Source organism: Lentimicrobium saccharophilum (genome assembly GCF_001192835.1).
GTDB classification, from domain to species: domain Bacteria; phylum Bacteroidota; class Bacteroidia; order Bacteroidales; family Lentimicrobiaceae; genus Lentimicrobium; species Lentimicrobium saccharophilum.
Window position 1 is genome coordinate 2,841,825 of the sequence record NZ_DF968182.1, and the last position, 57,671, is coordinate 2,899,495.

The 57,671-nt window shown below is 46.9% G+C and carries 41 protein-coding genes (1 of these 41 only partly in view); 18 read left to right on the top strand and 23 right to left on the bottom strand.

Annotated elements, in window-relative coordinates; translation table 11 throughout:
• Positions 1-64: 64 nt before the first annotated feature.
• The 4 genes from TBC1_RS10975 to TBC1_RS10990 all read right to left on the bottom strand — a co-directional run bounded on the left by TBC1_RS10975 (position 65) and on the right by TBC1_RS10990 (position 5,128).
• Positions 65-514, bottom strand: a complete 450-nt coding sequence (locus TBC1_RS10975; RefSeq protein WP_137305599.1) for a hypothetical protein — start codon at positions 512-514, stop codon at positions 65-67.
• Between the two features lie 52 nt (positions 515-566).
• On the bottom strand, positions 567-1,220 hold the full coding sequence (locus TBC1_RS10980) for a hypothetical protein (protein ID WP_062042142.1): 654 nt from the start codon (positions 1,218-1,220) through the stop codon (positions 567-569).
• A 98-nt stretch (positions 1,221-1,318) separates the two neighbouring features.
• Complete coding sequence (locus TBC1_RS10985; protein ID WP_062042145.1) at positions 1,319-4,918, bottom strand: zinc-ribbon domain-containing protein; 3,600 nt, start codon at positions 4,916-4,918, stop codon at positions 1,319-1,321.
• Positions 4,919-4,921: 3 nt separating this feature from the next.
• Complete coding sequence (locus TBC1_RS10990) at positions 4,922-5,128, bottom strand: hypothetical protein (protein WP_062042147.1); 207 nt, start codon at positions 5,126-5,128, stop codon at positions 4,922-4,924.
• Between the two features lie 422 nt (positions 5,129-5,550).
• On the opposite strand from TBC1_RS10990, the gene TBC1_RS10995 reads away from it, so the two are divergent.
• Genes TBC1_RS10995 through rnc form a run of 3 tightly spaced genes read left to right on the top strand, consistent with a single transcriptional unit; the run spans position 5,551 to position 7,800 of the window.
• Positions 5,551-5,787: an acyl carrier protein gene (locus TBC1_RS10995; protein WP_062043017.1), complete on the top strand. Its 237-nt coding sequence runs from the start codon at positions 5,551-5,553 to the stop codon at positions 5,785-5,787.
• Between the two features lie 12 nt (positions 5,788-5,799).
• Positions 5,800-7,053 carry a beta-ketoacyl-ACP synthase II gene (fabF, locus tag TBC1_RS11000; RefSeq protein WP_062042150.1) on the top strand — a complete coding sequence of 418 codons (1,254 nt, stop codon included), beginning with the start codon at positions 5,800-5,802 and terminating at the stop codon, positions 7,051-7,053.
• Positions 7,054-7,056: 3 nt separating this feature from the next.
• On the top strand, positions 7,057-7,800 hold the full coding sequence (rnc, locus tag TBC1_RS11005; protein ID WP_201781656.1) for a ribonuclease III: 744 nt from the start codon (positions 7,057-7,059) through the stop codon (positions 7,798-7,800).
• A gap of 659 nt (positions 7,801-8,459) precedes the next feature.
• Here the strand turns inward: rnc and TBC1_RS11010 are convergent.
• From TBC1_RS11010 to TBC1_RS11025, 4 genes are read right to left on the bottom strand one after another with little or no spacing between them, the layout of a single operon-like run.
• The gene (locus TBC1_RS11010) at positions 8,460-9,500 is read right to left on the bottom strand and encodes an adenylate/guanylate cyclase domain-containing protein (RefSeq protein WP_172668878.1); all 1,041 of its coding nucleotides are present in this window, start codon (positions 9,498-9,500) and stop codon (positions 8,460-8,462) included.
• The gene (locus tag TBC1_RS11015) at positions 9,493-9,876 is read right to left on the bottom strand and encodes a response regulator (RefSeq protein WP_201781657.1); all 384 of its coding nucleotides are present in this window, start codon (positions 9,874-9,876) and stop codon (positions 9,493-9,495) included. Before TBC1_RS11015 ends, TBC1_RS11010 begins: the two co-directional genes overlap by 8 nt.
• A gap of 5 nt (positions 9,877-9,881) precedes the next feature.
• Complete coding sequence (locus TBC1_RS11020) at positions 9,882-13,502, bottom strand: sensor histidine kinase (RefSeq protein ID WP_062042156.1); 3,621 nt, start codon at positions 13,500-13,502, stop codon at positions 9,882-9,884.
• A gap of 11 nt (positions 13,503-13,513) precedes the next feature.
• Positions 13,514-15,766 (bottom strand): tetratricopeptide repeat protein, encoded by a 2,253-nt coding sequence (locus TBC1_RS11025; protein ID WP_062042159.1) that lies wholly within the window; start codon positions 15,764-15,766, stop codon positions 13,514-13,516.
• A 375-nt stretch (positions 15,767-16,141) separates the two neighbouring features.
• Here TBC1_RS11025 and TBC1_RS11030 point away from each other — a divergent pair, with 375 nt between their 5' ends.
• The 4 genes from TBC1_RS11030 (at position 16,142) to TBC1_RS11050 (ending at position 18,813) form a co-directional block, all read left to right on the top strand.
• Entirely contained in the window at positions 16,142-16,600 is a 459-nt protein-coding gene (locus TBC1_RS11030; protein WP_062042162.1) for an IPExxxVDY family protein, read from the top strand.
• 334 nt (positions 16,601-16,934) lie between these two features.
• A complete protein-coding gene (locus tag TBC1_RS11035; RefSeq protein ID WP_062042165.1) occupies positions 16,935-17,333 on the top strand; it encodes a hypothetical protein in 399 nt (132 codons plus the stop codon).
• Positions 17,326-17,532 carry a helix-turn-helix transcriptional regulator gene (locus TBC1_RS11040; protein WP_062042168.1) on the top strand — a complete coding sequence of 69 codons (207 nt, stop codon included), beginning with the start codon at positions 17,326-17,328 and terminating at the stop codon, positions 17,530-17,532. The genes TBC1_RS11035 and TBC1_RS11040 overlap by 8 nt, the downstream gene beginning before the upstream one ends.
• Positions 17,533-17,952: 420 nt before the next feature.
• Positions 17,953-18,813: a hypothetical protein gene (locus TBC1_RS11050; protein ID WP_062042174.1), complete on the top strand. Its 861-nt coding sequence runs from the start codon at positions 17,953-17,955 to the stop codon at positions 18,811-18,813.
• A gap of 507 nt (positions 18,814-19,320) precedes the next feature.
• On the opposite strand, the gene TBC1_RS11055 is transcribed toward TBC1_RS11050, so the two are convergent.
• Entirely contained in the window at positions 19,321-22,689 is a 3,369-nt protein-coding gene (locus TBC1_RS11055; RefSeq protein ID WP_062042177.1) for a methylmalonyl-CoA mutase family protein, read from the bottom strand.
• Positions 22,690-23,000: 311 nt separating this feature from the next.
• Between TBC1_RS11055 and TBC1_RS11060 the strand changes: the two genes are divergently transcribed.
• A complete protein-coding gene (locus tag TBC1_RS11060; RefSeq protein ID WP_062042180.1) occupies positions 23,001-25,370 on the top strand; it encodes a M14 family zinc carboxypeptidase in 2,370 nt (789 codons plus the stop codon).
• A 22-nt stretch (positions 25,371-25,392) separates the two neighbouring features.
• Here TBC1_RS11060 and TBC1_RS11065 read toward each other — a convergent pair whose 3' ends face one another.
• Positions 25,393-26,109: a DNA alkylation repair protein gene (locus TBC1_RS11065; RefSeq protein ID WP_062042183.1), complete on the bottom strand. Its 717-nt coding sequence runs from the start codon at positions 26,107-26,109 to the stop codon at positions 25,393-25,395.
• A gap of 385 nt (positions 26,110-26,494) precedes the next feature.
• Here TBC1_RS11065 and TBC1_RS11070 point away from each other — a divergent pair, with 385 nt between their 5' ends.
• The 5 genes from TBC1_RS11070 to TBC1_RS11090 all read left to right on the top strand — a co-directional run bounded on the left by TBC1_RS11070 (position 26,495) and on the right by TBC1_RS11090 (position 35,982).
• Positions 26,495-28,237 carry a tetratricopeptide repeat protein gene (locus TBC1_RS11070; RefSeq protein WP_137305601.1) on the top strand — a complete coding sequence of 581 codons (1,743 nt, stop codon included), beginning with the start codon at positions 26,495-26,497 and terminating at the stop codon, positions 28,235-28,237.
• Positions 28,238-28,500: 263 nt separating this feature from the next.
• Complete coding sequence (locus TBC1_RS11075) at positions 28,501-28,704, top strand: hypothetical protein (RefSeq protein WP_062042189.1); 204 nt, start codon at positions 28,501-28,503, stop codon at positions 28,702-28,704.
• Positions 28,705-28,733: 29 nt separating this feature from the next.
• On the top strand, positions 28,734-33,278 hold the full coding sequence (locus TBC1_RS11080; RefSeq protein ID WP_082189573.1) for a carboxypeptidase regulatory-like domain-containing protein: 4,545 nt from the start codon (positions 28,734-28,736) through the stop codon (positions 33,276-33,278).
• A gap of 372 nt (positions 33,279-33,650) precedes the next feature.
• Positions 33,651-34,382: a head GIN domain-containing protein gene (locus tag TBC1_RS11085; protein ID WP_062042195.1), complete on the top strand. Its 732-nt coding sequence runs from the start codon at positions 33,651-33,653 to the stop codon at positions 34,380-34,382.
• A gap of 310 nt (positions 34,383-34,692) precedes the next feature.
• Positions 34,693-35,982 (top strand): hemolysin family protein, encoded by a 1,290-nt coding sequence (locus TBC1_RS11090; RefSeq protein WP_062042199.1) that lies wholly within the window; start codon positions 34,693-34,695, stop codon positions 35,980-35,982.
• Between the two features lie 67 nt (positions 35,983-36,049).
• Here the strand turns inward: TBC1_RS11090 and TBC1_RS11095 are convergent, their stop codons facing one another.
• Positions 36,050-36,682: a DedA family protein gene (locus tag TBC1_RS11095; protein ID WP_062042202.1), complete on the bottom strand. Its 633-nt coding sequence runs from the start codon at positions 36,680-36,682 to the stop codon at positions 36,050-36,052.
• Positions 36,683-36,721: 39 nt separating this feature from the next.
• Positions 36,722-38,953 carry an inorganic phosphate transporter gene (locus TBC1_RS11100; protein WP_062042206.1) on the bottom strand — a complete coding sequence of 744 codons (2,232 nt, stop codon included), beginning with the start codon at positions 38,951-38,953 and terminating at the stop codon, positions 36,722-36,724.
• Between the two features lie 206 nt (positions 38,954-39,159).
• On the opposite strand from TBC1_RS11100, the gene TBC1_RS11105 reads away from it, so the two are divergent.
• Positions 39,160-40,116 carry a calcium/sodium antiporter gene (locus TBC1_RS11105; RefSeq protein WP_062042208.1) on the top strand — a complete coding sequence of 319 codons (957 nt, stop codon included), beginning with the start codon at positions 39,160-39,162 and terminating at the stop codon, positions 40,114-40,116.
• A 73-nt stretch (positions 40,117-40,189) separates the two neighbouring features.
• Here TBC1_RS11105 and TBC1_RS11110 read toward each other — a convergent pair whose 3' ends face one another.
• The 9 genes from TBC1_RS11110 to mce all read right to left on the bottom strand — a co-directional run bounded on the left by TBC1_RS11110 (position 40,190) and on the right by mce (position 49,062).
• The gene (locus TBC1_RS11110; protein ID WP_062042211.1) at positions 40,190-41,605 is read right to left on the bottom strand and encodes a DUF4403 family protein; all 1,416 of its coding nucleotides are present in this window, start codon (positions 41,603-41,605) and stop codon (positions 40,190-40,192) included.
• 8 nt (positions 41,606-41,613) lie between these two features.
• Complete coding sequence (locus TBC1_RS11115) at positions 41,614-42,957, bottom strand: exonuclease domain-containing protein (protein WP_062042214.1); 1,344 nt, start codon at positions 42,955-42,957, stop codon at positions 41,614-41,616.
• 189 nt (positions 42,958-43,146) lie between these two features.
• Positions 43,147-43,578, bottom strand: a complete 432-nt coding sequence (locus tag TBC1_RS11125) for an Hsp20/alpha crystallin family protein (RefSeq protein WP_062043024.1) — start codon at positions 43,576-43,578, stop codon at positions 43,147-43,149.
• A 156-nt stretch (positions 43,579-43,734) separates the two neighbouring features.
• Positions 43,735-44,352, bottom strand: a complete 618-nt coding sequence (gene udk, locus TBC1_RS11130) for a uridine kinase (protein ID WP_062042220.1) — start codon at positions 44,350-44,352, stop codon at positions 43,735-43,737.
• Between the two features lie 96 nt (positions 44,353-44,448).
• Positions 44,449-45,612, bottom strand: coding sequence for a sodium ion-translocating decarboxylase subunit beta (locus TBC1_RS11135; RefSeq protein ID WP_062042222.1), 1,164 nt, complete (start codon positions 45,610-45,612; stop codon positions 44,449-44,451).
• A 3-nt stretch (positions 45,613-45,615) separates the two neighbouring features.
• Complete coding sequence (locus TBC1_RS11140; RefSeq protein WP_062042225.1) at positions 45,616-46,059, bottom strand: biotin/lipoyl-containing protein; 444 nt, start codon at positions 46,057-46,059, stop codon at positions 45,616-45,618.
• 47 nt (positions 46,060-46,106) lie between these two features.
• Positions 46,107-46,994, bottom strand: a complete 888-nt coding sequence (locus TBC1_RS11145; protein ID WP_062043027.1) for an OadG family transporter subunit — start codon at positions 46,992-46,994, stop codon at positions 46,107-46,109.
• 15 nt (positions 46,995-47,009) lie between these two features.
• Positions 47,010-48,569 (bottom strand): acyl-CoA carboxylase subunit beta, encoded by a 1,560-nt coding sequence (locus tag TBC1_RS11150; RefSeq protein WP_062042228.1) that lies wholly within the window; start codon positions 48,567-48,569, stop codon positions 47,010-47,012.
• Between the two features lie 82 nt (positions 48,570-48,651).
• Entirely contained in the window at positions 48,652-49,062 is a 411-nt protein-coding gene (gene mce, locus TBC1_RS11155; RefSeq protein WP_062042231.1) for a methylmalonyl-CoA epimerase, read from the bottom strand.
• Between the two features lie 436 nt (positions 49,063-49,498).
• Here mce and TBC1_RS11160 point away from each other — a divergent pair, with 436 nt between their 5' ends.
• The gene (locus TBC1_RS11160; protein ID WP_394330757.1) at positions 49,499-50,485 is read left to right on the top strand and encodes an alpha/beta hydrolase family protein; all 987 of its coding nucleotides are present in this window, start codon (positions 49,499-49,501) and stop codon (positions 50,483-50,485) included.
• Positions 50,486-50,581: 96 nt separating this feature from the next.
• Here the strand turns inward: TBC1_RS11160 and TBC1_RS11165 are convergent, their stop codons facing one another.
• On the bottom strand, positions 50,582-52,915 hold the full coding sequence (locus TBC1_RS11165; RefSeq protein ID WP_062042237.1) for a TonB family protein: 2,334 nt from the start codon (positions 52,913-52,915) through the stop codon (positions 50,582-50,584).
• Between the two features lie 166 nt (positions 52,916-53,081).
• Positions 53,082-53,759, bottom strand: coding sequence for an energy transducer TonB (locus tag TBC1_RS11170; RefSeq protein ID WP_172668879.1), 678 nt, complete (start codon positions 53,757-53,759; stop codon positions 53,082-53,084).
• 158 nt (positions 53,760-53,917) lie between these two features.
• Here TBC1_RS11170 and TBC1_RS11175 point away from each other — a divergent pair, with 158 nt between their 5' ends.
• The 3 genes from TBC1_RS11175 to TBC1_RS11185 all read left to right on the top strand — a co-directional run.
• Positions 53,918-54,511, top strand: a complete 594-nt coding sequence (locus tag TBC1_RS11175; RefSeq protein ID WP_062042243.1) for an RNA polymerase sigma factor — start codon at positions 53,918-53,920, stop codon at positions 54,509-54,511.
• A gap of 7 nt (positions 54,512-54,518) precedes the next feature.
• Positions 54,519-55,811, top strand: a complete 1,293-nt coding sequence (locus TBC1_RS11180) for an energy transducer TonB (RefSeq protein WP_172668880.1) — start codon at positions 54,519-54,521, stop codon at positions 55,809-55,811.
• A gap of 199 nt (positions 55,812-56,010) precedes the next feature.
• A protein-coding gene (locus tag TBC1_RS11185) for a LysM peptidoglycan-binding domain-containing protein (protein WP_172668881.1) crosses the window boundary here: on the top strand, positions 56,011-57,671 show its 5' portion. The gene runs 172 nt beyond the window's last position; 1,661 of the gene's 1,833 nt are visible here — the first part of the coding sequence; its start codon is at positions 56,011-56,013; its stop codon lies beyond the right edge, outside the window.

Consider the following 57,671-nt stretch of genomic DNA (forward strand, 5'->3'; position numbering starts at 1 on the left):
CGGGAGAGCTCACCGAAGGTAATCTCATAACTCATTCTAAAAATTTACCGGACAAAAATGATATTTAATGATCAGCATGATTTGCCCTAAGTTTTCCGGAATAGAAAAAAAGCAGATAGAGCACAAAAAAAGTGAACAGATTCGCGACCAGCACTGCCATAAACCCGCTTCCGTAAATAAACAGTACAGACAGGATAAGAAATGCAGTATTTACCAGCACAGCCCTGAACATAGCCTTCAAACGGATCAGATCAAAGCCTTGCTGTTCATTTTTTTCCTTAGAGAATGCAACCAGGGCCAGGCCGGTCAATAAAGTCAGCAGGGTCAGCTCATCGGAGAAATTTGTCCGGAAAGTCACGAACATTTTAGTTTCCAGGAAGGCCGAGTAAACGGCAAAAACCGGGATTTTCAACCTGAAATCAAACCAGGTGAACAGCACCGCCAGCAATACGCCGGCGGAAGACAGTATCATACCGGGCAACTTCCACCGGTAAGGCAATAAAAGCTTGTTCATTGACAATGAATCAAATACAAATGTGAAAATATTATACCATCCCGCGCTGAAATCAGTTTTCAGCACTGGAATAAACCGGAAAAGTCACGCTGGTTTCATCGTCAAAGTCGACCCTGACTCCAACCATCCCAAACTTATGGTTAGCAATGTAGGTGATTTTCTGAATCCCGCCGCTCTTAATGTCAATCGGGGTGGTTTCAACCTGAATGGTTTTGATCAGGAAAAATCCGTACGGATAGTCATCAACCCCGGTTTTACTGACTACCTTCCTTTCTTTACCGGTATTGCCAACCGGGTAGGTGTCGCCAACCTTCGAATCGTACTTCACCAGTACACCGGCACCCGGGCCCGTAAGGCATTTAATGCCTTCGGTGGTCTGCTGCATCTTCAGGTTGGTGATGGTGACATCATCGCCGTTGATGGTAACGCCGGGGAAACCCGAAACCATGTTTTTGATAAAAGTGTTGGTAACTTTGGCCGAGGCGGTATAGGTCGAAACACCATCCTTCAGCTCGGTAACTACCGCTGAAAAGTCGCTTACTCCCGCTATTTCAGCAGAACTGGATGAAACGATAACACCAACCTCGCCCATGGGTGACTGGTCGCCCTTGAGTTCATTCGCATCTTCCTTGTCAAGGATTTTCTCGCAGGATAAGCAGAAAACGCTGACTGAGATGCCAAGCAGAATTACAAACAGCTTTTTCATGTGAGGATAATTGATTAAATGTGAAGTAAATTAAGAGGTCTCATATTATTGATATTAAAAGCATTACGCTTTCAAAATCAACCGATCGTCCATAAAGATTAATAAAACCGATTCCCGCACTTTCCGCAGAATTTTACGCCCGGTTTCAGTGGATTTCCGCACTTAGGACAGAATTTGGGCGTAGAAGCAGGTTTCATAACCGTACCACCCGCCTGCATTGGAGTAGCGGGTGGAGTTGCTGCCGGCATGACCGGGGCAGCAGGGATAGTTACATTCACCGGACCGGAAGCCGGCTGTCTCTTTCTCCGGCGCCTGCGGATCAACAGCAGCAACAGTAACAACAGCAATAAAAATCCTGCTGCAATCAAAACATAAACCATCCTTTTGTCGGTTCCGGTCTTCAGGATAATAGCTGAAGACTTTTCCTCAAAAGTGTTGACCCTGGGATTCGCCTCCATCGATTTCAGCGCAGCAACAGCCTCTCCGGAGGAAGCAATCATTTCGGCCGATGTCGCCACCACCTTTCCTGAAACCTCATCCCAGCGGCTTTTCAGGAGCGGATCCTCCGGAGTTTGAAGAACACCCGGTGCAAGGATGATAAGTGACTCCATTCCCGACCGGTATGCACCGGCTGAACTGAATAAGCGTGCTGCCTTTTCGGGAGACTCCACCGTAAGCCAGTGAATCTTCAGTTCATGCTGCTCAAACCAGCGGTTGAATTCAGGATAACCTTGTAACATCTGGTTCAACGCCTGAACGGGCAAGGAGCCATTGCTGAGCTTGAGTTGTTTGTCATTTAATGCCGGAACGCCTTTCATTAGCAGGGCCTCCTGCCCGTTACCGGCCATCGCGGCGGGAAACAGCGACCAGTGAGCACCGGTGTTTTGGGTCACCGGATTTATCAAACCCTGTTCAATGCATTTATTGGCATAGATCAGCACGGCGTCACTTTCAGCCCACAAATTGCGGAAGCTGCAGAATTCAAGGGCAACGCTTGAAGCATGATAGGCGGCATTGAGGGCATTTTTGGTTTTGTCAATGTACTCCAGATGCTTCTGGATTTTCGCAAAATTGAGTGTTTTTACATCCCAGATAATTACAGCCCCTTTGACTATAAGATCTGCAAAAAGATCCGTATAAGCCTTAAAATCATCCAGATTAAGCCTCCAGGCAGCCACATCCGTGTATTGCTGCCGGATATCGGTGGAACGGTCGCGCAAGGCCGGTTGTAACTGTCCGTATACCGCGTGTACTTTCGCCGGATCCTGGTTTAAAAGCTTCAGTACTTCCGATGTCTGTCCGGCGTAAAACTTTGCCACCAGCTTATCGGCAATCATGTCGGGGAACGGAAGGTAATAAACAACAGCATCCACCACAGCATCCATCATCTGCTTCTGCTTTTCGGTGAGCGCATAATTGGCAGCATGGCCCAGCAACCGGTAATATTCATCCGTCGGCAGTTTCTTTACCTGTGCAATAACCTCCAATAAAAAATTCTGGGCAATATTGCGTTTGGCAGCATCCTCACTTATACCAAGCAGATGCTGGTTAACATAGCCTGTGGCCTGCACGCCCGCATCCGACAACTGTTTGCCGGTTTCGGTATTGCCCAGCCAGTTCCCGACCTTCTCATTGAATTTAAACTTTTCGGCGGCGTAAAACATCAGGAACTTCAGCGCTTCATAACTTTGCTGACCGAACACCTTGGCGCAGTCACGCACATACCTCGCGGATCCTTTGATATTGGTCATCAGCATACCGATCACATGCAGTTTTTCCTCAATGTACATGGCATCCTGGTGACCTCCGGAACAGAGGCTGTTTTCCATTTCAAGCAACTTCGTCAGGACATTTGCTTTAAAATCCATCGCCTTGAGGGTGGTTACCACCGGGGGCTCCCCCGCATTCTGCGCATCAACAACAGCGGCATCCCCGCCGGCCAGCAGGTCCAGGGCTTCGGTAAGCGCGCCCTTCCTGCGGCCGGTAAGGTCAGCGATTTTCGCTTCCAATGGTTCAATCTGCATTGTCCGGTCATAATCTCCTGAAAACAGCCTTCTTTTCCCTTCAAAATCCCTGACCACCAGTTTAAACTTTCCCGATGGCTCCGTAATGGCCGAAAATCCTCCCTTTTCATTTTCGAGCATCTGAATAAACATTGCCCGGTCTTCTTTAAAATAAAGGTTATAGACCTTCTGAAATTCTGCTTTGTCAAACTTCCGGCTGGCAAGAAATACCACCGCATCGTTGACCGGTGTCTTTTTGTTCGGGACAGTCATGTAGCTTTCAGGAAGCAATGCATAAATACTGCTCTCCAGGTTGTAATACTCAAGCTGTGGCAACAGCACTTTATAGGGCAGAATTTCCATCCCGGGTTTGAGGATATAAATATCCTGCTCAAGGGTTTTATAAACCGAGAGATAGGCCTGGGTGGTCTCGGTTTTTTCGCTCAGCGAAGGATAGCTGGCCTTCAGCAGAAACAGATCGTAATTATCAATCAGTCCTCCGGTGTTTTCGCCCCTTTTTTCATCAGTCGCTTTTATGATGGGCGCTTCAAGCACAAGCACTGCATTCCCCTGGGCGTTTGTTACCGTTTCCTTCGAGATAACCTTCAATCCAGCAGGAACCGACCAGGAGATGGTTTTCCCCTCAACAGGCCTTCCGTTTTCATCTTCGAAATGAAATACGGCCTTTGTCCTGCTGCGCCCGTCGCCGACAATTTTATTCTGGCTGAATACAATGCCTGTCTTTTCTGTTTTTACTTCTTCTTCTTTGGTTCCGGCGGCCTCGCTGCTTTTTTTCTGACCGGCATATTCAAATAAAATGGGGGGTATGTAAACAAAAACACCATGGTTGGGCATAGGCATATATGCCGAAGGCATGCCCATATCGCGAATGCTGTAGTTCTCCACATACTTTTGCTCCGAAGCGGGCAGGCCGATGAAGGCTTTTTTGAAGCCGGTCATCCCGGCCATCTTACCCATAGCATCATTGAATTCGGTAAACTCTTCATTGCTGAACAATATCCCGTTAGCTTCTCCCGGTGCAGATGCCTCCCCGAATGTACCCTCTCCGCCGCGGGTTATATCCAGATACCAGCTGGATTGCCCCGTAATATCCTTCCCATAATATACCCCGGGAATTATGTTCCCGTTCCGGCCGTCGGTGGCTTTTGTAATTTCAATTTTTGCTTTGCCCTTAACACCGTTCAGTTCACACACAATATATACAAAATTGTCGCCCTCTTTTTTAGGGATCAGGGTGATAGGGTTCAGTCCTTCGCGGAAAGTTTCAAGGGCAATATTTGTGGCCAGCTTCTGATTGGCAGCATAATCCGTTGAACCGGTGGCCCTGGCCATAAATTTCTGCATGAAACGGAACATAAAATACACCATGCGCTGCGATGATTTCACCGGCGTCCCGAACATGGGGCTGGTAAATTTGACCAATGCCACGCCCGATTGCATGTTAACCTCGGTTTCATCGGGAAAACCGGAACTGACACCTATTTTTACCTTGCCGCTCATAGTGGTAATTACTTCCCCTTCGCCGTTCCGGGCCGAAATCACCAGGGTGGTAAAATCCTCCCCGTCGCCGGCAAGTTGCGGTTTCCCGGGCTCCACCAGCAACCTGAACGATTCCTGCGGAAATCCTGTAAGGGCCATCAGTAATATTAATCCTGCGATTATTGTCCGTTTCATAGTTTATTCATTTTCAAAATAACCGGGGATGGAATTGTACTCTTTTTCAACCGGAGATTTCTTCGGAATACTCTTGTACCAGTAATATCCGAACAAGCCGGCAATGGCAACGACAATAACAAGTATTACAATCAGGCAACCGGAACAACATCCCCTTTTTTTCTTTTTTTGCTGCTGCGGATAAGTTGAATCATCAGGAGTTTCAGTCATAAAAATACGTTTAGAGTCCGGTACTATATATTATAATCGGTGTAATTATCAGATATTAAAGGTTTTCTGGTCAAAACAGAACAGGTAGCTTCAAACCATCGGTAAGTCAGGTGAAAGGTAACGCAAAAACCCTTTCTTGTCAATATATTTTAGCCTTCTGCAAGAGAAATTATGTATAAACGGGCTGGCCAAACCGGTAAAATTTAAGCCAATTTTAATGCTATCCGGGGCCGCAATGCTATAACGCTGATTATCTGTTCATTATCTTATTTATAATGCATTTAACGCTCATACATACATACATCTATATTGCTATTTTTCTGCTATTTACGGAATTCTGACTGCCTGCTGATAAACAAAACTTTTGTTTGGTATTTGAATAATTTGTTTCTTTGCAGGCTCAAACCAAAAAAGGAGAAAAAATGTCAGACATTGCAACAAAAGTAAAAGCTATCATCGTTGATAAGCTTGGCGTTGATGAGAACGAAGTGACTCCCGAAGCAAGTTTCACCAACGATTTAGGTGCAGATTCTCTTGATACCGTTGAACTGATCATGGAATTCGAAAAGGAATTCAACATTGCCATCCCCGATGATCAGGCTGAAAAAATCGGTACTGTAGGCGACGCCATTGCTTACATCGAAAACAACACCAAATAAGGATTTTCCTGAATGAAGTTAAGACGAGTTGTAGTAACCGGACTAGGTGCACTTACTCCATTAGGCAATACTGTTCCAGCATACTGGGATGGCTTGGTTAATGGAGTAAGCGGCGCTGACCGTATCACGCGGTTCGATGCAGGCAGGTTCAAGACGCAGTTTGCATGCGAAGTCAAGAACTTCGATCCCCTGAATTATTTCGACAGGAAAGAAGTTCGCAAGTACGATCCCTATGCCCAGTACGGTATGGTCAGCTCTGACGAGGCAGTTGCCGATGCAGGACTGATACCCGAAAAACTCGACCTCAACCGTATTGGTGTAATCTGGGCCTCCGGAATCGGCGGGCTGGTTACCTTCCTTGAGGAAGTCAGCGCTTACGCCACCGGCGATGGAACACCCAGGTTCAACCCGTTCTTTATCCCGAAAATGATTGCCGATATCACGGCAGGACATATCTCCATCAAACATGGCTTCAAAGGCCCCAACTTCGCTACGGTTTCGGCCTGTGCATCGTCGGCCAACGCCATTGTGGACGCATTCAGTTACATCAAGTGGGGAAAGGCCGATATGTTTGTCTGCGGCGGATCGGAAGCCGCGGTAAATGCGCCCGGTGTCGGCGGTTTCAATGCCATGCACGCCATCTCCACAAGAAATGATGATCCCAAAACCGGTTCCCGTCCGTTTGACAAGGACCGCGACGGCTTTGTGATCGGAGAAGGCGCCGGAGCCCTGATCCTCGAAGAACTGGATCATGCCCTGGCCAGGGGAGCTAAAATCTACGCCGAAGTGGCCGGTAGCGGTCTTACCGCCGATGCCTATCACATGACAGGCCCCCATCCCGAAGGCGACGGCGCCATGCGCGCCATGAAAGCCGCGCTGGAAGAAGCCGGACTCAGCCCCGCCGATGTTGACCATATCAATACGCACGGCACCTCCACCCCCCTGGGTGATATTGCCGAAGCTAAAGCCATTGTTACGCTCTTCGGCGAACATGCGCCCAAAATCAACATCAACAGTACCAAATCAATGACAGGCCACCTGCTGGGAGCCGCCGGAGCCATTGAAGCCATCGCCACCATACTGGCCGTTCAGAACAACATCATTCCCCCGACCATCAACCACTTTACCGATGATCCGGAAATCGATCCCACACTGAACTTTACCTTTGGAAAGGCTGTAAACAGAACCGTCAATGTCGCCATCAGCAACACTTTCGGTTTTGGCGGACACAATGCCTCCATCCTGATCAAGAAATTTGTAAAATAAGCTGTGTTCCTCCTGAAATTAAAACCACCGCGGTTTTACTTTTCCGCTGAAAAACACTTTTTTGAAGCAATAAAAAATATTTTCGGGTATTATCCCGGAAATATTTTTTTATACAAACTTGCTTTCCGCCATAAATCCCAGGCCGAAGAACTTCACAACGGGATCAGGGTCAGCAACGAAAGACTCGAATTCCTGGGCGATACCGTGCTCAGCACAGTGGTGGCCGATTACCTCTTCAGGATGTTTCCTTACAAAGATGAAGGTTTTCTTACTGAGATGCGCTCCAAGATCGTGAGCCGCGCCCAGCTCAACAAACTTTCGCTCCGCCTCGGACTTGATCAGCTGATCATCCATACCCAGGAAAAAAACAATGTGTACCGCTCCATCAGGGGCGATGCCTTCGAAGCCATTGTGGGTGCCATGTACCTGGACAAAGGCTACGGGTTTACCCGGAAAGTTCTGATAAACAGGGTAATTAAAACCCATTTTGACCTGAACGAGCTGATCAATACCGACCTGAACTTTAAAAGCCGGCTGATAGAGTGGGCGCAAAAAGACAAGAAACAGGTCGAATTCAATGTGATACAGGAGGTAGGATCAGGCTACAACAAGCAATACATTGTCGAGGTTACGGTCGATCAGGAGGTTGCCGGCTCGGGCCGCGACTTTTCCATTAAAGGCGCCGAACAAAATGCCGCCATGAAGGCCATCGAATATTTCGGAATCAACGGCAACGGGAAGCATTAAACTTCCAATACAAATCAACCTTCACTTTTTACCGGTCACGCCTTCGTCCGGGAATGAATAATTAAACAATTTAATGATTTGAAAATATGAGAATTTTATATCCCGATAACGATCTGGGCCAAAATCCAAAATCTTCCCGGTAACAGAATCCATTTAATCCTGTCAATCCTATCTTTCCGTGCTGAAATTTAGCTTATCAGGGAGTCTGAGGTTAAGGTTAAGGTTGAGGTTGAGGTTGAGGTTGAGCTTCGGCTGGTCTCGGCTTCGCTCGACCACCGTCGCTCAGCAACCAAGGTTGGGGCGGGAATTTTAAGATAGCAGTTATTCCTGAAATTACGTCCGGTATCAGAATCCTGTTAATCCTGTTAATCCTGTCTTTCTGTGCTGAAGTTTAGCTTATTAAGGTTTAAACGTCTTTTATACACCTAACAGGTTAGAAGAAAACCTGTCAGGTGAATCCTTGTCCCTTTCTTCCTCACTCTTCCTCTCTCTTCCTCTCCTCCTTCAGCGTCCCTCGTCCCTCCTTCAGCGCCCCTCGTCCCTCCTTCAAGCGTCCCTCGTCCCTCCTTCAAGCGTCCCTCGTCCCTCCTTCAGCGTCCCTCGCCCCTCCTTCAGGCATAGTCTGTAACCACGTCGAAACCATTTGATATAACAAGCATTTAGCTGATTACCTCATACACCATTACGGGCTTCTGCTTGTTTTTAAGTGTGATTTCGCCGATTTGCAGGCATTTGAAAGAATGCTTTATTCTTTGATACGCTTCATCGCAAATTACGATCTGCCCTTGTCTGGCTGCCGATTGCAGTCTTTGCGCGGTATTTACCACATCACCGATTACCGTATAATCGAGCCGGCGTAAACTGGCAGAGCCGATATTGCCCGATATTACTTCTCCACTATTAATACCAATTGAAACATTTGGTTTGTAGCTGACATTTTCTGAAAAAACAGGCAGCTTTTCAATTTCACTGCGGACTGCCAGGCAGGCATCAATCGCCCGGTCCAGGTGATAATCGCCGCGAAAAACAGCCATAATCGCATCGCCGATAAACTTATCAATATAACCTTCCTGGTTGATGATTTCCTTTACCATCACATCAAAATAGCTGTTGAGCAACTTCACGACATTACCGGGAATTTCGTTTTCGCTGATCGAAGTAAACCCGCAGATATCAATAAAAGCAATGCTCGCCTCGAGCGTTTCACTGACCATTACCGATGTTTCATACTCCCTGCTGTTCATAAAATGCAATACCGTTTCGTCAACGTACATTTTGAGGATATTGTTTTCCTTAACTGCTTTCAATGTTTGGCGCAGCTGCCTTACATGAGAGAGGGTCTTTTCGATGGTAAGTTCAAGGTCATAAAAATCAACCGGCTTGGTAACAAAGTCGAAGGCACCGCGGTTCATGGCCATGCGGATGTTTTCCATATCGCCGTAAGCTGAAACAATCACAGCCTTAAGCAACACGTGCTGATCGTTGAGCTTCGACAGCAAGGTAAGACCATCCATTTCGGGCATGTTGATGTCGCTGAGCACAATTTCCACATCGGGGTGCTGCTCCAGCTGCTCAAGGGCATGACGGCCATTGCCGGCAAACACGAAATCGTACTCCCCTTCCCTTATTTTCTTACGGAATTTCTGCCTGATCAGCATCTCAAGATCCGGCTCATCGTCAACCACCAATATCTTAGCCATCACAACATTTTTTTATTTTCTCTTTAAGCGCTACAAAATCCACCGGTTTCGAAATAAAGTCATCGGCCCCCAGCTCCATGGCTTTTGTGTAATTTTCCTGATCCCCGTAAGCTGAAATCATCATCACCATTGGCGGGGGATCATGATGTTTGGCTTTGATGCGGCTGAGCAACTCCAGCCCGCTCATGCCCGGCATGTTGATATCGGATAGGATAAGCACCGCTTCATGCACGTATTTTTCGAGGCAAATCAGTGCTTCCTCACCCGAAAAGGCAAACTCAAGCAGTATTTCACCTGATCTGATTTCCTTGCGGAACCGCTGTTCAAACAACGGCTGTATGTCTTTTTCGTCATCAACGACCAATATCTTAATCATTTTGTTCATGTTGGAATAAAAATGGTAAATGTGGTTCCCCTTCCCTCCGCTGTCGCTACTTTAAGCTCTCCGCCATGGCCTTTGGTAACGATGTCGAAACTCATGCTAAGCCCCAGACCGGTACCCTGCCCTGTTGGCTTTGTTGTAAAAAACGGCTGGAAAATTTTATCTTTAATGCTGTCAGGAATACCATCGCCGTTATCGGTTACGTTCACCTCTACACCGTTTAAAATCTTTCTGGTTTGTAGTTTTACAACAGGTTTGTAACCGGGTTGATCCAGTTTTCGCTTTTCATTTACAGCATAAAAGGCATTGGTAATCAGATTTAAAATTACCCTGCCGATATCCTGCGGAATAAAACTGATCAGACCAATTTCAGGATCATAATCCGTTTCCATGGCAGCATTGAATGATTTGTCTTTGGCCCTTAAGCCATGATAAGCCAGACGGAAATATTCATCGGCAAGTGCATTGAGATTTGCGGGCTCCTTTGTTCCGGCACTGCTGCGGCTGTGCTGAAGCATTCCCTTTATAATAGAATCAGCCCGTTTACCGTGATGATTAATTTTATCGAGGTTTGCCTGTACATCTTTCAGCATGCCGGATGCCTGCTCCTGATTGCCATTCGTAAGCTCAGCCTGAATTTCTCCGATCAGTTCTTTGCTGACCTCAGAAAAATTATTGACAAAATTGAGCGGATTTTGTATTTCATGGGCTATGCCGGCTGCCAGTTCGCCCAATGATGCCATTTTTTCACTGTGAATAAGTTGTGCCTGCGTGGATTTAAGTTCGTCATAAGCCTTTTCAATTTCCCTGGCCTGCATAAGTTCCAGATTCACAGCCCTCTGCCGCTCCCGGGCAATCAGGCGTTTGCGCTGAAACCGGTCAACGGCAAAAATTCCCGCCGCCAGTAACAAAAAGTAAAACAGGTATGCCCACCATGAACGGTAAAACGGCGGAAGAATTTCGAACTTATAAAGTGCCGGTCCGCTCCATTCACCTTCAGGACTCAAGGCCTTCACTTTAAAGGTATATGAACCCGGCGGAATATTTCCAAAGCTTGCCGTGGATTTGCCGGTTACCGGATTCCATGTTTCATCGTATCCTTCAAGCATATACTGATACTTAACCATAAAAGGCCGGGCAGTTTCGAGGCTGTTGAAGTCAAAACTGATGTTGTTGAATTTGAAGGGTAACACCAGATTTTCAGGTATTCCACTGAAGGGTCTTATACCATCAAAACCAATGTCACTATATTTTTTTACCAGCGTATCACGTTCTTCATCGGTAAGCAACCGGCCAAAAACGCGGAGCTCATCAGCCAGAAAAGCGTGTACGGCATACTTTTCCCGGTTTCTGACGGAGTCATCCATGCCGGCATAAAGCAATGTATTCCAGCTAAAATGCTCATGATTCACTTTAACACTCTGAATCCGGGTTTTCGGCGGTCCGGTACTCTTGATCACGCTGGAATAGTCAAACCGCACAAGCTTATCACCCGTACCTGCCCATATAATTCCTTTACTGTCGAGGAACATAGAGAAATTATTGCTGATGTCGCGGATGGGATAGCCGGTTTTCTGGTTGAAATACTCAATCCCGTTTCCGGCAATATTTATTCCCTGGGGGCCAATGCCTCCTTTCAACACGGTAAAACCATTGCTGGTACCTATAAAAATATTGCCATCTTTATCTTCTATAATTCCATAAACCACATCGTTGGCCAAGCCTTCACTGGTTGTAAATTGCTCGAAAACAGTTCCTTCAACCTGAGCCGGACTACCTGAAGTAAGTTGTTCGGCCGTGTTTTTCCGGATAATTGAAACACCGCCGCCCCAACTGCCTATCAGGATATTACCATTCTTATCCTCAGTAACATACGAAAGCTTATTATCCCTGAGCCCCTGTGCTTTTGTAAAATTGATAAAAGTTTTTCCATTGAACACGCTCAGGCCACCGCGGGTAGCCATCCACATATTTCCCTTTTTATCTTCATAAAAGTACCACACGGTATTGTGCAACAATCCCTGTTCTGTGGTAAAGTTCCGGAAAGTTGAGCCGTCAAATACACTGAATCCTTTTTCATAGGTTCCGATCCATAACCTTCCTTTGCTGTCTTCCTGCAGACTAACCACATTATCGTCAATCAAACCCTGATCCACAGTATAATTAACGATTGTTTCACCATCGAAACTACTCAGGCCGCGATCGGCACTGAACCACAACCTTCCGGTTTTATCCCTGATGATCGCAAACGGATAATTCTCAGGGAAACCCTGGGAGGAGTTATACCGTAAAAAATACTTCTTCTTTTCCCTTTGGTTATTGACATTAAAACTGAAGACACCATTACCGGCGCACAACCACAGATTTCCATCATCATCCTCGCTCACCGCGAGGATGGCTTCCAGCAGGAAGTCATCCTCACCGCCTATACCGGTTACACTGGAGCCATCATACCTGCTGAGCCCGCCGCCTAAAGTGCCGAACCACAGGCGGCCTGCATGATCCTGGGTGATGCTGTAGACCTTGTTATGAGCCAGCCCTTGTTTTACAGTATAATTCACAAAAACGGAATCTTCCTCCCTGTACTCTGAGAGGCCGGTTTTGGTGCCGAACCAAACATTACCCTGACGATCAACCAGGCTGCTTTTTATTTCATTGTTTATCAATCCGTCGCTGGTTGTATAACGAATAAAATCTTCGTTTCCCTTTACAAGCCCGGACGGCTCAACCTTCACCACCCCTTTATCAGTGCCTATCCAGAGGAATCCGCTTTTATCTTCAACAATGGTAAAGACTTTAACACCTCCTTTCAATAAGGGGTAATTAACAAAGGCTTTTTCTCCTGCGGCCGCTGACTCCGGATTGTAAAGCGCTATACCATAATCCGTTGCAAGCCAGAGTTTGCCCTTGCTGTCTATAAATAAATCTCCGACGAAGCTACCCGGCAAACCATCCTTTTCATTGTAATTGATAAACCTGCTTCCTGCATGATCAATATCCTGTTTAAGCAACTTTGTAACGCCCTTTGTAGAAGAAAACCAGAGATTGCCATCACTGTCGGCAAGAATCCCGTTGATATCATTGTCGATGAGCCCGTGCTCCATGGTAAAATTCTGAAATCCCATCCCGTCGTATTTGCTCAGGCCGCCATAAGTTCCGAACCAGATATTTCCGGACTCATCTTCATGAATACAATTGACAAGGTTATGGATCAAACCATGGTTAGAGGTGTAGTTGGTAAAGGCCTGACCGTCATATTTGCTCAGGCCGTTGCCTGAGGTGCCAAACCAGAGGTTCCCGGCGGAGTCCTCAAACCCGCACAAAATACTGCTCATCGCCAAACCATGCTCGGTATTGAATTCGGGCATATTTATGAAAAAATCAAAGGGCCGGGCTTCCGGGGCCTGCCTGGATGAAAGGCGGATCTTAACTGGCGCAGGTTGCGAATCCAGACTGTAAACCAATGGCTTACCGGCTTCAACCACAACAGGAACCTCAGCAGAATTCCCCTGGCGGAAGGGACCCGGTACGGCTTTCTTCACCTCACGTTTACAGGAAAGAAGTATCGTGATCAGAAAAATGATCAGAAACAGATTGCCGGTGATTCGAAAGTTATACAACTTCTGATTTATCAGGTTTGGTTTACAGCCATCGGAAGCCGCACAATAAATTCAGCACCTCCATCATTCAGTCCGTGTATCAGCAATTCGCCTCCATGCACTTTGGTCACAATATCATAACTTAAGCTCAAACCCAGTCCGGTGCCCTGCCCGGTTGGCTTTGTTGTAAAAAAAGGCTGGAAGACCTTGTCTTTAATTGCATCCGGAATCCCGTCGCCATTGTCTGATACCCTGATTTCAACGGCGTTCTCCTTCCTTTTTGTAACAAGGGAAACCTTAGGTTCGTATTCTTCACCGTTATCCCTTGATTTTTTAGTTTTCTCAGCAACGGCATACAGGGCGTTATTGATCAGGTTGAGCATTACCCTTCCCATATCCTGGGGGACAACATCCACTTCCCCGACAGCAGGGTCGTATTCGGTTATAATATTAACATTGAAGCTGTTATCCCTTGCCCGCATCCCATGATAGGCCAGCCGCAGGTATTCATCCGAAAGGTTGTTGATGTCGGTGGGCAGCTTATCTCCGGTGCTGGTCCGGCTGTGTTGAAGCATCCCCTTTACAATGCCATCAGCTCTTTTACCATGATGGGTAATCTTTTTCAGGTTTTCATGAACATCATTCAAGAGTTCGTTTGCACCTTCATAATTACCCAGGGCTAATTCATCCCTGATCTCTGCAATCAATTCATTACTTAACTCGGAGAAATTGTTGACAAAATTCAGCGGGTTTTGAATTTCGTGGGCAATGCCTGCAGTCAGTTCACCCAAAGAAGCCATTTTCTCTGATTGAATCAATTGCGACTGGGTATCCTTCAGCCTTTTCAACGCATCCTCAATCCTGGTTTTTTGTTGCCTGAGCTGGGCATTGGCCCTTTGTTTCCCGCGGTAACCAATTAAAGCGCCAATGATAATGATAAAGGATAGAAACAGACCACTTCCAAGGCCGATCATCCGGGTGCGGTAAATCTCATCTTTGGCTCTCTGAAGCACCCTGGCAGCCTGTTCCTTTTTCTCAAATTCATAATTCATGGTAAGCTCGGTAGCCCTGCGGATGTTTTCCCTGCTGTTTATGGAGTCGGAGATTACCGTATATTTTTTGTACAACTCAAGCGCCCTGGCCGTGTAACCAATCTGTTCGTAGCACGCTGACAACTCCCTGTAAAGACTTCCGTTTTCCTCTATAAAAAGATCGGCATCCGCCAGCGAAGCCATCGCCTTTTCATAGTAAGGAATGGCCTCATTCCATTTTTGCTGCGATTTCAAAACAAACCCTATGCTTGAATATGCCTGCTGGGTAATCATGGGCTGATTAACTGAATCGGCGAGCGCAATGGCGCTTTTTGATAACTGCAGGGCTTCACCGGATACGCTCTGATTTGCTTTTGCCAAAGCCGCTTTTGACAAACTTGCCGCCTGAATGCCCTTGTCGCCCATTCTTCTTCCAAGTTTTACAGCTTCTATAGCATTATCGTACGCCTTTTGCCATTGCTCAATTTCGAGGAACATGCTCGAAAGATTGGTATAAGCATACAATTCAACATTGGTCAGTTGCTGCCGTTTCGCCAGATCAATAGATTTAAGAAAATAACTTTCAGCACGCGGATTGTCACCCATATTCTGATAGGTATTGGCCATGTTCACCAAAGTGTACGCCTGACTCGAAATATTCCCGTCCTCCTCCTGAATTCTGAGCGCTTTCTGCTGATATAACAAAGCCATAGAATAGTTTGACTGCTGCTGAAAAGCAATGGCAAGGTTAGAAGCGCTTTGTGCTGTGCGTTCCCGGTTTCCGATTTTCTCATAAAGCGGAATGGCCTTTTCGTAAAAGTATATGGAGGAGTCATACCTGCTTTGCATACCATAATACAAACCAGCCGTAGAATAGTAGTTGGCGAAACTTCCCGAATCCCCGGTTTGTTCAACATATTGCCTTAAACCAGAAAGCTGTTGGAGCGCGGCCGCCGAATTTCCCGAATAGGTATAGGTGTGGACCAGCTTAAGCATCGCCTCTTCCTGACCAAGTCCGTAGTTTATCTGCCTCGACGCATCTAAAATTTTTAAATTAAAGCTAATCGCGGAGTCAAGGTTGATAATGGCCAGCAGGTCAGACTTTTCAAGCATATGCCTGATGCGCAGTTTTTTATCAGCTTCATTACGGATAAGCCGGTCAAGACTGTCAAGCTTCGCATTTTGCGACTGTGTCAGATAACTGCTGAAAATCATCAGCACAATTATTGTAATGGATTTCAGCACAGTTTTCATTTTGTTGGAATGAATAATTATTGATGAACCCGGGATTTCATCACCCGGACCTGTATTTCAATCATTCAGGTCTATATTGCTTTGTCAGTGCTTGAAACCATAATCTTCAGGGCAATGACTCATTTCACAGAATCAAACAAAGAAGTCCCTTTAAATAACGGAAGGCTGACGCAAATACACTTATGCAGATAGTTAAATATAAACCTGTGTCATGGGCTATTGTTCATATTTGCATGGCTTTAAAGAAATTGTCCTGTTTATAGATGAGCCGAAGTTCACCGGCTTAAACCGCCTGTCATTTCTTTCATTCCTGAAAACTTTAGTTGTCCGGCAAATTTCCTCTGCGAATAATTATCTTTGCATGAAACCACTGCCATGGCCAGAAAGAAACTGATCAGCGAACCCCTGTCCTACCCTGATCTGGGGATAATAGGTATCAGCAGCCAGCTGAAGGATTACCGGCTGGCCTACCACATTAACCTCACCGCTGCCCTTTCCCTTACAAGGCTCGACGATCTTCCCGTTTACCAGGAAAAAGAAGGGACCCTGCCCGAATTTCCGCTCTTCGCGTATTATGAATGCAACCGCCGGCTCCATTTTTACCTGATCGGTAACAGCAACCACACCGCCAAACTGGTCCCCGCTTACCGTCAGGCGGATTACTTCCTGTTGACCAAAGGGCCTTTCGACCCGGAACACCTGGACTCCCTGCTCCGGACCATCCGTAAAATAGAAGGCGTGCAACTGGCCTTTAACGTGGAGGGTGCAAAAGTGAAAAACCTCGAAGGCATAATGACCGACCTGGAGCTGCACCTGGTTGGGAAGGGAGTCTGATTAATTAGTTGATGTGAGAATTTGAAAATCAGGGTTTAAACGTCATTTAAACACCTGACAGGTTGGAAGAAAACCTGTTAGGTGGATTCTGGTGCCGGTTCGGCACAGTCTGTAACTACCCAGGAATAGCACTTTACCAAAATCAGAACCGGAGCGAAGCGGAATTCACCGAAGGTAAATCCGAAATCCGAAATCCGAAATCGAAAATCCCCGTTAGGCCTAGTCTGTGACTACGTCGAAGCAGCCTCTTCCAGGTAAAAAAATTTTTTGCCAAAAACTTGACTTTCTATGTTATATTTTTCTAACTTTGTGTTAGATTTAAATAACACATATCATGAAAAGATCTTACCTTCTGTTCCTGGTTGCCGGTCTGGTAACCGTATCGGTCGCATACTGGCTCTTCAGCCTTTCGGAACCTATGGGAACAACTGACTCCATTCATTTCTTCGTGATCGGGCTGCTCGTGGTCTTCGCGCTTTTTATCGGGTTTAAACGTCTTGTCAGCGAAAAGCGGGGTGAACCGACAGAGGATGAACTCAGCAAACAGATCCTCAGGAAAGCTGCTGCATTGTCATATTTTATCTCACTTTACGTCTGGGTAATCCTTCTTTTTCTGAAGGACAGGCTGACAATGGATACAGAACAGCTGATCGGAACCGGGATACTTGGAATGGGCGTGGTTTTTGCCTTATCGTGGCTGATTATCAATTTCAGGGGAATCAGGCATGAATAACCGTATAAAAGAGCTCAGGGCACGTTTTGACCTGACACAGGATGAATTGGCTAAAAAAGTGAATGTACGAAGAGAAACCATTGTATTCCTGGAAAAGAACAAATACAACCCGTCACTGAAACTGGCTTATGATATTGCCAGGGTATTTGAAGTTACCATTGAGGAGGTATTTCTGTTTAATGAAGACCATTCAGATTAGCCGCATTAAAAGAAATGTCGTAAAATTTGGTACTGAGAATTTGCCTTTCTGGTTAAAAATCAGTAACTTTATGTTTTAGTTTCGGTGGAAAACTATTCCCGCTTCCTCCCGTTTTACTTCCATTCATTTCATCCTTTCCACTGAAGCGGTAAAATCTGTTTCTGGTATTTACAGTGTCTGTCCTGATTCTTAATATGAGACATCCACACTGATTTATTGAATGGTAAAGTATTACTCTTTCCCGTTTTTTGAAAGAAACCTGTCCGCAAACAACCTGAAAACCGGAAAATGTCTGATATCAGGATCAGTCTCAATTCTGGCATAAGGATATGCTTACCCGCTGATTGCAGAAATTTTCGTTTCAAACCAACCAGCGGAGGTTTGAAAATAAAGTTTTGTTTCTGATAAGAATACGGCGCCATGAAAAAGAAAACTTTAACAATGATGACTTTGGCGATTGGTTTGAATTGCAATATTTCTGCACAACCCTTCCTTCAACTTCTGCCACGAACCTTCTATGATGAAAAGGTTATCCTTACCGATGAGGATTGGGCAGGCTTTTACCGGACATCACAATACGATAAAATAGGCCCGAGTCTTATGCTGCTGATTCCCTTGGGAGACAGTATGATCGGGTTTTGCGCCAGTGAGGATTCCCGATACATAAGATTGCTTGAAGGAAAGAAACAGGCAAACAGCATTTCTTACAAATATTGGCAGATTGACCTTCAGGGTAAAAAAGATCCTGAAGTTGGTCATGGTATTATGGTAATGAAGGATGATGATGTCCGGAAAGACGTATATTGTAAACACGGTGATGCAAAAGGTCTGAGTGAGCAGAAAGGCTGCTTTTCTGCAGGTAAAAAACTGCCCATCAGTTTTAGCGACAATTATCATTTCAATATTGATGATTGGCTGAATATTTTCAGGCTGAACGAAAAACCATCTACAGACAAAAAAAGTAAGAAGGCAGTTTTTGCCAATATGCATTATAACGACAAAGGCATATATGGAGATTACACCTTCGAATACACTTACTCTTACTCGAGTGCAACAACATATTCAGGTCTTGGACTATCCCGGATAAAAACCACCAGAGTTACCATACCTAAAAGTATGGTTCAAATAATGGGATTACCCTATGGTGATCATTTTGGTTACATCCTTATTCATGGTGATGGCTCAGAGATCGGTGCCGGAATTCTATCCTTAAACAGCGATAAACAAACTTTTGAGCAAGAGGAGGTTTGGGGTAAAATTAAAAAACTCGGAAAAAATTAATTCAGACTCTGATTCAGGATTATCAATGCATTTTTTCATGCGAAAATGCCTGGCATATCTTTTAGTTATAGTTAAAAGGCTTGTCTTGTTTTGAACTGTTCGGTGCAGTCTGTGACTACGTCGAAATAACACTTTACCTAAATCCGAAATCTTCCCGGAATCAGAATCCTTTTTAAACCTGCAAATCCTGTTAATCCTGTTAATCCTGTCTTTCAGAAAAACAACGACCCGGCTGGCGTGGACGTCCCGTCTTTGTGTGAAGTTTAACTTATCAAGGTTTAAACGTCTTTATAACACCTAACAGGTTGGAAGAAAACCTGTTAGGTGTATTTTGGTGCCGGTTTGGCGTTGTCTGTAACTACCCAGGAACAGCACTTTACCAAAATCCGAACCGGAGCGAAGCGGAGTTCACCGAAGGTAAATCCGAAATCTGAAATCTCTCGTTATCCGGCTATCGCCGTCTCCCGAGACAAGCGAAATCCGAAATCGAAAATCCAAAATCCGCAATCACATATTCCTCCTGTACTGCCCTCCAACCCTGAACAACTCCTGCGTGATCTGTCCGAGCGAGCAATATTTTGTAGCTTCCATCAGGGCTTCAAACACGTTGCCGTTTTTAGCTGCCGTGTGATGCAGGTACTTCAGGGCCTGTGCCGCTTCAGGCTGCCAGGTCTTGTGCAGCTGTTTGAGCATCGACACCTGATAATCCTTTTCTTCCGGAGTTGAACGGATTACCTCTGCCGGAATAGTGGTGGGCGAGCCTTCCGACGAAAGAAAGGTATTCACCCCCATAATCGGCAGCTTGCCGTCGTGCTTCAGTTTCTCGTAATAGAGCGATTCTTCCTGAATGCGGCTGCGCTGGTACATGGTTTCCATCGCGCCAAGCACCCCGCCACGTTCCGTAAGCCGGTCGAATTCCATCAGTACCGCTTCCTCCACCAGATCGGTTAACTCCTCGATGATGAAGGAGCCCTGCAGCGGATTCTGGTTCTTCGCCAGTCCCAGTTCATGATTGATAATCAGCTGAATGGCCATGGCCCTGCGCACCGATTCTTCGGTGGGCGTGGTGATGGCCTCGTCGTAAGCGTTGGTATGCAGCGAATTACAGTTGTCGTAGATGGCATAAAGGGCCTGAAGCGTGGTCCGGATATCGTTGAAGGCGATCTCCTGCGCGTGCAGCGAGCGACCCGAAGTCTGAATATGATACTTCAGCATCTGGGAGCGTTCGTTGGCGCCGTATTTCAGCTTCATGGCCTTGGCCCAGATCAGCCGGGCCACCCTTCCCATCACCGCATATTCGGGATCTATGCCGTTGGAAAAGAAAAACGAGAAGTTAGGTGCAAAGTCATCGATCTTCATCCCGCGCGAAAGGTAATACTCCACATAGGTAAACCCGTTAGCCAGGGTAAGCGCCAGCTGGGTTACCGGATTGGCGCCCGCTTCGGCAATATGGTATCCCGAAATTGACACGGAATAGAAATTCCTTACGTTATTCCGGATAAAGTAATCCTGCACATCTCCCATCACCTTGAGTGAAAAATCGGTAGAGAAAATACAGGTATTCTGGGCCTGGTCCTCTTTCAGGATATCGGCCTGCACGGTACCCCTGACTTTTGAGATGGTACCGGTTTTTATTTTCTGGTAAACCTCCGCCGGTAATACCTGATCGCCGGTCACCCCCAGCAGCATCAGGCCGAGCCCGTCGTTACCCGCCGGCAACGCTCCCTGATAAACAGGGCGTTCCGTGCCCCTTGCCTTATAAATTGCCGCAATCTTCTTTTCAACCTCTGCTTCGAGTCCGTGCTGCCTGATATACAACTCGCACTGCTGATCGATGGCCGCATTCATAAAAAATCCCACCAGGGCCGGAGCCGGTCCGTTGATGGTCATGCTTACCGAAGTGGCGGCATCCAGCAGGTTAAAACCCGAATAGAGCTTTTTGGCGTCGTCGAGACATGCCACCGAAACACCGGCGTTCCCGATTTTCCCGTAAATATCGGGCCTCACGTCGGGATCGGCACCGTAAAGTGTAACCGAATCGAAAGCCGTGGACAGCCTGCGCGCCGGCATTCCTGCCGATACGTAATGAAACCGCTTATTGGTGCGCTCCGGTCCGCCTTCACCGGCAAACATGCGGGTAGGATCTTCGTTTTCGCGTTTGAAGGGATAAACCCCGGAGGCATACGGAAATTCCCCCGGAACATTCTCGCGCAGGTTCCATTTCAGGATATCGCCCCAACTGTGATAGCGCGGCATGGAAATTTTCGGCACCCTGGTATGCGAAAGAGATTCCGTAAAGGTCTGTACCTTAATTTCTTTCCCCCTCACACTATAGCTGTATTCCGGATCGCTGAACCTCTTTCTCTTCTCTTCCCACGATCCGATAACCGCCAGATGGTCTTCACCCAGCGATTTCCGGAGTGCCTCCATCCGCCGAAGGATGGTTTCCGGAACGTCCTGCGATTCCTTTTTCAGCAGACTACCGGCTTGTTCCAGCGATTGCAGCTCGACAGCTTCTTTTGCCAGCCTTTCCGTAAACGCGTTGTAATTCCTGACGGTATCGCTGATCTCCGAAAGGTAACGCACCCTGGAAGGCGGAATGATGGCAACAGTGCCCTGTTCCTCTCCGGCACCAATTTCAAACGTTTTAAAATCCTTGCCGGCTTTGGCATTCATCAGCGAAATCAGATGATTGAACAGTCTGTTTACGCCCGCATCGTTAAACTGTGAAGCCCGGGTGGCAAATACCGGCAGCGAATCAGGCTCATCGTCCCAGCGCTTGTGGTTGCGGATGAACTGCTTTTTAACATCCCGCAAGGCATCAGCGGCTCCGCGCTTGTCCGATTTGTTGATGGCGATGACATCGGCAAAATCGAGCATGTCGATCTTCTCGAGCTGGGAGGCGGCTCCGTATTCCGGCGTCATCACATACAGGGAGAGATCGGCATAATCCACGATCTCTGTATCGCTCTGGCCGATGCCAGAACTTTCGAGTATCACCAGATCAAAACCTGCGTTCTTTACAATGCAGACGGCATCGCTGATGTATTTCGACAAGGCCAGGTTGGCCTGACGTGTGGCCATGCTGCGCATGAAAACCTGGGGCGAATTGATCGCATTCATGCGGATGCGGTCGCCCAGCAGCGCTCCTCCGCTCTTGCGACGGGTAGGATCAACGGAGAGGATTGCCAGCTTCTTTCCGGGATTGGCCAGCAGAAACCGTCGTACCAGCTCATCCACCAGCGACGATTTCCCGGCGCCGCCCGTACCGGTAACGCCAAGCACGGGGCTCGACAGGGTACTGCATGTATTCCGCAGTTCCCGGGTAATCTCTTTTGCCTTGTCGGGATGGTTTTCCGCGGCGCTGATAAGGGACGCGATGGCACGCACATTCCCGGAGCGTATAACATCCGCACTGATGCCGTTAAAATTTCCGGCTTCAAAATCAGCCTTACGGAGCAGGTCGTTGATCATCCCCTGCAAACCCATTTTGCGACCATCGTCGGGCGAATAGATCCTGGCGATACCGTATTTGTGAAGTTCTTCAGCTTCCTGGGGAAGTATAACACCGCCGCCACCGCCGAAAATCCGGATGTGACCGCAACCCGCCTCCTGCAGCAAGTCATACATGTATTTGAAATACTCCATATGCCCGCCCTGGTAGGATGTAATGGCAATGGCCTGCACATCCTCCTGAATGGAACACTGCACCACTTCCTGAACGCTACGGTCGTGGCCCAGGTGGATGACTTCCGCCCCCGACGACTGAAGGATTCTGCGCATCACGTTGATGGCCGCATCGTGTCCGTCGAACAATGAAGCAGCCGTTACTATCCGGATATGGTTCTTGGGTTTGTACGCTTTGTTTTCCTGCATGGGTAGTTGTTAAGGCAGGGAGTATCACCCCCTGAATAAGAGTATGTTATAAAATTTCTCGCCTGTTGATGACCATAATCCCCGGCTTTCATTCACAAAAAGCGAAAAACCCGGCATGCCGTGCAGTAACGAAAATGCATGAACGTCTGTATCGCAATCGTTTGCACTAACAATCGGAAAGGCTTTTTGGTTCGAAAAAAATCAGACACCTTCATGGGCTTTTTCAATCAAATTTTACGATACCTCTGCATTTTTCGTAAAAAACCCTTACGTTTGTGATAATATTCATAATCAAGCCCAATTTTACATCCATGAGAAAAACCATTACGCTTTCGGTTATTTTACTGTTAATATGTGCCTTTGGCTTCGCCCAGCAGGAAAAATACCTGCAGGTCAGCATTGATGTTAATCCTGACGACATTCCCGCCATTGCCCGCCTGGGCATCGCCATGGATGCCGGTTTTTACAGCAAAAAGAAAAACACCTTCACCACCGCCCTGACAGAAAGCGAATTCCGCAAAGTTCAGGAGCTGGGCCTTGCCTGTACGGTTGAAATTGATGATCTGGAAACCTTTTACATCAACCGGAATGCAGGAATTGACCCCCGGGAAGTCAGAAACCAGGCCCTCCGTGCGCCTTCAGATTACCCTGTACCTTTCAATTTTGAGTTGGGAAGCTGCGGCGGATTCAGCACTATGGACGAATGCTATGAGCACCTCGATAATATGTTTTATCTTTTCCCGGATCTGATTACGGAAAAGCAAGCTGTTTCAACACTTACAACCATTGAGGGCCGGCCTGTTTACTACGTTAAAATTTCCGATAATCCCAACGAGGCAGAGAATGAACCTCAGGTACTTTATACCGGAATGCACCATGCCCGCGAACCGATAGGCATGCAGCACCTGCTGTACTATATGTATTACCTCCTCGAAAATTATGAAACCAACAACGAGGTTAAAACCCTGGTTGACAATACCGAGATGTTTTTCATCCCCATTGTAAATCCTGACGGATACCAGCGCAACATCACCACCAATCCGAACGGGGGCGGTATGTGGCGTAAAAACAGAAGAGTGACCGGAGGCGGGTATGTCGGGGTTGACCTCAACCGCAACTATGGATGGGGCTGGGGATATGATGATGAAGGCTCTTCCCCTTATCCCTCGCAGGAAACCTACCGGGGTTCCGCCCCCTTCTCTGAGCCGGAAACTCAGATCATCAAAGAGTTCTGCGAATCACATGACTTTAAGATCGCCCTGAATTACCACTCTTACAGCAACCTGCTGCTTTATGCATGGGGCTACATCCCTGAATTAACGCCCGATGAAAGCGCATTTGCCGAGTACTCAAGAAGAATGACCGTGGACAACAACTATACTTATGGTCCCGGCAATACAACCATCTATCCCTCAAACGGAGGTTCCGATGACTGGATGTACGGCGAACAAACCACAAAAAATAAAATACTCGCCTACACCCCTGAAGTGGGAAGCCAGGGTGACGGATTCTGGCCGGCAGTGAACCGGATTATTCCCCTCTGCCAGGAAAATATGATACAAAGCCTGCTGGCAGCGAAATTCTCGGGTCCTTACGGCGAAATTGACGACATCACCCCCATGATCATTGCGGATAAGGTGTCCTGGATCGTTTTCGACGTTAAACGACTCGGGCAAACCAGTGCAGATTACACGGTTTCCATTGAGCCCCTCGGAGATGAGTTCCTGACTGTCGGTGAACCGGTAACCATCAGCAATCTGGCCGTTCTTCAGTCCAAAACCGATTCCATATCCTTCGAGCTCAGCGATAAAGTTGTCAATGGCGACACGCTAAGGTATGTGCTTACCCTCGATAATGGTCTTTATATTACCCGCGATACCATTGAAAAATACTACGGCATTCCCGTAGTCGTGTTTTACGATGAGTTTCCCGATTTGGATAAATGGAACGGGCAGTGGGGGCTATACAGCAGTTTCCCCTATTCCGCCCCCTATTCAATTGCCGATTCTCCTGCGGGATTATATGCTAACAATGCGAATACAACTTTTACAACCGTCAATGATATTGACCTGACCAATGCATCGGTAGCCATCCTTAACTTTTATGCACGCTGGAGAATTGAGGCCGGATACGATTATGTTCAGTTGAAAATCTCAACGGATGAAGGAGCCACCTGGGAACCGCTCTCAGGGAAATATACCCGCACGGGTTCAAGCTATCAGGCAACCGGACAGCCGGTTTACGACGGCATTCAGAATCCCTGGGTACGCGAAGAAATCAACCTGAGTGAATACGCCGGTGAATCGGTACGCTTCAGGTTTAACCTGCGCAGTGATGCCAATACCATTGCCGATGGCTTCTTCTTTGACAACTTCGGGATTACCATCATTGATATTACTACCAACACAGGACAGATACCGGCCCCGGCCACAAACTGCCTTTCAGGCCCCTGGCCCAATCCTGCAGATGAGGAGGCCACTTTTAAGGTAAATATTCCTGACCATTCAGGCAACGCCTCCCTGATTGTAGTGGATGCCCGTGGCAGTATCATCCGGCAACAGGCTTTGGCCGGATCAGATAAGGAGATAAAACTTAATACTTCGGGACTTGCTTCCGGTATCTATTTCTGTAAACTGGTTCAGGATAATCAGGTGCTTGGGGTGCAAAAACTGATCAGGTAATTCCTTTTTTAAGCTATTTCAATTACTTAGCCCGGCGAAACCGGGCTTTGTTTGTTTTGTCCATCTTCTCACAGGCATATTGGAAAATCAGCCGTGGCGCGGTGTTTTTCCACTTCAGCAGGAAGGCTTCCGTTACCCCGGCATTTACTTTCCATGCTTCGCGCAGGAACCAGCCCATGCCCTGATGTACTTCCCGTTCAGGATCAAGCATCAGCGGCTCAAGAAAAGTGAAAAGTTCCTCATAAGTAACCCCGGTCTTTAATAGTTTTATGAATGTCACCGGCACGCAGCGTCGCTGAAATTTAAAGGGCGATGTAACCCATCCCCTGAAATCCTCTTTGCCCATCAAATCCTGCTTCATCAGTTCGGGCAGGAAAAACATCCCCAAGTAATCGGCATGAGCCCAGTTGCGGATACCGGTTTCAAACAGTTTTTCAATCCGCTTTATATCTGCTTTCTGCAGTTTATCCTTTACCAGGGATAAAAGAATCAGTACAAAGGAAGTTTCTTCGTATTTGCCGCTTTTCATCAGCAAAGGGGCTGTGTCAAAAACCAGATCAACCGTAAGATTTCCGGCTTTCTTCAGCTCGGCCTTCTTCGCGTCCATCTGCGCCTGGCTGAGGCCCCACGCATCATACACCCCCTCTTTGAAGTAGCGGGAATATTTTATAACAAGTTCAGGATTTGCATGTTCAATGCAATAACTTTTCAGTTCCTGGAAAAGGGCTTCTGCTTTCATAAAATCAGTTTTGATCAGATAAACCGGACACCTGTTCAGAAATCATTGTTGTCCGGGGAAATTATTATAATTTGACCGGAATGCTTTATAGGTGTTGGTTTCAGAAGATTGCAACAGCATACAATTTACCTTTAATTATTTCGCCACTAAGCGATGCACTGAGCTTGCCGAAGTGGCACGAAGGTACCAAGTTTCACAAATTTATTTTTCTCATTTAGTGATACTTAGTGTCTTTGTGGCAAATTCTTTCTTCATTTTATCCGGACAAGGCTGTTCAAAAATACCATTATCCCGATAAATATGTACACAGAAAGCAAACAATTCGCGAATTATTTAACTTTGCTAATCACAACGTTTTAAACCTATCTTTTTGAATTTCCGGTTTTTGAAAAAGTCAGGCGGCATTTTTAGGTTCGCTGTATTCACCATATTGTGGATCATGCCTGTATGCGACAAACTGACTGCCGGTCCTGCCGACAGCCTGAAGATGCTTGCCGCTGCCGCCTCTGCAGATACTACAGCAATCAGGTTACTGGCCGAAACCGGAGATTATTATGCCAGGCTTGACCAGCACGACTCGGCGCTATACTACTACAACAGAGCGCTATCACGTGTTGGCCCTGAGAATGAAAGCCGTTTTGCCCCCGTTATTTATTATAAGCTGAACCGGTTGTTTTATAAAAGCGGGAACTATGATATTTCGCTTGAATATCTGTTCAAAGTTCTGCTACACTATGATATAATCCGCTCTTCAGCGCATGATACGGCTAAAATTGAAATTCAGACAGCCCTGGCATATGGTGATATTGGATTGTCATATTTCTCTATGGAGAATTATATAAAATCAAAGGAATACTTTGAAAAGGGATATACAATCATTAAAAAACTCAGTCAAAGCGCACAAAAAAATGATGCTTCTGAGAATATGTTTGTTTTTGTGCTGAATCTGGGATCGGTTCACGTTGCACTCGAGGAGTTTGGAAAGGCAAGGGAATATTTTGAAGTGGCGCTCGGGCTGAACAAACAGTTAGGGAAAATTGCATACGATGCCGTGCTATATAATAACCTGGGGATCATTTTCAAGGAAGAGAAAAATTATCAAAAGGCTTACGAATATTATCTTAAATCTGCTGATATCCGGGAAACAATCAATGATACAGCCGGGCTGGCCCAGGTGAACAACAATCTGGGAAACCTTGAATTTATGCGTGGCAATTACAAAATTGCCATTGACTTTTTGCAGAAAGCGTTGAATTTCAGCAGGAAATCAAAGAACCTGAAATCCGAAATGCTCTCTGCTGATTTTCTGTCGCGAACCTATGAGAAAACCAGAGAATTTGACAAGGCTCTGGAAATGCATAAACTTTTCAAGCAGCTGCACGACAGTATCCTTGATAGCGAAAAACTGCATCAGACTGCACGCCTTGAGTTACAGTACCAGTATGAGAAACTGCGTAAGGAGACTGAGTTGCAACAGGAAATAGAGCTGACAAAAAAAGAACGGAAATCACTGATCTATCTGATCATAGCCGGCATATTCCTTTTCACCGTTGTGATTCTTTACCTGATAAACCGTAACCAGCGGATAAAAATGAAACAGGTAAAACTGGTCAAAGAAAGCCTGGAGCTGGAGCAGAAAAACCTGACACTGGAAAAACAAAACCTGTTGCTGGAAAAACAAAACCTGGAACTGGAACTGGAATACCGCAATAAAGAACTGGCTACACACGTAATGTACCTGGTGAATAAAAATGAATTTCTTGCATCCATTACTGAAAAGCTGCTGGCAATCAGGCATATGTTGCTCCCGGAAAACAAAACGGTAGTGCAGGAAATCATCCGTGAAATGAAATCAAACATAGACAATACCGTATGGAATGAATTCGAAATCAGGTTCCAGAATGTGCATCAGGATTTTTATCAGAAGCTGGGTGAAAAGTATCCCGACCTCACTCCGAATGAAATAAAACTATGCGCCTTCCTCAGGCTAAATATGACCACCAAGGATATTTCCTCCATTACATTCCAGTCACTGAAAAGCATTCAGGTAGCCCGCGCCAGACTCAGAAAAAAACTGGGCATCACCAGGGATGAGAATCTTGTAAGCATACTGCAGCAACTCGGATAACTTTCAGAATGATTTTACACGTTATAGTTTAAATCCCTGTCACCTGACCCTTAATTTTTCAGTAATCCCCACCCTTTCATTGTACAATGAAATGCCAGGACTCTGGCAATATGCCCATTCTATATAATTGCTTTTCAGTGGTTTTCGCAATTTGTAGCATTATTGTTCCCATGCTTTTTCCCCATGTAGTTTTTTTGTTGGCTATTATAATTAGGTGCATCGGAAATTGTCACCGAGTTTTGCCGGTGAAGATTTTACCCGTCATGAAAGAAGATAAAAAGCCAGCAGCCGACCAGATTGAAAAGGAGATGAAACAATTGATTAAAAAGCTGAATAACGAAAATGCAGCTTTAGGAAAAATCCTTTTAAAAATGGGAGAGAAGAGGGAGGACAGGGAGAAACCTCCCGGAAGTAAGCGGAAGAAAAAAACGGATAACCAACTTGGAAATCAACATTCAACCGAATAAAAAATCACTAAAAACCAAATATCCAGAACATGAGAAAGTTTACTTTATCCTTAACACTGGCAGCATTCATGTTGTCAATGCTGTCGTTGTCAGGATATGGCCAGCAGGCCATTTTTGGCAAAAGCAGCCATCCCGTGCGCAACGCCTCAACCCGGAACGGCGGAGTAATTTACGACCAGTTATTCCCTCTGGGTTGGAATTACCTGGTAAGTCAGCAATTCACAGACCCGGGAAATGTCAACAATACCTCTATTGCGGCTGATGATTTTACCGTTCCGGAAGGTGAATCCTGGGATATCCGATACATTGATGTAGCCGGTCAGTATTTTCAATGGACCGGGGTCCCGGTTACTGCATTCAATATTTATTTTTATGCAGACAACAACGGCGTTCCGGGAACTGCCATACACTCCTTTGAGAATTTCACCGATTACAATGAGATTCTTCTTGATGAAGAAAATTACAGCTACAAATACGAATTTATGCTTCCTGCAGTGATTCCATTCACTTCAGGAGTTTACTGGGTAGGCGTCCAGGCTGTGGCTGACTACAACGTTTCCAATCAATGGGGATGGTACAATCATGGGGGTACAACCATTGGAAATGAGTACCACTGGAAAAATCCCGGCGATGGATTCGGGACCGGTAACACTGACTGGACCGCAGCATCAATGATGTCATGGTCTGATTTTAACCTGGCCTTTTCACTTTACGGCGACGGACTTGACAACGACTTATCCCTGACCGCCATCATTCAGCCAAATACGTCGGCAACTTTAACAGCCACTGAGCAGATTGTTGTTTCGCTCAAAAATGAAGGAAATGCTGTTGAAACAGGTTTTGATGTCAGCTATAGCATCAACGGAGGTACACCGGTTGTCGAAAGTGCCGCTGCAATGACGCTGGCCCCCAACGAAATTGGTCAGTACACATTTACCACCACTGCTGACCTGTCTGCCGCAGGGTTATATGAGATCACTGCCTCGGTTACACAGGCCGGCGATCCGGTTGCAGGCAACAATACAGCTTCAAAAACAGTCTACAATCTTGGTACCGTCTATCCGATGCCATCCACCGGAACCCAAACCATTACCTCCTGCGGTGCAACATTTACCGATGCCGGGGGACTCGACGGGGATATCGGAATGAATGACGATGCGGTTACCACGATTTATCCGGCCAATGCCGGCGACAGGGTAAGACTCACCTTCCTGGAATTTAACGCCAGTTATGGTGGTTTTACCATCTACGACGGAGCTACAACAGATGCTCCGGTGATCGGAAGCTGGATGGGAACCGATGGTCCCGGGATCATCACCGCACTTAACAGTGATGGCGCCCTTACCATTCATTTTATGGGACCCGGATGGGAAACCACTTCCGGATGGGTAGCCTTTATTTCATGTGTTACCCCGGTTGAGGATGATTTTGCAATCCAGGATCTCCACAGCAGTCTCTCTACGGTTTTCCAGAACAGTACCACGGAGCTGTCAGCCAAAATCCAGAATTACGGATCAATGGCCCAGGAGAAAACGGTAACTTTCAAAGCCAACGGAGTTGTCATCGGTACACAACCCACAGGTATGCTTAATCCCGCTGATACGGTGAGAGTAAGTATTCCATGGACACCCGCTGAAGTTGGTGATTATACCATCGAAGCTTCGGTCCCCGAAGATGATGGAGCCGAACCGGACAACGCGCTCTCTTTCGACACGTATGTTTACGCTTTTGATGCCTTTTTCGAAGATTTTGAAACAGGAAATTTCCCTCCCGAAAACTGGATAAACGGCGTTTACTGGGGCTCAGGTTACTATGGATACAGCGGCAACAGCAGCGCCATGTCCATGGTTCCGGCCGGATATGCCGACACACTGGTAACCACCCGTCTGGATATCTCCGAAAATGCATCATTTTCATTTTATGCCGTTTCAAGTATGTGGTGGCCCGGAAATCTGAGTATTCTCTGGAAGGAAGAAGGTACTTCCGAATGGATTTATATTCAGAACCCTGCTTTGAATATCATGCAGTTCACGCGATATGAAGTTGATATGTCTGCCTTTGCAGGACAAACGGGGAGAATCGGATTCATGGTCAATGTTTCAGATCCTTACGCATTCTCAGGACAGGTAACTCTTGATTATATACTTGGACAGAATATTTCGGTTCATTTTGATGAATTTGATCTGAAAGTAACCGCATTCAGCGGAAATAACCTCTACAGGCTGGGCGAAGCATCTGACTTTACGCTTACTATCCGTAACAGCGGCCTTGAGACTGTGCCGGCCAATGATTACAGGGTGAAATTGCTCAGAGGTACTGAAAATCCGACAGAGGTATTCTCGGTTTCCGGACTTGAAATTGCCTACGGACAAGAACTTACTTACGATCTTTCTTATACTTTCGCCGAAATCGGTGAATATGAAATCTATGCTGAGATTGAATATCTGCAGGATCAGTATATGGACAATAACCTCAGCGCCGTTCTGATGCTTTCAGGTATCCCTGCCGCATCTGAAGTGGTCAGAGTTGGCGAGTCAATCGGATATACAACGTATGCCGGCCCGATAGATCTTTCATTCAATCATTCATTGTATGAAACACTTTATCTCAACGACGAAATTGAAAATGAGGGTGTAATCTTCGGAATTGCTTACGATTATTCATTCCTCCTTCCCGAGACCGATGTACCGGTTCGTATATGGATAGGATCCACAACCATGGAAGAGTTGCCTGAGTGGATTCCTGCAGGCGAACTTGAGCTTGTTTTTGACGGTCATCTGAATTTTATTCCCGGGGAGCAAACAATCTATATCCCTTTCCAGACACCATTCAATTACAATGACACCTCCATGAATCTGGTAGTCATGGTTGAAAAAATTGATGATCATACCAATATTAACCAGGGGTTCAGCACTTACAGCGGAATGGTATCATCCTCCAAATATACAGCCGGCTATACCAATCCTCCCGATCCGTATTCACCTCCCGGGGCAGGAACTTCAAATATCAATCCGGTAATCAGTTTTGTATTTAACGGTAATCTCGGCGCAGCCGCAGGTACTGTAACCGACCCCGACGGCGCTCCCATCGAAGGCGCTTCAGTAACGGTAGAACAGCTGAATATTGTCACGCATACCGATGCTGACGGAATGTACGAACTGCCTTATATCCCGGCCGGAACTTATCCTGCAACCGCTGATAAATTCGGCTTTACCGCTGTTACCCACCCGCTTCAGGTAACCCTGAGCAATACCACTACCCTCGATTTTGTGATGGGAGAACTGGCCCTCGTAAATATCTCAGGCACAGTTTCAGGCATTGATAATCCGGGAACTGGAATTGAAAATGCAGCAATCACACTTTCCGGTTACAATACATATTCCGCAATGACAGGCACTAACGGGGAATTTCTGCTCGAAAATGTTTACAGCCAGAATACCTATCAGATCAGCATTTCGGCAGATGGTTATGCAACCTATACGGCACCTGTCGTGGTAACAGATTCAGATATTGATCTTGGCGAAATCGTGCTTAGTGAAGCCATGCTGATCCCATACCTCGTATCGGCTGAACCCGTGACCGGCAGCATGGAAGTAACCTGGAATACCCCCACTTCCGCAGCGCAGCATACCTTGGTTTTTGAAGATGGCATCCATGAACAGGGCTGGGCAGGTGAAACCGGAGAAGAAGTATGGCTCGGGAACTACATCCCGTTTGAAGAGCCTGCAACAATTACCGGTTTTGATATTTACTGGGCTAAATACTCACCCCTGACCACCGCTCAACCGATGAGGCTGGATATATTTGATGAAGATTACAACCTGATTGTAAGCAGCGGGGAATTTATGTCAGGACTGGATGCATGGATTCACGTGCCGGTGCCAAACATCACCCTTGAAGGTGATCATTACGCTATGGTTTACTGGAATGGCACCCCGGCCCAGTCAAGTTACCTCGGATGGGATTCATCCAATGTGGTTACAGAGTATGCCCGCTATAAATACCCGGGCGGAGATATTGCTCCATTATCAGGAATTGTCGGTGGAATGGGAACCTTCCTGATCCGGCCGCAGGTGATGACAGATGCCACATCTCAAATGCAGGGAAGGGCATTAACGGGCTATAACATCAGTTTTGGCAGACTTACGGATATTGCCAATGCTGCAACCTGGCCCCTGCTCAATGCTGAAACCCTTGATGTAACTACCTTTAACGACACCACCTGGCCGCCCGATGAAAATGATATGTATGTTTATGCTGTAACAGCATTCTATACAACCGGCGAATCCGCGTTCTCATTCTCCAACGTGATCAATTACGTCGGCGTCGGCACCGGAATTGTTGAAACAGGCAGCGTGGTAATTTATCCCAACCCGGCATCGGAAAGTGTAACCATCAGCAACTGCAACGGAGCAAATGTGTTGCTCTTCACCATGGATGGCTCCCTGAAACTGCAGGCACGCATTACCGGTGACAGCCACCGTCTCAACCTGAATAACGTCGCCAGCGGAACATATCTGCTTGTGATTCAGACCGGGGATGGAATCAAACAACAAAAACTGATAGTAAAATAAGCAGGAATAAACCTTCGGGAGAAGGAGGGTGATTTTCTTCTTCATTTTCAGATCAGGGCTGTACTTTATGGTACGGTCCTGATTTTTTTTGAAGACCAGCCATATCAGGAATGAATTGTACCGTTACCGCATCATTTTCCTCAGCCTGGGGAAAAATACGGACAGGAATATACACAGTCCGATTCTTTCCGGAATCACCCCCTTTCTCCCTTTCAACCGGATGATTTCGCTTTTCAACTGCCGGATCATGCCGTTTACCGACCTTTATTTGTAAAACGTGGCCTCTGTGTGGAAATTTGTAACCTGATAACTAAATCTGGCATGAATTTTTCTTTTCGATAATTCGGCCTTCCACAACTTAACATTACAGATATGAAAACGTTAAATTACCTCCGCTTACTGCCCTTAATTACGCTGGCCCTATTTCTGACTTCCTGTGAAGGAGATGGATGGAACAATATCCGCGGAACAGGTCCTGTATATAGCGAAACCCGCGTTGTACCAGTGCACCGGGATATTTCGGTAGCCATCCCCGCCGATGTTTACATTGTGCAAAGCCCTGTGCGTGACCTTACCATCGAAGCCCAGGCAAACGTGCTTGATGCCATTGAAACTTACGTCAGCGGCAATGAACTGAAAATAAAGCTGGAAAATGGCGCCGGTCTCGGTCGCCACGAAACCATTAAGATTTACATCTCCTCTGCCTTCTATAACAACATCCGTTTATCGGGCTCAGTAAACCTTTATGCTGAAACCCCAATTGTAACAGACGCTTTTGATGTCAACATCTCAGGATCAGGGAGTGTTGATGCTGAAGTATTTGCCAATACGGTAAGGGCTTCCATATCGGGAAGCGGTAAAATTTCACTGGCAGGGACCACCATCACTGAAAACTTCACCGTTTCGGGTTCTGGAGATATATACGCTTTCGGTCTGCTCAGCGAAACCGCCGATATCAGCATCAGCGGTACCGGTAATACGGAAGTTAGTGTGGCTGAGTATCTGAAAGCAAGCATCAGCGGAAGTGCCAGTATTTACTACAGGGGATTCCCGGATGTCGACAGCCGGATTTCAGGATCGGGCAAGGTTGTGCGTGTAAACTGAAATTCTTGTTAATCTCAGGGCCGGATGGGAGAAGGTCAACTCATTAAGCCGGCAATACTTTCTGCTTTTTTGGTTAATAACGTTAAATCCCGGCCACTCCACCGGGGTTTTTCTTTATTTGTCCCCTTGTTATTTACAGCTGTTAAAGAATTCAATAAAAGTATTTTACAGAATTACCAAACTTAGGATAATTTTGCAAAACGCAATCGGAGGAAATGCGGGAACCGTCAGGTAAAGAGGGAGGATCTGAATTAAATACATCAGGGAAATGCTAAACCAGGCTCCACTCCGGTTTTCATAATCATAAAAAATGGAAATTCTGATACTTTCGTTACTGATACTGCTCAACGGCTTTTTTGCCCTTTCTGAAATTGCGCTGGTATCAAGCAAGCCTGAGCGGCTGCAGCAGGCTGCTAAGGATGGCAGCAAAGGAGCCGGAGCAGCCATGAAACTGCTGAAAAACCCTGACAGTTTTCTGTCTGCCATACAGGTTGGAATCACCCTGATCGGCATAGTCACCGGCGTATACGGAGGGATGAACCTGGCAGATGATTTCACACCCTTTTTCAGAAGGGTCAGCTGGATGGAACCCTATGCTTATGAAATCGCACTTACCCTCACCGTGGTAATAATAACCTATGTTTCCATCGTCTTCGGTGAACTGGTTCCCAAAACCATGGCCCTCAGCAAACCTGAAAAAACCGCCGTCAAAGTAGCGCAGGTGATTCTGATATTCAGCCAGCTGTTCTATCCTTTCGTAAAGTTGCTCTCCGGATCCACCGGCTTCATCAACCGCTTGCTCGGCATCAGGCAAAAAGAAGACGCAATCACAGAAGCCGAACTCAGAAATATGCTGAAGACTGCCTCCCTGGTTGGAGTGATTGAAAAAGAACAGAAAATTATCCATGACAAACTCTTTTACTTTTCGGACAAAAGGGCCAGACACTTTATGACCCACAGGACCGAAGTGGAATGGATTGACCTGAACAGTTCAAAGGAAGATATAAAAAAGTTGGTTACAGGCTTCAGGCACAGCAAGGTGGTTTGCTGCAGGGGCAATATTGATAATTTCGCCGGATTTTTCTATCAGCGGGAGTTTTACAGGAGGTTAAATGACTCCCCTGATTTTAACCTTTCGGAAATCATCGTTGAACCTGCTATTTTACCGGAATCAGCCCACTCATCAAAAGTCCTGACAACACTCAGGCAGGATGGAGACCGGATTTGTTTCATTGTCAATGAATACGGCGGATTTGAGGGCATTATTACCCTCCACGACATGATTGAAAGCCTCTTGGGGCAGTTTCCCGATTTTGAAGAAAAAGATGACAGGGATGTCTTTCAGCGGGAAGACGGATCCTGGCTGGTTGGCGGTGATGTGCCGGCCGATATATTAACAGAGTTGATTGAGAATTTTGACGTTGATTTTGAAGAAACAGACTATTCAACTGTCGCCGGATTTGTGATTGATCACCTTGGCAAAATTCCGGAAACGGGGGATAAATTTTCTTTTATGGGGTATACCATTGAAATAATGGATATGGATGGTAACCGCATCGACAAGGTGCTGATCTCTGCAGATCAGCAAAAATCAGATTAACCCGTCCGGCTAATATCAGAAAAGTGCAATCTTTAACCTGACAGCTAAGCGGCTTATATCCGGAATCCTATTCCGGTATAACGTTCTTAACCGTTTTCCCAAAAACGCCCTGATAAACCAGATATGCCACGAACAATATTCCGGCTGTTATCATGGCAATATTTATTTCATGATAATAGCGCTCCATCAGTTCTTCAGGAAAATAATAGCCCAGGGTGGCAAGAATAATGTTCCAGAGTAACGCGCCGGCTGTGGTATAAATAATGAAGCTTTTCAGCGGCATACGGGCAAGGCCGGCAGGAATCGAAATCAACTGCCGTATGGCTGGGATAAGTCTTCCGATAAAGGTTGAGGATTTCCCGTGCCGGATAAAGTAGTCTTCTGCCTTGCGGATGGAAGACGGCTGAATTATAAACATGCGCGCCAACCTGGTGTTGGCAAGGGAATAGATTACCGAACGGCCCAGCCATAAAGCAAAATAATAATTAAACAGGGCCCCCAGCAATGCGCCCAGGGTGGCAAAAAATACCACCAGAAAAATATTCAGCTCACCTGCAGCAGCCTTATAAGCCGCAGGCGGTATAATTACCTCTGAAGGAAACGGGATAAATGAACTTTCAATGATCATCAGCAGGGTGATGGTCAGATAGTTGATATGCTCAAAATACCAGGCAGTGATATCGGCAAATGCTTCTGTCATTATTACAACTTTTCGATTAAACACTTCAGCACTGTACAACTATTTTTCTTTCAGATTATTGCCGCCAATGCTCTGCAATACCTGAAATGAAAAATAAACAAGGTTTCTGGTTTCCTGCAGCAGATTCATAAACAAGATACTGCTTCTGTTTCCAGTCATTTCTTCACGGATCCTGTTTACCTCATTCCGGCTGATGTCTTCAATGAAATTTTGTATTTCAGCCTTGTCCTGCATGATGGAATCCGGATAAATCAAAGGATGCTGAGCAATCAAATTTTCAATGCCGGTTAATATCAGGGCAAACCGCTGACCGAGCAGATGAAGGTCGGAAATCTGTTCTGCATTCAGGGGCTTGTGATGATTGACCAGATGATTGTATGCGGCGCCCGAAATCAGGTTCAGGCAATTGATGATTTCAAGCAGGTTATCCTGAATCTTGATGGCCTGATAAGCCGTCTCAGCCTCCTCCTCCCCAGTTCCCCTGAGTACCTGAGAAACAATCTTTCTCTGTGACCTTACCTCTTTCTGCAAAGCCCCGGTTTGCCTTCTCAATGATTTCAACTGATGCACATCTCCTGAGCCAAGGCCTGTAACCACCTGATTATAATATTCTTTTGTTTTCGAAAATATAACAGCCGTATTATTCAGGCAAAATTCTTTCAGGTTTCCAGCATCCACAGTTTCTTCCGCATGATGAATTGCTTTTCCGGTTTCCTCTTTTCTGAGGTGGAACCTGTGTGTGCGATATGCCATGTAAACCGCAATCCCAATCATTACTATAATGGCAATAGATCCTCCGAAATAAAACGCCGTAGCCAGCAGAAATGCAATCGTAAAAGCGGAAATGGCTGTAAAAAACCATCCCCCTATTACCGAAAACACCCCGGTAATCCGGAATACAGCACTTTCCCTGTCCCAGGCTCCATCCGAAAGACTGGTTCCCATTGCAACCATAAAAGTTACATAAGTGGTTGAAAGCGGGAGTTTTAATGATGTGCCGAGCGCGATCAGGGCACTGGATGCAACCAGGTTCACCGAAGCCCTGAGCAGATCAAAAGCCGGTTGATTTTTATCCTTTTTCTTCCGCGGAAGCGGTGTAAATCTTTTTGCCATCCAGGCTTGTGTACTTACAGGTAAAATAGCCGAAATCAGGTCATTCACCCTGAGCGAAGCCCTTACAATGCCCCTGGATAAAGCTGTAGATCCGAAACGCTCCTCTCCTTCATCCTGCCGGCTGAGATTGACCTCGGTCATGATCACGGTACGGGCCTTCCTGGATGTATAGAGTGTAATTACCATGATGACCCCGGATAACAACAGGAACATCATCGGTGTCTTCACAGCCCCGTTCAGCGCTCCCATACCGAATGTACCAGGATCAGCTCCCGGTGTGTTGATAAAGGTGAGATACGATTCATACCCGGCCAGTGGCACTCCGATGAAATTTACCAGGTCGTTCCCCGCGAAAGCCATAGCCAGCGCAAATGTTCCCACCAATACAACAATCCTTAAGATATTAACATGGAATAATATGTTTAACAAATACAATATTGCAGTAATCCCTGAAAAGCAATACAAAAGGATCTGAAAACTGTTCGTTTTGATCCACGTATAAGTGCTTTCGGTCATAAAAGCGGCATCTTTCGCTCCCTTTATTAAAATGAAATAAACAATGGTTGTAATCGCAACGCCTCCGAAAAGCCCGCCCAGATACTTTAGCTTTTTTTCATAATCAAAGGAAAAAATCAGTCTGGTGATAAACTGAATAATAGTACCTGAAGTAAAGGCAATGATCACGGATACCAGAATGCCGGAAATAATGGCAAAGGCTTTACCCGAATTTATGTAATCCCCGAGCATACCGGCCTGATCCCCCTGGGAAATCTGAATCACTGCAATGGCCACGGCGGCGCCCAGCAGCTCAAACACCAGAGAAACCGTGGTGGATGTGGGAAAGCCTATTGTATTGAATGTGTCGAGCAGGATTACGTCCGTAATCATTACAGCGAGAAAAATAAGCATAATGTGCGCAAAGGAAAACTTCTCAGGATAGAAAACGCCACTCCGGGCAATTTCCATCATCCCGCCCGAAAAAACCGTTCCCATCAGCACCCCGGTGGCCGCGATCAGCATGATAATCCTGAACGTTGCCGCACGGGAACCGACTGCCGAATTCAGAAAATTCACCGCGTCGTTGCTTACACCGACGATCAGGTCGGAAATCGCCAGCAGGAACAGAATAATGATAAAAATGAAATAAATGCTCTCCATATCAGCTGCATAAAATGAGGGCGCAATATTACATAAAGTAAGAGGCTGAAAACCGGTCCGGATATTAATTTTATGTTAAGTTATACCGGCTGACAGTGTGGTGTTTACGGCAACTCAGCCTTATCAGAAATGACGTTGCAGAACAGGCTTGTAAACGGAATGACTTTATCCCTAATTTTGTGCCCGTTTTCAAACAAACGGATTATATGACCCTTCAGATATTATTCCTGCTCGCCGGTTTTGTCATACTGATTAAAGGTGCTGACTGGCTGGTTTCAGGCGCTTCATCCCTTGCAAGAAAGTATGGGATTCCGGACCTGGTTATTGGCCTGACCATTGTCGCATTCGGCACTTCAGCGCCCGAACTGGTGGTGAGCGTTTTTGCTGCTGTGCAAAACCATCAGGACATCGTGTTTGCCAATGTAATTGGCAGCAACTTTTTCAATCTTTTTGCCATACTGGGCATTGCCGGACTCATCACCCCGCTTGCGGTGCAATCCAGCACAGTGTGGAAAGAAATTCCCTTCTCCCTGCTGGCACTCATCGTCATTTTTCTTTTGGGAAATGAATTTCTCGCCGGGGGTTTTAAACTAATCTCACGGGTTGATGCCTTAATCCTGCTGTTATTTTTCTGTCTTTTCCTTTTGTATATCTACAGACAAATGAAAGCGGATGTTTCCGATGCCGTGGTACCCGACAGGCACCTGTCCGGAACGAAAATAGGCCTGTTTATCATCCTCGGGCTTGGCGGATTGATCCTTGGCGGCCGGATTGTGGTGAACAATGCCATAGAACTGGCTGATGCATTCGGGGTCAGCGAAAAAATCATCGGCCTTACCATAGTGGCTGCAGGTACTTCACTGCCCGAACTGGCTACTTCGGTAGTTGCGGCATACCGCAAGAACAATGATATTGCAGTAGGAAACATTATCGGATCAAACATCTTCAATATCTTCCTCATCCTTGGGGTCAGCGCGCTGATCAGGCCAATCAAATACAATATAAGTTTCAACACCGACATCTGCCTGGTTGCTGCAGGCACTATATTCCTTTTCATGGCCATGTTTCTGGGCGGCAAAAGAAAACTTGACCGCTGGGAAGCGGGGCTGTTGCTGATCGCTTATATTGCTTACACAGTATTTCTGATAAACAGGGAGATATAAGGGCCTGATTGGGATTCCGGCATTTTATCTGAATATAATCTCGCGCGAATAGAGATAAAAGTAAACTCCGGCCTCAGTTCTTCATCCCGAATGAGCTGAAGTGTACGTTGATTTTGCCATCCGCGCTCAGGTAAGGGCGGACGCCATCGGGGGTAAGCAGGATATCATCAACTGAAAGCCTTTCGAGTTGTCCCCGCAGAAATACCCCGTCGGCCAGACGGTAGTTTTTAAGTTGTCGGTTGGCTTCGCCGAAAATCATCCGGATTTCGGAGGCCATCGGCCAGACCATCTGCCGGGCGATCATGTTGCGGAATCCACCCTGATACAGCCAGGCCGCGGATTTCACCAGAACATTTCTGGTGGCCAGGTCAAAATCGAAATCGCGGAGCATAAGCGTGGAATCCGTGGCATCGAATGCCGGAATCCCTTTAAAATAAACGGTACCCCTGAAACTGCCCGAAAGTTTTGCTTCGGCCACCATTTTACCATTGCTTCCATAAATACTGACCGCTTCCACCTTCACGCTCCTCTTGCCCTGGGTAAATGTTTGTCCGCTAAGGTATTGAGAAGCCTGGCGGTTGATTTCGGCAAACGGGATGTCAACTGAAGCATTGATGACCACCCTTTCGCCGGCTTCATCCCCGATTTTCAGGCGGGGAAGCGGCCCCGGAGGCCCGGCGGCGGGTTTTTCTCCCACCTGTGTTTCAATAACAGCCTGTAATCCGGTACGGATCCTGATAACTCCGTCCTTTGCCATGATGGGAGTGGCAAAGAATCCGGAGGTCTGCATGCTGAGCCATACCCTGTATTCCTCATTCAGGATAAGGGGCTGGTTCAGCGATTTCCATGCTTCAAGCGCGTAGGGCTTAAGGTCAAGGTATTCCTTTACGCTTTCATCGATGGCGCTGCTGAGCGTGCGCAGGTTCTTCTGAAGGATCAGGTCGGCCACAAACTTCACCGGTACATTGATCCCGGCAACCTTCACCACTGGCTCCGTAAGCCATTCATAACCGGTGGTTTCCGTTTGGGTGGAGAGGGTCCAGTCGGAATTCAGGCTTACCGCCGTTCTGAACATCAGGGCGAGGGCCCCGCTGGCTTCCCGGTAATCCGAAAGGGTAATGCCCAGCCTGGTTGTTTTGAAACCGGCTTTTATCCACAGGCGCAGGGGAACCCGGTAAATGATCGTATTATCGCGCATGGTGAGCTGAATGTCGCCCTGCTTCCAGGCTTTCACCATCAGGTTATCGCCCCCGTTATCGTCGAGGCTGTTGTCTTCATAAACCAGTCCTGAAAAACTCCGGTTAAGCTCAGCCTGAATATCGGCCAGCCTGGCTTCTGCCGTGAAACCTATGATTGATGGCTGAGGTCTTACCGCATCGCGCAGATATGACTCGGCGGGCTTTTCGATTTTTACCGTGGCACAGGATGCCGTTAACAGCAAAAGAACGGCATAAACGGCCTTGAACAGGTTAAAAACTGGAGTTTTCATGTTTGTTATCAATCGCCTGACTGAACGCGGATGATCTTTGTCCGTGGGTTTTTCTTTAAAAAGGTTTGTATGATCTGGCGCGTATCGCGGTTATCGTTGTATTGTCTTATGCAATTATCAAGTGATGTCAGGTCATGCGCTTCCGACGGGCTGATGTATCCGAAGCCACAGTACCTGCCACCGGCTATTTTCACCACCGCGGCTTCATCCCGGTGCCTTCCCCGGTCGATGATATAAAAATCAGGGTGCATAAACCCGGATAACCGGATGGCAGCATCTACCCTGCGGTTGTATGCTTCCGGAGCTTCGGCCCCGATGCAGGCCCCGCGGCATTGCTTAATGCCATAATGAAAACAGGCCCCCCTGGTTTCATATAAACCACATAATTTCTGGCACAATTCAAAACGTTCAACAATGCCATACAGATATTTACGGGCATGTTCAAGCGTGGTGAAAGAGGTAACAGGCTGCTGCCCGTTGAGCTGATGCCCTACCTGAAGATGCCGGTATCCGTTTTCGTCAGTAAAATCAAACAGTCCATAACTGAAAACCGACCTTCGCTGCGCCCGGTTGAAAAGAGGCTTATGCGCCTTGATTTCATCCGATTCAAGCAGGAGGGCAATCAGCTCGCTTCCGGTATGTTCATAGCTCACTGAGGCAGCGCGGTTTCGCATCTCAACGGCTTTTGAGGTCTCACTGTTCCTGAAGTGCTGCAACAGGCGTTCAAACATATTATTGCTTTTCCCTATATAGATGATCCGGCCCTGCTCATCATGCAGGTAATAAACACCAGTTTCCTCAGGTACCTCTTTTATCATTTGAGGAATGGTATAACCCGATTGCTTTTCAATGGCCTGCCGGTCGGTTTCGAGCAATAATTCAAGCAGGCGGGTGGTTGCCAGGGCATCCCCTGCCGCCCGGTGCCTGTTTTCGATAACAATGCCCAGCTCGCGGCAAAGCTTGCCAAGGCTGTATGATTGCAGGCCGGGGAGCAGTTTCCTGCTCATTTTCACGGTACAAATTGTGGGTCTCCGGAAATTATAACCCAAACGGCGGAATTCATGCCTGATGAAATTGTAGTCAAAAGAAGCATTGTGACCCACGAAAGTAGCTCCTTCCGTGATCTCAACAATCTTCCGGGCCACCTCACAAAAGCGGGGCGCACCGGCAACCATCTCATTACTGATGCCGGTGAGCCTTGTAATCATGTAAGGAATGGGTTGTTCCGGATTCAGCAGGGTACTGAATTCATCCACAATCTTTTCCCCGTCATGAAGGTATATGGCAATCTCAGTCAGCCGTTCACTGGCAAAATTGCCTCCTGTTGTTTCTACATCAATTACCGCATACATAGGATACAAATGTAGCAAGGTTCCCGGATTTCAGAATCAGGGAATGAAGAAATCCATTCAGAAAGATTGGTTGTCCTGTTCAACTGCAAAAAAGAATGACATCCGGTTCTGAAATGTCCCGCCACAAAGTAAGCCCGGTTTCCGTTACGGGAAACCGGGCCTATGTTCATGCTCCATCGGGCACGATCGTTACATAATTTCAATCTGTTTTGCCGGTTTTACCTTAGCCTCTTCCCTCTTGGGAATGGTAATGGTCAGCACGCCGTTGTTATGGTTGGCTGCAATTTTTTCAGCTTCAACAGTTTGTGGCAGGCTGAATGAACGGCGGAAGGAAGTATAACTGAACTCACGACGCATATAGCGCTCTTCCTTTTCTTCGTTTTTCTCTTCCTTCTCCGAAGAAATGGTCAGCACATTGTTTTCAAGATTGATCCTGAAATCACCTTTTTCAAGGCCGGGAGCAGCCACTTCTATACGGAAATCTTCTTTGCCTTCAATAATATTGACAGAAGGCATGTTGATGCCCGTCTGAAACTCAAACAGGTTGGGAAGAAAATCCCTTCCAAAGAACTCATCCACAATACCCGGGAAAAAGGCTCTGTTTTTTAAGATCGGTAGCATGGTATTACCCTCCATTGTTTAGTTAAACATCTGTTTTAACCGGTAGTTTTCAAATAGTGTGCCGGAGGGATTTTTCGCCGGATTAACATTAAAAATGCGCCATAATGGCGCATTTTTATAAATTCATCATTGGTTTATGTGTCATTATGTCATGCTTTATGCTTTATCCTTAAGATTCATTTTGATCCTTGAGGTCAGGATATCAATGGCAACATGGTTGGCGCCGCCCTGGGGTACAATGATATCTGCATAACGCTTGGTGGGTTCAATAAACTGCAGGTGCATCGGTTTTACAAAACGTTCGTAGTGGTCGAGCACCTGCGAAAACGAACGTCCGCGCTCTTCAATATCACGCCGGATAATGCGCATCAGCCGGTCATCGGCATCGGCGTCCACAAACACCTTGATGTCCATGCGATCGCGCAGCCGGGGATTCGACATAATGAGAATGCCTTCCACAATCACCACTTCGCGCGGTTCCACGGGGATAGTCTCCTTGGCACGGGCACAGGTGAGGTAGCTGTAAATGGGCATCCCTATGGTCTGACCTTCCTTCAGCATATCCACATGTTTTATCAGCAGGTTAAATTCAATGGAAGAAGGGTGGTCAAAGTTGATCTTTGCCCGCTCTTCAGGGCTCAGGTGTCCGTTGTCCTTATAATAGGAATCCTGGGGCAGAATAGAAACCGAATCTTTGGGTAACTTTTTAATAATCTGTTTGACTACGGTTGACTTACCGCAGCCCGATCCGCCGGCGATACCAATAATCAGCATAAACGATAATTGTGTGAGAAATCCCGGTTGAAAAGCCGGTAAAAAAGCCGGAACATGTATGGTGTTCCGGCTTCAAATGTAACAAAACTTTTATTATTATGACAGGAAGCCCAGCAGAATACCTGCTGCTACGGCACTGCCGATTACCCCGGCCACATTGGGGCCCATGGCGTGCATCAGCAGGTGGTTGGTTTTGTCATACTCAAGTCCGATAACCTGCGATACACGGGCACTGTCGGGCACCGCCGACACCCCTGAGTTACCGATCAGCGGATTGATCTTATTGCCCTCTTTAAGGAAAAGATTAAAGAACTTTACAAACAACACCCCGGCGGTAGTGGCAATAACGAACGATGCAGCACCCAGGGCAAAAATCCCGACCGATTTTGCGGTAAGGAAGGTGGTTGCCTGGGTTGAAGCGCCAACGGTTAGTCCGATAAGAATGGTCACTATGTCGATCAGGGGGCCTTTTGCCGTATCAGCCAGACGCTTGGTTACACCACTCTCTTTCAGCAGGTTGCCAAAGAAAAGCATACCCAATAGCGGAAGTCCCGAAGGCACAATAAAAGTGGTCAACAACATACCGATGATGGGAAAGAGCACTTTCTCGGTTTTTGAAACGCTGCGCGGCGGTTTCATACGGATCAGCCGCTCCCTTTTATTGGTAAGCAGTCGCATAATGGGAGGCTGGATTACCGGAACCAGCGCCATGTAAGAGTAAGCCGAAATGGCGATGGCGCCCATCAGCTCGGGTGCCAGTTTCGACGAAAGGAAGATAGCTGTAGGACCGTCGGCCCCACCGATAATGGCGATGGCACCGGCTTCGCTCGGGCTGAATCCCAGCAACAGCGCAATGGCATAAGCACCAAAAATACCAAACTGGGCAGCGGCACCGATCAGCATCAGTTTAGGATTCGAGATCAGGGCAGAAAAGTCGGTCATCGCACCGATTCCCAGAAAGATCAGCGGTGGATAAACTCCTTGCAGTACCCCAAAATAAAGGTAATTCAGTACACTGCCTGTTTCATAGATCCCTATCTTCAATCCCGGAGTAAACGCAATGTTTCCGACCAGAATTCCAAAACCGATCGGGATCAGCAAAAGGGGTTCATATTCCTTGGTGATCGCCAGATAGATAAACAGCAGACCTACACAGATCATAATAAGGTGGCCTGCAGTCAGATTGGCAAAGGCGGTGTAGGTAAAAAACTCGCCGAGATGTTCACCCACGAAACTCAGAAAATTACCAGAATGTTCCATGCGCTATTCTCCTATCACGATTAATACATCCCCTTCCATAACTGCATCACCTTTATGAACCTTTAGCGATACAATCCGTCCTTCCTTGTCAGCATTGATGTTGTTTTCCATTTTCATGGCTTCAAGGGTGATGAGCTTTTGCCCGACCTTCACGCTGTCTCCTTCCCTTACATGCACATCAAGGATCACACCCGGCAATGGAGATTTTACACTTCCTGTTCCTTTCGGAGCGGCAGGACTGGATGTTTTGGCAATGCTGGGTGCCGAGTCGGTGCTGGGCACACTAACCGAACGCACGAGTTTAGGCGTTTTGGACGATTGAATCGCTTTCTCGACTTCCACCTTGTAAGTGGTTCCGTTAACTTCAATTTCTGCAATGTTATCTTCGATATTCTGGATATCAACCTCGTAAACATTGCCATTTATGGTAAACTTGAACTTTTTCATTCTCTGTTTTTTCTTTTTGTGGGTTATCCCCTGAATAAATCAATTTTTCAGCGCGGAACATTCCTGAGTCCGTAAATCTTGGAGCTCCAGGGAGAATATGTCCGGGCAACCTTCTTAATGGTAAGTACGGTCTCCTCATGGTCATGCAGGGCGTTTACATACATATGCAAAGCCAGGGCAATGGCTGCATTTACTTCTCCTGATATCTCTTCCTCCAATGGTTTGGGCTCCGCAACTTCAACTTCGGGTTTGCTGAATAGTTTCCGAATATTGATACCGTAAATCTTCTTGGTATTCTTAAACACAATATAAAGCAGGATAAGCGCTGAGAATACCACCGACATGGCAATCACAGCCATCCCAACCCCGAACGGATCCATTGCTCCGAATTTCTCACCTGCAGTTACAACCACCCCGGTATAATTATTTGCCCCGGGAGTAGTTTTTTTCAGAAATCCCCATTCAACGCCTCCGTCCTCAAGTCTTCCGTAAGATACATCAGGTTTCTGGGGACCCAGTTTTACCGCATCAATCATAGTTCTGCCGTTCGATTCGAACAGGGCCAGGGAACCGCCTTCCTTCAGCTTGAAATTCAGATGCTGAATTCCCCTGGTGGGCATGCTGTCGGCAAAAAACAGGACATAGTTTCTCGGGGCAATGCTGGTAATCGGATCGCCTTTGGGAATCCAGTATTTGGTTGGATTTGCCGGATCGTCCGTCAGGTACATCCCGCCAATATCCACCGTATTGTATGCTGTGTTGAAAATTTCTATCCAGCCATTACGCCTTCCATAGCTGTCAACGTAATTCGAATCGTTGATAACCAGCACCTCATTGATCCTGAGGTCAAGGGAGCTTTGCGCGTAACCGTGGCCGAGAATCAACACCATGGCCAGCGCTAAAACCGCACGGGCAATGTTTATTGTTTTTTTCATTTCTGCCATGGCTGTTTATAATGGTAAATTCGAATGTTTCTTGGGCGGGTTCACGTCCTTTTTGGTGGCCAGAGCCTGGAATGCCCTGATAATGCGAAACCGTGTATTACGGGGCTCGATAACATCGTCAATGTAACCGTATTTTGCCGCATTGTAAGGATTGGCAAACTTATCTTTGTATTCTTCCTCACTTTTAAGGATGAACTCCTCGCGCTCCTTAGGATCGGCAATCTCGGCCAGTTTCTTGTTCTGCAGCACCTCAATGGCACCTTTGGGTCCCATCACCGCAATCTCGGCACCCGGCCATGCATAGTTGATATCCCCCCGTAAGTGCTTGGAACTCATCACGCAGTATGCGCCTCCGTATGCTTTGCGCAGCACCACCGTAACCTTGGGAACAGTAGCTTCACCGTAAGCATAGAGCAGCTTGGCTCCGTGGATAATGATTCCGCCGTATTCCTGGGCTGTGCCCGGCAGGAAGCCCGGAACGTCAACCAGCGTAAGGATAGGAATATTGAATGCATCACAGAAACGTACAAAGCGGGCTGCCTTGCGGGATGCATTGATATCCAGTACCCCTGCCAGGTAGTTGGGCTGGTTGGCAACAATACCTGCCGGCATACCATTGAAGCGTGCAAAACCAATCACGATATTGGGTGCATAATGGCGCTGGATTTCAAGGAATTCATTCTGATCAACAATGGAATGAATGATGTCTTTTACATCGTAAGGCTTATTCGGATTATCCGGGATAATATAATTGAGGGAATCCTCAAGCCTGTCAATAGGGTCAGTGCACGGAAATACAGGCGGATCTTCAAGATTATTCTGGGGAAGGTAACTGACCAGTTTACGGATCAGTGCAATGCCTTCCTTCTCATCCTCTGCCACAAAATGCGAAATGCCGGATTTTGAACCGTGTACCATGGCTCCGCCAAGCTCCTCCTCGGTTACGACCTCGCCGGTAACAGTTTTTACCACTTTAGGGCCGGTAACAAACATATTTGAGGTGCCCTTGCTCATCAGGATAAAGTCGGTAAGTGCAGGTGAATATACCGCACCACCGGCACAGGGGCCAAAAATGGCAGAGATCTGAGGGATAACTCCTGACGCAAGAATGTTGCGTTCGAAGATCTCGGCATATCCCGCCAGACTGTTTACGCCTTCCTGAATGCGGGCACCACCTGAATCGTTGATGCCGATAAGCGGAGCACCCACCTTCATGGCCTGATCCATCACCTTACAGATCTTATTGGCAAATGCCTCTGAAAGCGAACCGCCGAAAACAGTGAAATCCTGTGAAAATACATAAACTACCCTGCCATCAATGGTTCCATGTCCGGTTACCACGCCGTCGGATAAAAATTCCTGCTTCTCAATGCCGAAATTGGTGCAGCGGTGTGTAACAAACATGTCGTACTCCTCAAAGCTGCCCTCATCTAAAAGCAGTTCAATGCGTTCACGGGCAGTCAACTTTCCCTTGGCGTGCTGGGCGTCAATCCTTTTCTGGCCTCCGCCTAACTTAGCCAGCTCCCTCTTTTCGAGGAGCTCCTTAATTTTACTTTCAAAAGACATTTGTGAATTGGGTTTTAATTAAACACACGCATCGGATGAAATCCATGCAATGCGTGCGTTTCGTTACTATTTCGGGTGATTTTTATTTCTCGGGATGCATGCAAAACTCGGTGAGTACACCAAAGGTCGACTTCGGATGTATAAAGGCAATGTCGAGCCCCTCGGCTCCGCGTCTGGGCTGCTTGTCGATCAGCTGTACGCCATTGGCGGCTGCATGCTCAAGCATACCTGAAACATTCTCTACAGCAAAAGCGATATGGTGGATGCCCTCGCCCTTTTTTTCGATAAATTTGCCTATCGGCCCTTCAGGATCAGTGGATTCAAGCAGTTCCAGCTTGGTTTGCCCAACCATGAAAAATGCCGTCTTTACCTTTTGGTCCTTAACCTCCTCAACGGCGTAACATTCCAGTCCGAGCACCTTTTCATAGTAAGGAATGCTCTCCTCGAGGCTCTTTACCGCGATACCAATGTGTTCAATATGTGTAGGTTTCATACAATTTGAATTTTGCGGCAAAAGTATAGACTAATTTGTTACTAATGAAGCAAATCGGCGAATTTATCCGAGATTTTGTTATATATAATCAGTCTAATTAAGGCTTTGATTATCACATTCTTATAATTATATATGTTATCTGTAATATATAATCTGACAGTGAACAGTTTGCTTACTAATATGTATGCTGATTTATGATGAAAACAGGTAAATAAATCCCGAATTTCATCAAACCAAATCAAGGGAATCCTGAATTACAGATTGCTGACCGGGGGTTGGATACCTTTAAAAGCAGAAAGTGTTAATTTTGTTTGGATCAAAACCATGTCCCATGAATTATAAGAAATACTTATTACCGGCACTGTTTGCCATTCTGCTGACAGGTTGCATGGCAGATCTGGCCGCTCAGCAAACGGAACCATCACCTGCCGAACTGATGCAAAAGATCAACGACCTTGAACACCGTTTCGACGAACTGGCCAAAGGTATTGATGATATCCTCTGGTATCAGCGGGTAGGGGATGTGGCTTATATCGATAAAATATACATTACCGGCCCTCCCCCGGCGCGGGTAAAAAACCCCACCGCGATGGGCGCCGGCAATCCGCTGAAATTTTACTGCTATGTCTTCATTCCAAGGTGGATCAACCCCGGTGACAAATACCCCCTGATTGTGCTGCCCCACGGCGGCGTGCATGCAGATTTTACCACTTATCATACCCACATTATCCGCGAACTGATGGCCCAGGGCTATATCGTGGTTGCGCCCGAATACCGCGGAAGCACCGGCTATGGAAAGAGTTTCTGGATGAAGATTGACTATGGCGGACTTGAAATTGAAGACGCAAAGGCGGCCCGCGATCATATGGTGGAAAATTATGAAATGGTAGATGCTTCGAGGGTGGGCATTATCGGCTGGAGCCACGGAGGGCTGATCGCGCTGATGAATGTTTTCAACTATCCTGACGCTTTCAATGTTTGTTTTGCCGGGGTTCCCGTCAGCGATCTGATTGCCAGAATGGGTTATTACGATGATGAGTACAGGGCACTTTACTCCGCGAATTATCATCTGGGTCAAACAGCCCAGGAAAACGTGGAGGAATACCGCCGCCGTTCTCCTGCCTGGAATGCACACAAACTGAAAACGCCCCTGCTGATCCACACCAACACCAACGACGATGATGTAAATGTGCTGGAAGTGGAACACCTGATCAAATCGCTGAAAGCAGAAGGTAAGAAGTTTGAATACGAGATATTTCAGGATGTTGAGGGCGGCCACTCCTTCGACCGCATCGACACCAGAACCGCCAAGGAAATCAGGCTGAAAATTTACCGCTTTCTCGGAAAACACCTGAATCCGCCCCGTAAACTCAACTCAGTTTCTGATATCCATAAAGCCGCATACAGAAAACAAAGCAACTGAGCATAGCCAAAAAAAATAAGAAGGCTGCTTCAAAACTGATGATGGGTTTTGAAACAGCCTTTTTGATCATCTGCCAGGAGAAAACTGCTTAAAGCATTAAACTCCACCAAATTTCACCGTCAGCAACATCTTCGTTTTTACCTTCCGGCCTGATTGCTTTCCGGGGTTCCATGCAGGCATCAGGCGAATTACGCGCAGGGCTTCTTCATCGCAGCCATAACCCAGCGATTTCACTACACGGAAGCTGTTAAGGTTGCCGTTTTTATTAACCACAAATTCGACAATAACATCACCACTGATGCCTTTCTGCAAGGCCAGTGCCGGGATTTTCAGGTTTTTTTTCAGAAAACACTCAAGTGCCTGCACCCCGCCCCTGAAAGAAGGTTTTGTATCTACCTTTGCCAGATCCAGCACCTCAGTATCTTCCATATCTATGCTAACCACTTCGCACACTGCATAACCCATGGATGCATGCTCAGCCTTGTTGTAACGGCTCAGGCGAACGCCTGAAACATGCTGCGCAACAGCAAAATCACTGACTCCTTCAGGCAGGGGCAGGGGCTGACGTACGGTAACAACAGGGCTGCCGTCGTTTCTTATCATACTGTCGACCGCGAGAAAAGAGGTATAGTTGGTAAGCAGGTTATAGTCCAGCCCCAGTTTGGTCACCTTTTCTTCCACCTCGAACGGCACTCCTTCAAAGCCTCCTGTATAATCATCAACCCGGCGGATCTGCTCCCTGGCCCACAGGTATTTAATGGCTTCATTATCAGAGGATGAAACAGCCCGGCTAAGCGGAATACGTACCTCATAATCGCCTTTCCCGGTCTTTCCGGATAGCACGATACTCCCCTGCGGTTTGCCGCGGTATTTACCGAAAATCACCACCGGGCGAGAGGCAAATAAGTCGGGCACCGAAGCCGGTTCCGGCTCATCAACCATAAATTCATTGAAGGCGATGTTAACCCCGGTAAGCAGGGGTGAGCTGATGTACTTCAGAAAACTGCCGGCCTTCTCGGTAGCTTCCTGCTCGCTGGTTATAATACATGACTCGCCGGCTCCGGCATGGGCCAGCCCTTCGATAAGATAACGGTTTACCGAGCTGCCGATGCCGAAGCTGAAGAAACTGGCTTCATTCAGGCTGGTGCGGATCAGCTCGAAAGCCTCTTTTTCCACGGTAACGTAACCGTCGGTGGCAATCACAAATGTACGTGCATAATTTCCGGACGATTTCATGGACAATGCCTGTTTCAGGGCGGGAAGCAACTCTGTGCCTCCTCCTCCCTGCTGACCATCCAACATCCTGAGCGCAGCAGTGATGTTTTCACCTGTTGCGGCTACCGATTGCCGGGCAAATTGAGCCGAACCTCCGGAAAAGAAAAGTATGTTAAACTGATCGGAAGACTTCAGTCCATTCAGCAACCCGGATATCAGCTTTTTGGAAACCTGCAGCGGGAATCCGTACATCGATCCGGACACATCCACAATAAATATGTATTCACGGGGAGGAATCATTTCGGACTCCATCCGGGCCGGTGGCTGAATGCTGGCCATGAAAAAGTTTTCTTTTCCGTCACTGTAGAGCCAGACGCCGCTTTCCACGCCTTCGCCCCCGAGACGATACTGAAGGATGAAGTCTCTGTTGCCACCGTGTAATTCGCTGTTTCCCATCTTGACCGAAGCTGAATTCCGGTCTTTGTAGTCCACCTCAACCTGGTGCGAAGTACACCTGACCTCCCTAAGGGGCAGGCCCGAGATGATGCTGCAATCCAGGTCGAAGGTATAAGCCGGAAGTTCCCCTTCCTTCAGCCAGGGATTGGCGTTCCACTCCGGTCCGCCGTTTCCTTCGCTGCTGCCTTTATGGTACCGGGGGCCCACCACCGTGGGGTAAACAAATTCATAAACCCCTTCGCGTTGCTGCAGGGTTTCGGTATAAGCAATTTCAACCTCCACCAAATCACCGGGCATTATATTACCCACATGCATTTCGAAGACATTGGGCCGCTGTTGCTCCAGCAGCGAGGCAGTCCTGCCTTTCTTTACCGCGGCATTGTAATCTTTTTGCGCCTGATCGCGGGTTTCAATCCTTGCAGTAATGGTACGGCTGCCGATTTTCATCTGCATGGCGTGTACGGCCGAGCGGGTGGACCCCGGAAATACATACACCGCTTCAACGGGCTGATTGCCGCGATTCTGATAAACCTGACTTACGGTTACATGGGCAATCACCCCGGCAATACGCACTTTAGCCGATGTAGACTTTAATGGCAGCACCTCCGTTGCCCCTCCGGGAACTTCAAAATACGGCACCTCTGCATGACCGGGTATAAATGTCTGGGCCTGAGCACCGGTAGGTAAGCCCAGAAAATACATTGCGGAGAGCCCTGCCATTCCGTGACGGAATATTTTGTTTAATGTGTTGATTTTCATTGCTGTAAATTTTTATAAATTTGAAAATAGATTAAGTCTGTGACATACTCCGGATAAGGCCATTGTTTTGGCCTGATGCAGAACACCCTTAAAAGGACCAGAAAGCAGGGCTCCGGGATAGAGCCCCTGAGGAGGACCGGGAATATTAAAAGTCTGTCCGCCCGGTTTACTGAATCAACCTGAACACCACCGGCAGGTTCAAAGCCACCCGCACGGCTTTTCCGGCCTGACGCCCGGGTTCCCAGTCCGGCATCATTTTCACTACCCTTTCCGCTTCCTCGCTGCACCCACCCGGGAGACCACGCAGGATTTTCACGGAGGTAACGCGACCGTCAGGCTCAACCACAAAAGTGATGTAAACGGTTCCCGAAATACCTGCTTCTCTGGCAGGACCCGGGTACCTGATATTTTCCGCCAGATACCTCATCAGTCCGGCCTCACCACCGGGAAACTGCGGCATTTTCTCAACAATTACGAATGGTAACTGTTCCTCAACAGTTTCTTCATCGGGCAGGCGACCGGGTAATTCGAAAGGAGGAATAAACTCCAGCGGATCGGTTTCAATTTCTATTTCAATCTCCGGCAAATCTTCAGCCAGGTTGTCTACCTCCCGGATCAGGGTGGTGTTGACCGGCTTTGGTAGTTCCTTTTTGACGGGAATAATGTCGATGATTTCCATTTCCGGCTCTGAGTAAGTCCGGGGGGGCAGGTCAATGTTACCCGCATCAGGGGTTTTCCACTCGAAAGCTGCAAGCACGACACCCAATGAGAGAATCAGCCCCAGCTGCAGAAATACAAAACGCTTTCTCTCAAGATCGGCGTTACTGTTTTTACGTGTTTCCATGGCAAAAGGATTTTGAGGGTAAGAACTTAATTTAAAGAGTAGATGCAGGATGTTGTCATTTTCCATAGCAAACAGGGAAAAAGCACAGAAAATTTCAATAAAAGCTTGGCACTGAAATTGATCAGCAATCGTTACATTTGTAAAAAATCACTGATCATATGAGGATTCCCCTGACGGAAGGCAAGCTGAGCGATCATCTGAGCGATGAGGAGCTGGCCGGATTTTTCCGTCAGTCAGGAAATCAGGAGATCATAGGGGAGTTGTTCCGCAGGTATTCACATCTTGTATTGGGGGTATGTTTGAAATACCTCGGAAACCGGGATGATGCAAGGGATGCGGCCATGGAAGTCTTTGAAAAGCTTTTCCGGGCACTTCGCAAATATGAGGTTACCAATTTTAAATCCTGGTTATATACAGTTACGCGGTCACATTGCGCCATGAAGCTGCGCGAACAACGAAAGGAAGGATTTAAGCTGGGATGGGAAGCAAATCTGATGGGTGAAATTATGGAAAAACTGGGTTCTCAGCATCTTAGTACTGATGATGAAACCGAAGAGAAAATCCGCAGGCTTCACCTGGCAGTTGAAAATCTTCCTCCAGGGCAGCAGCAATGTATTCTGCTGTTCTATTTTGACGAAAAATCATATCATGAGATAGAACAGTTAACAGGATTTACGGCCATGGAAGTGAAAAGTCACATTCAGAACGGCAAAAGGAATCTGAAAAATGCCCTGGAGAAATCAGCATACTGAACGGGATATGGAAAACAAACCTGATTATAAAATATTCACACCTTCGGGATGCCTCAGTCCGGAAGGCTTGGCATTTTACGTTCAGGGCAACCTCAACGCTGCAGAAACCGCTTTGGTTAATGATCATCTGGAGCATTGCGAAATGTGCGCGCTGGCGGTGGAGGGCTACCGCTTTTCCATACCTGTTGAGTTCAATGAAGACCTGGCGACGCTGGATGCTTCATTCAGCCAAATGAAGGCAGAGGTGCCCGAAAGCGTTAATAAGGAAGCGATGCCATCGGTTCCCGCCAACTTTGAAGGGCCCCGTTTCCCCAGGCTCAGCCAGAAAGAGATACGCGAATTCAGTGATTCAATTCTGCGTGACAGCCGGAATGCCGGCAACAAGGCTCAAAACAAATCCACTGAAAATCCAAAAAAAGCAGGATTTTTCAGCAGACATAAGTCCATGCTGCTGGCTGCCTCCGTAGTATTAATAATTGCCGTTACGGGCGGGTGGTTCTTTTTCGAAATCTACAAAACCGGAAAGCAACGTGAATTTGCTACTGCCATTGAAAAGGAAAACACCACGGCCGTAACCGCCTTACCCGCTGAACCGGCTGACTCAGCCGAAGCGCTGCCTGCCCCCGCTTCACCCGTGGCCATAAAGGATGAGCAACATCCATCCGTTGGAATACCGCAGACGAAAGCAACCGATGCCATTGAAATTGTAAGCGATAATATCGAAATTGATGCAGAGATGCCAGCTTCCGAAGAAGAATATATTACTACTGAGCGGATGCCCCCGCTGGATGTCAAAAAACTTCAGGAGCCTTCCATTCGGAAAAGCGAGGGATATGCAGTTGCAGAGCCACTGCCGGTTCAGGAAGCTGAAACGATTTATATTGAAGGTGTTCAGCTTTCGGAAAATAAGAGAATGAAAGGAAATAAAGCTGCGGAAGTTGATATGGAAGCGGAAGTTGCAGAAGCTGAAGTTTTTATGGTTGTAGAAGAGGCCCCTGTCTTTCCGGGTGGCGAAGAAGCCAGAATCCGTTTTTTGCAACAGAATATCAGATATCCTCAATTGGCGCGTGAAAGCAGCATACAGGGAACCGTTTACGTTACTTTTGTCGTTGAACGCAATGGTGCAATCAATGATGTACGGGTCCTCCGTGGTATCGGGGGAGGTTGCGATGAGGAAGCCGTGCGCGTAATCAGGGCTATGCCCAAATGGATGCCCGGAAAACAAAGGGGAAAACCGGTCAGGGTTCAGTTTAATATGGCTGTAAAATTTATCCTTAACGGCAACTTAATACCAGAATAATAAACTGAATGCATTTAAAAATGTGTTAAAAAATCAGGGAATTGGTTTATTATACCTTATTTTTGCAACGGGACATGTTTTGCACAATACAGGGGCTTGGAAATTTCCAGATAACTATATGATTGTCAGGCTATATCTCTGAAACAGTGGAATGGCCTTTCACATTCCTGTGTGTGTAATCAGGAATAAACATTTAATAATGAAGATTATAAGATTCTCTGGCATCCTGATCGCGGTATGCTGCCTTTTTCCAACAATTGATCTTTTCAGTCAGGATATTCCTGCCCCGGCCGATACCAGCCAGTCGGCCTTTGAATTTATCAAAGATGATTTTATTGCTGCATCGCTTGATAGCCTTGCCGGCCTGAGATACTTTGAGGGATTTGAGTGTCCCTCTGATGAAACCCTGAAAAACGTCTTTGGCTTTACCCCGGGATTTGTTCCGGTGTATGCAGATTCTGTCTATTACAACCGCCTTAAAAAGCTGGATGCAGCCTCGCCGATCAATTTAACCTATAACCAATACGTAAAGGATTATATTGAGCTTTATGCCGTAAAAAAACGAGGACTCATGGAGCGGGTAATGGGTCTGGCACAGATCTACTTTCCGATGTTTGAGGAACACCTCGACAGGTTTAATATGCCATTGGAACTCAAATACCTTGCAATTGTAGAATCTGCGCTGAACCCGGTAGCGAAGTCCAGGGTCGGAGCAACAGGGTTGTGGCAGTTTATGTATGGTACCGGAAAAGCCTACAATCTGAAGGTTACCTCGCTGGTTGATGACCGCCGTGACCCCCTGAAATCGACCATTGCTGCCTGTGAGCATATGAATGATCTGTATAAGATGTACAACGACTGGCTGCTGGTGCTGGCTGCCTACAATTCAGGCGCCGGAAATGTAAACAAGGCCATACGCCGCTCAGGAGGTAAAATGGATTTCTGGCAGATCCGTCCCTTTCTTCCCCTTGAAACCAGAGGTTATGTCCCCGCTTTCATAGCGGTCAATTATGTGATGTCTTACGCTGCCGAACATAATCTCCGGCCGGTTCAGCCCCTCTTCCATCATTTTGAAATTGATACGGTTATTGTAAAGGATGTTTTGTCATTCAATCAGATATCAACACTGTTGAATATTCCTGTTGAAGAAATTGAATTTCTGAATCCGGCCTATAAGAGCAGAATTATTCCCGCCACCAAAGAAAACACTTATGTGCTGCGGCTTCAGAAAAAGAATATAGCAGATTTTGTCAACAACGAAGCCCAGTTATATGCCTATCGTTCCCAGGCCGAAATTGAAAAGGAACAGGTGCTCGCAATGATGAAAACAGTAACTCAGGCGGAATACCATAAGGTTAAACGAGGGGAAAGTCTTGGAGTAATTGCCCGGAAATACCGTTGTTCGGTCAACGATCTGAAAAAGTGGAACAGGCTGAGGTCAACCAATATTCAGATCGGCCAGCGCCTGATCGTCAGACCTGAAAGTTTTGAACAGGTAACATACGCACAGGCAAAACCAAAGCCTGCTCCTGCACAACAAACTGCTGCCCAGACCGCATCCACACAGGAAACTACACCAAATAATACCAGCGCTGAAGCGGTCGCAACCATAACAGCCACCGACTCTGCCGGTGCAGAACCAGAAATTATTGTTCGAAGGGAAAATATATATCACCGGGTGAAACGGGGCGAAACCCTGGGTCGTATCGCAGGTAAATATAATACCAGCATTGCAGAAATTCAGCGGCTTAACAACCTGAAAGGTAGTATTATTCAGGCCGGAGCAAGGCTTATTGTCGGAACAACCGAGATAACAGAAACTTCAGGACAAGCGGTGGCAGATAATCATCAGAAAACAAA

Bases quoted from the DNA above. Each gene is read 5' to 3' on its own strand.
- TBC1_RS10975 (WP_137305599.1), bottom strand. From the start codon at position 514: ATGAACAAGCTTTTATTGCCTTACCGGTGGAAGTTGCCCGGTATGATA.
- TBC1_RS10980 (WP_062042142.1), bottom strand. From the start codon at position 1,220: ATGAAAAAGCTGTTTGTAATTCTGCTTGGCATCTCAGTCAGCGTTTTC.
- TBC1_RS10985 (WP_062042145.1), bottom strand. From the start codon at position 4,918: ATGAAACGGACAATAATCGCAGGATTAATATTACTGATGGCCCTTACA.
- TBC1_RS10990 (WP_062042147.1), bottom strand. From the start codon at position 5,128: ATGACTGAAACTCCTGATGATTCAACTTATCCGCAGCAGCAAAAAAAG.
- TBC1_RS10995 (WP_062043017.1), top strand. From the start codon at position 5,551: ATGTCAGACATTGCAACAAAAGTAAAAGCTATCATCGTTGATAAGCTT.
- fabF (WP_062042150.1), top strand. From the start codon at position 5,800: ATGAAGTTAAGACGAGTTGTAGTAACCGGACTAGGTGCACTTACTCCA.
- TBC1_RS11010 (WP_172668878.1), bottom strand. From the start codon at position 9,500: ATGGCTAAGATATTGGTGGTTGACGATGAGCCGGATCTTGAGATGCTG.
- TBC1_RS11015 (WP_201781657.1), bottom strand. From the start codon at position 9,876: ATGATTAAGATATTGGTCGTTGATGACGAAAAAGACATACAGCCGTTG.
- TBC1_RS11025 (WP_062042159.1), bottom strand. From the start codon at position 15,766: ATGAAAACTGTGCTGAAATCCATTACAATAATTGTGCTGATGATTTTC.
- TBC1_RS11030 (WP_062042162.1), top strand. From the start codon at position 16,142: ATGGCCAGAAAGAAACTGATCAGCGAACCCCTGTCCTACCCTGATCTG.
- TBC1_RS11035 (WP_062042165.1), top strand. From the start codon at position 16,935: ATGAAAAGATCTTACCTTCTGTTCCTGGTTGCCGGTCTGGTAACCGTA.
- TBC1_RS11040 (WP_062042168.1), top strand. From the start codon at position 17,326: ATGAATAACCGTATAAAAGAGCTCAGGGCACGTTTTGACCTGACACAG.
- TBC1_RS11050 (WP_062042174.1), top strand. From the start codon at position 17,953: ATGAAAAAGAAAACTTTAACAATGATGACTTTGGCGATTGGTTTGAAT.
- TBC1_RS11055 (WP_062042177.1), bottom strand. From the start codon at position 22,689: ATGCAGGAAAACAAAGCGTACAAACCCAAGAACCATATCCGGATAGTA.
- TBC1_RS11060 (WP_062042180.1), top strand. From the start codon at position 23,001: ATGAGAAAAACCATTACGCTTTCGGTTATTTTACTGTTAATATGTGCC.
- TBC1_RS11065 (WP_062042183.1), bottom strand. From the start codon at position 26,109: ATGAAAGCAGAAGCCCTTTTCCAGGAACTGAAAAGTTATTGCATTGAA.
- TBC1_RS11075 (WP_062042189.1), top strand. From the start codon at position 28,501: ATGAAAGAAGATAAAAAGCCAGCAGCCGACCAGATTGAAAAGGAGATG.
- TBC1_RS11080 (WP_082189573.1), top strand. From the start codon at position 28,734: ATGAGAAAGTTTACTTTATCCTTAACACTGGCAGCATTCATGTTGTCA.
- TBC1_RS11085 (WP_062042195.1), top strand. From the start codon at position 33,651: ATGAAAACGTTAAATTACCTCCGCTTACTGCCCTTAATTACGCTGGCC.
- TBC1_RS11090 (WP_062042199.1), top strand. From the start codon at position 34,693: ATGGAAATTCTGATACTTTCGTTACTGATACTGCTCAACGGCTTTTTT.
- TBC1_RS11095 (WP_062042202.1), bottom strand. From the start codon at position 36,682: ATGACAGAAGCATTTGCCGATATCACTGCCTGGTATTTTGAGCATATC.
- TBC1_RS11100 (WP_062042206.1), bottom strand. From the start codon at position 38,953: ATGGAGAGCATTTATTTCATTTTTATCATTATTCTGTTCCTGCTGGCG.
- TBC1_RS11105 (WP_062042208.1), top strand. From the start codon at position 39,160: ATGACCCTTCAGATATTATTCCTGCTCGCCGGTTTTGTCATACTGATT.
- TBC1_RS11110 (WP_062042211.1), bottom strand. From the start codon at position 41,605: ATGAAAACTCCAGTTTTTAACCTGTTCAAGGCCGTTTATGCCGTTCTT.
- TBC1_RS11115 (WP_062042214.1), bottom strand. From the start codon at position 42,957: ATGTATGCGGTAATTGATGTAGAAACAACAGGAGGCAATTTTGCCAGT.
- TBC1_RS11125 (WP_062043024.1), bottom strand. From the start codon at position 43,578: ATGCTACCGATCTTAAAAAACAGAGCCTTTTTCCCGGGTATTGTGGAT.
- udk (WP_062042220.1), bottom strand. From the start codon at position 44,352: ATGCTGATTATTGGTATCGCCGGCGGATCGGGCTGCGGTAAGTCAACC.
- TBC1_RS11135 (WP_062042222.1), bottom strand. From the start codon at position 45,612: ATGGAACATTCTGGTAATTTTCTGAGTTTCGTGGGTGAACATCTCGGC.
- TBC1_RS11140 (WP_062042225.1), bottom strand. From the start codon at position 46,059: ATGAAAAAGTTCAAGTTTACCATAAATGGCAATGTTTACGAGGTTGAT.
- TBC1_RS11145 (WP_062043027.1), bottom strand. From the start codon at position 46,994: ATGAAAAAAACAATAAACATTGCCCGTGCGGTTTTAGCGCTGGCCATG.
- TBC1_RS11150 (WP_062042228.1), bottom strand. From the start codon at position 48,569: ATGTCTTTTGAAAGTAAAATTAAGGAGCTCCTCGAAAAGAGGGAGCTG.
- mce (WP_062042231.1), bottom strand. From the start codon at position 49,062: ATGAAACCTACACATATTGAACACATTGGTATCGCGGTAAAGAGCCTC.
- TBC1_RS11160 (WP_394330757.1), top strand. From the start codon at position 49,499: ATGCAAAAGATCAACGACCTTGAACACCGTTTCGACGAACTGGCCAAA.
- TBC1_RS11165 (WP_062042237.1), bottom strand. From the start codon at position 52,915: ATGAAAATCAACACATTAAACAAAATATTCCGTCACGGAATGGCAGGG.
- TBC1_RS11170 (WP_172668879.1), bottom strand. From the start codon at position 53,759: ATGGAAACACGTAAAAACAGTAACGCCGATCTTGAGAGAAAGCGTTTT.
- TBC1_RS11175 (WP_062042243.1), top strand. From the start codon at position 53,918: ATGAGGATTCCCCTGACGGAAGGCAAGCTGAGCGATCATCTGAGCGAT.
- TBC1_RS11180 (WP_172668880.1), top strand. From the start codon at position 54,519: ATGGAAAACAAACCTGATTATAAAATATTCACACCTTCGGGATGCCTC.